General features: G+C 40.6%; 52 protein-coding genes, 1 other RNA gene, 3 pseudogenes and 1 CRISPR repeat array (2 of these 57 running past the window's edge). Of the genes and pseudogenes, 21 read left to right on the top strand and 35 right to left on the bottom strand.

Annotation, left to right across the window (positions count from 1 at the left end; translation table 11 throughout):
* On the bottom strand, positions 1–26 hold the start of the coding sequence (gene dsbB / locus DPV95_RS06805; RefSeq protein WP_111406853.1) for a disulfide bond formation protein DsbB. 508 nt of this gene lie to the left of the window's left edge; the window shows 26 of its 534 coding nt (coding positions 1–26); its start codon is at positions 24–26; its stop codon lies off the left edge, out of view.
* 19 nt (positions 27–45) lie between these two features.
* Positions 46–1,584 carry a Na(+)/H(+) antiporter NhaB gene (gene nhaB / locus DPV95_RS06800; protein ID WP_111406852.1) on the bottom strand — a complete coding sequence of 513 codons (1,539 nt, stop codon included), beginning with the start codon at positions 1,582–1,584 and terminating at the stop codon, positions 46–48.
* Positions 1,585–1,717: 133 nt separating this feature from the next.
* Between nhaB and fadR the strand changes: the two genes are divergently transcribed.
* The 4 genes from fadR to ruvX are packed head-to-tail and all read left to right on the top strand — an operon-like array spanning position 1,718 to position 4,218.
* Complete coding sequence (gene fadR, locus DPV95_RS06795; RefSeq protein WP_111406851.1) at positions 1,718–2,446, top strand: fatty acid metabolism transcriptional regulator FadR; 729 nt, start codon at positions 1,718–1,720, stop codon at positions 2,444–2,446.
* 58 nt (positions 2,447–2,504) lie between these two features.
* The gene (rsmE, locus tag DPV95_RS06790) at positions 2,505–3,239 is read left to right on the top strand and encodes a 16S rRNA (uracil(1498)-N(3))-methyltransferase (RefSeq protein WP_049384563.1); all 735 of its coding nucleotides are present in this window, start codon (positions 2,505–2,507) and stop codon (positions 3,237–3,239) included.
* On the top strand, positions 3,239–3,799 hold the full coding sequence (locus DPV95_RS06785; RefSeq protein ID WP_049364895.1) for a YqgE/AlgH family protein: 561 nt from the start codon (positions 3,239–3,241) through the stop codon (positions 3,797–3,799). The genes rsmE and DPV95_RS06785 overlap by 1 nt, the downstream gene beginning before the upstream one ends.
* Positions 3,799–4,218, top strand: a complete 420-nt coding sequence (gene ruvX, locus DPV95_RS06780) for a Holliday junction resolvase RuvX (protein ID WP_005695457.1) — start codon at positions 3,799–3,801, stop codon at positions 4,216–4,218. The genes DPV95_RS06785 and ruvX overlap by 1 nt, the downstream gene beginning before the upstream one ends.
* A 48-nt stretch (positions 4,219–4,266) precedes the next feature.
* On the opposite strand, the gene pgeF is transcribed toward ruvX, so the two are convergent.
* On the bottom strand, positions 4,267–5,004 hold the full coding sequence (gene pgeF / locus DPV95_RS06775; RefSeq protein WP_111406850.1) for a peptidoglycan editing factor PgeF: 738 nt from the start codon (positions 5,002–5,004) through the stop codon (positions 4,267–4,269).
* 1 nt (position 5,005) lies between these two features.
* Positions 5,006–5,980, bottom strand: coding sequence for a 23S rRNA pseudouridine(1911/1915/1917) synthase RluD (rluD, locus tag DPV95_RS06770; protein WP_111406849.1), 975 nt, complete (start codon positions 5,978–5,980; stop codon positions 5,006–5,008).
* 109 nt (positions 5,981–6,089) lie between these two features.
* Between rluD and bamD the strand changes: the two genes are divergently transcribed.
* The 7 genes from bamD (at position 6,090) to DPV95_RS06735 (ending at position 12,562) form a co-directional block, all read left to right on the top strand.
* On the top strand, positions 6,090–6,881 hold the full coding sequence (gene bamD, locus DPV95_RS06765; RefSeq protein WP_111406848.1) for an outer membrane protein assembly factor BamD: 792 nt from the start codon (positions 6,090–6,092) through the stop codon (positions 6,879–6,881).
* 91 nt (positions 6,882–6,972) lie between these two features.
* Positions 6,973–7,170, top strand: a non-coding RNA gene (ssrS, locus tag DPV95_RS06760) — 6S RNA.
* A gap of 26 nt (positions 7,171–7,196) precedes the next feature.
* On the top strand, positions 7,197–7,769 hold the full coding sequence (locus DPV95_RS06755) for a 5-formyltetrahydrofolate cyclo-ligase (protein ID WP_111406863.1): 573 nt from the start codon (positions 7,197–7,199) through the stop codon (positions 7,767–7,769).
* A gap of 136 nt (positions 7,770–7,905) precedes the next feature.
* The gene (gene clpB / locus DPV95_RS06750; RefSeq protein ID WP_111406847.1) at positions 7,906–10,476 is read left to right on the top strand and encodes an ATP-dependent chaperone ClpB; all 2,571 of its coding nucleotides are present in this window, start codon (positions 7,906–7,908) and stop codon (positions 10,474–10,476) included.
* Between the two features lie 112 nt (positions 10,477–10,588).
* A complete protein-coding gene (mog, locus tag DPV95_RS06745) occupies positions 10,589–11,182 on the top strand; it encodes a molybdopterin adenylyltransferase (protein WP_049362318.1) in 594 nt (197 codons plus the stop codon).
* 1 nt (position 11,183) lies between these two features.
* A complete protein-coding gene (gene glnB, locus DPV95_RS06740) occupies positions 11,184–11,522 on the top strand; it encodes a nitrogen regulatory protein P-II (protein ID WP_111406846.1) in 339 nt (112 codons plus the stop codon).
* Positions 11,522–12,562, top strand: coding sequence for an AI-2E family transporter (locus tag DPV95_RS06735; RefSeq protein ID WP_111406845.1), 1,041 nt, complete (start codon positions 11,522–11,524; stop codon positions 12,560–12,562). Before glnB ends, DPV95_RS06735 begins: the two co-directional genes overlap by 1 nt.
* An 82-nt stretch (positions 12,563–12,644) precedes the next feature.
* Here DPV95_RS06735 and secF read toward each other — a convergent pair whose 3' ends face one another.
* The 9 genes from secF to cas1c form a co-directional block, all read right to left on the bottom strand.
* On the bottom strand, positions 12,645–13,619 hold the full coding sequence (gene secF, locus DPV95_RS06730) for a protein translocase subunit SecF (protein ID WP_005697896.1): 975 nt from the start codon (positions 13,617–13,619) through the stop codon (positions 12,645–12,647).
* A 10-nt stretch (positions 13,620–13,629) separates the two neighbouring features.
* Complete coding sequence (gene secD, locus DPV95_RS06725) at positions 13,630–15,480, bottom strand: protein translocase subunit SecD (RefSeq protein WP_111406844.1); 1,851 nt, start codon at positions 15,478–15,480, stop codon at positions 13,630–13,632.
* Between the two features lie 23 nt (positions 15,481–15,503).
* Positions 15,504–15,794 carry a preprotein translocase subunit YajC gene (yajC, locus tag DPV95_RS06720; RefSeq protein WP_049367185.1) on the bottom strand — a complete coding sequence of 97 codons (291 nt, stop codon included), beginning with the start codon at positions 15,792–15,794 and terminating at the stop codon, positions 15,504–15,506.
* A 101-nt stretch (positions 15,795–15,895) separates the two neighbouring features.
* On the bottom strand, positions 15,896–16,123 hold the full coding sequence (locus tag DPV95_RS06715; protein ID WP_049367183.1) for a sulfurtransferase TusA family protein: 228 nt from the start codon (positions 16,121–16,123) through the stop codon (positions 15,896–15,898).
* Positions 16,124–16,126: 3 nt separating this feature from the next.
* A complete protein-coding gene (locus DPV95_RS06710) occupies positions 16,127–16,639 on the bottom strand; it encodes a hemerythrin domain-containing protein (protein ID WP_049367182.1) in 513 nt (170 codons plus the stop codon).
* Positions 16,640–16,703: 64 nt separating this feature from the next.
* Positions 16,704–17,852, bottom strand: a complete 1,149-nt coding sequence (gene tgt, locus DPV95_RS06705) for a tRNA guanosine(34) transglycosylase Tgt (RefSeq protein ID WP_049367180.1) — start codon at positions 17,850–17,852, stop codon at positions 16,704–16,706.
* Between the two features lie 112 nt (positions 17,853–17,964).
* Positions 17,965–19,056, bottom strand: a complete 1,092-nt coding sequence (gene queA / locus DPV95_RS06700) for a tRNA preQ1(34) S-adenosylmethionine ribosyltransferase-isomerase QueA (protein WP_049367178.1) — start codon at positions 19,054–19,056, stop codon at positions 17,965–17,967.
* A gap of 205 nt (positions 19,057–19,261) precedes the next feature.
* A CRISPR array of direct repeats spans positions 19,262–19,959; the repeat unit is 32 nt; unit sequence GTTTCAACACACAGCCGCCCGAAGGCGGCTGC.
* 192 nt (positions 19,960–20,151) lie between these two features.
* Entirely contained in the window at positions 20,152–20,445 is a 294-nt protein-coding gene (gene cas2 / locus DPV95_RS06695; RefSeq protein ID WP_005702619.1) for a CRISPR-associated endonuclease Cas2, read from the bottom strand.
* 3 nt (positions 20,446–20,448) lie between these two features.
* Positions 20,449–21,462, bottom strand: coding sequence for a type I-C CRISPR-associated endonuclease Cas1c (gene cas1c / locus DPV95_RS06690; protein ID WP_111406843.1), 1,014 nt, complete (start codon positions 21,460–21,462; stop codon positions 20,449–20,451).
* Between the two features lie 104 nt (positions 21,463–21,566).
* Between cas1c and DPV95_RS06685 the strand changes: the two genes are divergently transcribed.
* Complete coding sequence (locus DPV95_RS06685; RefSeq protein ID WP_111406842.1) at positions 21,567–22,247, top strand: DUF1889 family protein; 681 nt, start codon at positions 21,567–21,569, stop codon at positions 22,245–22,247.
* Between the two features lie 153 nt (positions 22,248–22,400).
* Here the strand turns inward: DPV95_RS06685 and DPV95_RS06680 are convergent, their stop codons facing one another.
* From DPV95_RS06680 to DPV95_RS06630, 11 genes and pseudogenes are all read right to left on the bottom strand, one after another.
* Complete coding sequence (locus tag DPV95_RS06680; RefSeq protein WP_243583163.1) at positions 22,401–23,117, bottom strand: SLATT domain-containing protein; 717 nt, start codon at positions 23,115–23,117, stop codon at positions 22,401–22,403.
* A gap of 32 nt (positions 23,118–23,149) precedes the next feature.
* Positions 23,150–23,797, bottom strand: a pseudogene (gene cas4, locus DPV95_RS06675) (CRISPR-associated protein Cas4).
* Positions 23,798–23,891: 94 nt separating this feature from the next.
* Positions 23,892–24,758, bottom strand: a complete 867-nt coding sequence (gene cas7c / locus DPV95_RS06670) for a type I-C CRISPR-associated protein Cas7/Csd2 (RefSeq protein ID WP_049328694.1) — start codon at positions 24,756–24,758, stop codon at positions 23,892–23,894.
* Between the two features lie 11 nt (positions 24,759–24,769).
* A complete protein-coding gene (gene cas8c, locus DPV95_RS06665; protein WP_107820401.1) occupies positions 24,770–26,548 on the bottom strand; it encodes a type I-C CRISPR-associated protein Cas8c/Csd1 in 1,779 nt (592 codons plus the stop codon).
* The gene (cas5c, locus tag DPV95_RS06660; RefSeq protein WP_107820402.1) at positions 26,545–27,222 is read right to left on the bottom strand and encodes a type I-C CRISPR-associated protein Cas5c; all 678 of its coding nucleotides are present in this window, start codon (positions 27,220–27,222) and stop codon (positions 26,545–26,547) included. Before cas5c ends, cas8c begins: the two co-directional genes overlap by 4 nt.
* A gap of 160 nt (positions 27,223–27,382) precedes the next feature.
* Positions 27,383–28,516 (bottom strand): GapS4b family protein, encoded by a 1,134-nt coding sequence (gene gapS4b, locus DPV95_RS06655; protein ID WP_111406841.1) that lies wholly within the window; start codon positions 28,514–28,516, stop codon positions 27,383–27,385.
* Positions 28,517–28,519: 3 nt separating this feature from the next.
* The gene (gene gapS4a, locus DPV95_RS06650) at positions 28,520–29,458 is read right to left on the bottom strand and encodes a GapS4a family protein (RefSeq protein WP_107820404.1); all 939 of its coding nucleotides are present in this window, start codon (positions 29,456–29,458) and stop codon (positions 28,520–28,522) included.
* A gap of 1 nt (position 29,459) precedes the next feature.
* Positions 29,460–30,467 carry a nucleoid-associated protein gene (locus DPV95_RS06645; protein WP_107820405.1) on the bottom strand — a complete coding sequence of 336 codons (1,008 nt, stop codon included), beginning with the start codon at positions 30,465–30,467 and terminating at the stop codon, positions 29,460–29,462.
* A 99-nt stretch (positions 30,468–30,566) separates the two neighbouring features.
* A pseudogene (cas3, locus tag DPV95_RS06640) lies at positions 30,567–32,857 on the bottom strand (CRISPR-associated helicase Cas3').
* 303 nt (positions 32,858–33,160) lie between these two features.
* Positions 33,161–34,540, bottom strand: a complete 1,380-nt coding sequence (trhP, locus tag DPV95_RS06635) for a prephenate-dependent tRNA uridine(34) hydroxylase TrhP (RefSeq protein WP_111406840.1) — start codon at positions 34,538–34,540, stop codon at positions 33,161–33,163.
* A gap of 178 nt (positions 34,541–34,718) precedes the next feature.
* Positions 34,719–36,035 (bottom strand): NCS2 family permease, encoded by a 1,317-nt coding sequence (locus tag DPV95_RS06630; protein WP_111406839.1) that lies wholly within the window; start codon positions 36,033–36,035, stop codon positions 34,719–34,721.
* A gap of 200 nt (positions 36,036–36,235) precedes the next feature.
* Here DPV95_RS06630 and DPV95_RS06625 point away from each other — a divergent pair, with 200 nt between their 5' ends.
* The 4 genes and pseudogenes from DPV95_RS06625 to DPV95_RS06610 all read left to right on the top strand — a co-directional run bounded on the left by DPV95_RS06625 (position 36,236) and on the right by DPV95_RS06610 (position 38,045).
* Positions 36,236–36,766 (top strand): inorganic diphosphatase, encoded by a 531-nt coding sequence (locus DPV95_RS06625; protein ID WP_005695476.1) that lies wholly within the window; start codon positions 36,236–36,238, stop codon positions 36,764–36,766.
* A gap of 269 nt (positions 36,767–37,035) precedes the next feature.
* Positions 37,036–37,149: pseudogene (locus tag DPV95_RS10715) on the top strand (toxin C-terminal domain-containing protein); the annotation flags it as partial.
* Between the two features lie 3 nt (positions 37,150–37,152).
* Positions 37,153–37,590: a hypothetical protein gene (locus tag DPV95_RS06615; protein ID WP_111406838.1), complete on the top strand. Its 438-nt coding sequence runs from the start codon at positions 37,153–37,155 to the stop codon at positions 37,588–37,590.
* Between the two features lie 257 nt (positions 37,591–37,847).
* Entirely contained in the window at positions 37,848–38,045 is a 198-nt protein-coding gene (locus tag DPV95_RS06610; RefSeq protein ID WP_111406837.1) for a hypothetical protein, read from the top strand.
* A gap of 166 nt (positions 38,046–38,211) precedes the next feature.
* Here DPV95_RS06610 and DPV95_RS06605 read toward each other — a convergent pair whose 3' ends face one another.
* Positions 38,212–41,445 carry a S8 family serine peptidase gene (locus tag DPV95_RS06605; RefSeq protein ID WP_111406836.1) on the bottom strand — a complete coding sequence of 1,078 codons (3,234 nt, stop codon included), beginning with the start codon at positions 41,443–41,445 and terminating at the stop codon, positions 38,212–38,214.
* A gap of 205 nt (positions 41,446–41,650) precedes the next feature.
* Here DPV95_RS06605 and galE point away from each other — a divergent pair, with 205 nt between their 5' ends.
* The 4 genes from galE (at position 41,651) to DPV95_RS06585 (ending at position 46,887) form a co-directional block, all read left to right on the top strand.
* Positions 41,651–42,667 (top strand): UDP-glucose 4-epimerase GalE, encoded by a 1,017-nt coding sequence (gene galE / locus DPV95_RS06600; RefSeq protein ID WP_014064082.1) that lies wholly within the window; start codon positions 41,651–41,653, stop codon positions 42,665–42,667.
* An 80-nt stretch (positions 42,668–42,747) separates the two neighbouring features.
* The gene (locus tag DPV95_RS06595; RefSeq protein ID WP_111406835.1) at positions 42,748–44,022 is read left to right on the top strand and encodes an MFS transporter; all 1,275 of its coding nucleotides are present in this window, start codon (positions 42,748–42,750) and stop codon (positions 44,020–44,022) included.
* Positions 44,023–44,120: 98 nt separating this feature from the next.
* Positions 44,121–44,765 carry an adenylate kinase gene (adk, locus tag DPV95_RS06590; protein WP_005695482.1) on the top strand — a complete coding sequence of 215 codons (645 nt, stop codon included), beginning with the start codon at positions 44,121–44,123 and terminating at the stop codon, positions 44,763–44,765.
* Positions 44,766–44,862: 97 nt separating this feature from the next.
* Positions 44,863–46,887: a hypothetical protein gene (locus DPV95_RS06585; RefSeq protein WP_049367159.1), complete on the top strand. Its 2,025-nt coding sequence runs from the start codon at positions 44,863–44,865 to the stop codon at positions 46,885–46,887.
* 69 nt (positions 46,888–46,956) lie between these two features.
* On the opposite strand, the gene lipA is transcribed toward DPV95_RS06585, so the two are convergent.
* The 10 genes from lipA to DPV95_RS06535 all read right to left on the bottom strand — a co-directional run bounded on the left by lipA (position 46,957) and on the right by DPV95_RS06535 (position 56,856).
* Positions 46,957–47,919, bottom strand: coding sequence for a lipoyl synthase (gene lipA, locus DPV95_RS06580; RefSeq protein WP_049367157.1), 963 nt, complete (start codon positions 47,917–47,919; stop codon positions 46,957–46,959).
* A gap of 60 nt (positions 47,920–47,979) precedes the next feature.
* The gene (gene lipB / locus DPV95_RS06575) at positions 47,980–48,621 is read right to left on the bottom strand and encodes a lipoyl(octanoyl) transferase LipB (protein WP_049367154.1); all 642 of its coding nucleotides are present in this window, start codon (positions 48,619–48,621) and stop codon (positions 47,980–47,982) included.
* Position 48,622: 1 nt separating this feature from the next.
* Positions 48,623–48,901 (bottom strand): DUF493 family protein YbeD, encoded by a 279-nt coding sequence (gene ybeD / locus DPV95_RS06570; protein ID WP_049367152.1) that lies wholly within the window; start codon positions 48,899–48,901, stop codon positions 48,623–48,625.
* 108 nt (positions 48,902–49,009) lie between these two features.
* A complete protein-coding gene (locus tag DPV95_RS06565; RefSeq protein ID WP_049367150.1) occupies positions 49,010–50,197 on the bottom strand; it encodes a D-alanyl-D-alanine carboxypeptidase family protein in 1,188 nt (395 codons plus the stop codon).
* Between the two features lie 21 nt (positions 50,198–50,218).
* Entirely contained in the window at positions 50,219–51,076 is an 858-nt protein-coding gene (locus DPV95_RS06560; RefSeq protein WP_049367148.1) for a septal ring lytic transglycosylase RlpA family protein, read from the bottom strand.
* Positions 51,077–51,129: 53 nt separating this feature from the next.
* Entirely contained in the window at positions 51,130–52,245 is a 1,116-nt protein-coding gene (rodA, locus tag DPV95_RS06555) for a rod shape-determining protein RodA (RefSeq protein ID WP_049367146.1), read from the bottom strand.
* Positions 52,245–54,221: a penicillin-binding protein 2 gene (gene mrdA / locus DPV95_RS06550; protein WP_049367143.1), complete on the bottom strand. Its 1,977-nt coding sequence runs from the start codon at positions 54,219–54,221 to the stop codon at positions 52,245–52,247. Before mrdA ends, rodA begins: the two co-directional genes overlap by 1 nt.
* 15 nt (positions 54,222–54,236) lie before the next feature.
* Positions 54,237–54,704: a 23S rRNA (pseudouridine(1915)-N(3))-methyltransferase RlmH gene (gene rlmH / locus DPV95_RS06545; RefSeq protein WP_049367140.1), complete on the bottom strand. Its 468-nt coding sequence runs from the start codon at positions 54,702–54,704 to the stop codon at positions 54,237–54,239.
* A gap of 39 nt (positions 54,705–54,743) precedes the next feature.
* Positions 54,744–55,052 carry a ribosome silencing factor gene (rsfS, locus tag DPV95_RS06540; RefSeq protein ID WP_049367137.1) on the bottom strand — a complete coding sequence of 103 codons (309 nt, stop codon included), beginning with the start codon at positions 55,050–55,052 and terminating at the stop codon, positions 54,744–54,746.
* A 151-nt stretch (positions 55,053–55,203) separates the two neighbouring features.
* A complete protein-coding gene (locus DPV95_RS06535; RefSeq protein ID WP_049367135.1) occupies positions 55,204–56,856 on the bottom strand; it encodes a putative transporter in 1,653 nt (550 codons plus the stop codon).
* Positions 56,857–57,021: 165 nt separating this feature from the next.
* Here DPV95_RS06535 and DPV95_RS06530 point away from each other — a divergent pair, with 165 nt between their 5' ends.
* A protein-coding gene (locus DPV95_RS06530) for an ABC transporter ATP-binding protein/permease (protein ID WP_049367133.1) crosses the window boundary here: on the top strand, positions 57,022–57,671 show its beginning. Its footprint extends 1,141 nt past the window's final position; the window shows 650 of its 1,791 coding nt (coding positions 1–650); the start codon lies at positions 57,022–57,024; the stop codon falls past the right edge of the window.

Genomic DNA, 57,671 nt, shown 5'->3' with positions numbered 1-57,671 from the left:
GATAATTGCTTAAAAAAGTCGAGCATTCTTTCTCCTTATGATTCACTAAATAGGAAGAATTAAGCCAAGGTTCGCAAGCAAAATTGTCATATCTGGTAAGATAAATTCGATAGCAAGGAAACCCACCACAGTTAATACGATGGTGTAAGGCAATGCCATATAGACCATTCTACCATAGGAAAGTTTAATTAACGGTGCAAGAGACGATGTTAGTAAGAACAAGAATGCAGCTTGACCGTTTGGCGTTGCTACAGAAGGTAAGTTTGTACCTGTATTGATTGCAACCGCAAGTAATTCAAATTGGTGTGGTGCAATTGATCCAGCTGTAAGCGCATTTTTCGCTTCATTGATGTAAACCGTTGCAACGAATACGTTATCAGAAATTGCAGAAAGTAAACCGTTGAAACCATAGAATAAGGCTAACTGAGTTTTCTCTTCTGCACTTAATACGAAGTGGATAATTGGACCAAAGAGTTTTTGATCAATAATTACCGCAACGATAGAGAAGAATACCACTAATAACGCAGTGAAAGGTAAGCTTTCTTGGAATGATTTACCAATCGCGTGTTCATCTGTAACGCCGGTAAAGGTAGTCGCAAGAATAATTACACTTAAACCGATTAAACCTACCGCAGCTAAATGGAAGGCTAGACCTAAGATTAACCAAATCGCGATAAGACCTTGAACAGAAAGACGTACTTTATCTTGTTTAGACATTTTTTGTGTATTTTCACGATCTAAATCAGCCAAGATTTTCCATACTTCTTCTGGTAATTTTTCGCCATAGCCGAATACTTTAAATTTTTCCACTAAAACACAAGTGAGTAATCCACAGATAAATACAGGGATGGTTACTGGCGCCATACGGAAGAAGAACTCAATGAAGTTCCATTTTGCTTGTTCTGCAATAATCAGGTTTTGTGGTTCACCCACCATGGTCATTACACCACCGAGTGCGGTACCTACACCAGCATGCATCATTAAGCTACGTAAGAAAGAGCGGAATTTTTCGAGAGTTTCATGATTTTTGATTTTGTTATCATCGGCAATATCAACCGCCTCCTGTAGATTTTTCCCTGATGCCACTTTGTGATAAACCCCATAGAAACCCATAGCTACGCTGATAATTACTGCAACAACAGTAAGTGCATCTAAGAAAGCTGAAAGAAATGCAGCACTAAAACAGAACGCGACAGAAAGGACGATTTTAGAACGGATACGGACTAATAATTTGGTGAACACATAAAGCAAAAGTTGCTTCATAAAGTAAATACCGGCCACCATAAAGATTAAAAGTAAAACGACTTCAAAGTTTGCCATGATCTCGGCTTTAACGTGCTCTGCATTCGTCATACCAATAGCAATAGCTTCAACGGCTAATAAACCACCCGGTTGAAGAGGATAGCATTTTAATGCCATAGCAAGGGTGAAAATAAACTCGGCGACGAGTACCCAGCCCGCCACAAATGGGCTTACCCAAAAGAATAAAATTGGGTTAATTACCAAGAAGGCAATAATAGTTAATTTATACCAATCAGGGCTCGAACCCAGAAAGTTTTTCATAAATGCTTGTGTGTAAGTCATATTGAACTCCGTTTTTTATAGTCCTGTCATTGTAATATATACTGCTTTAAAGGATAATAGACCAGTTAAAGATTTATTCAATAAATCACATTTTTTTGATCTTTTTAGGCTTTTTTATATTTATTTCATACTCATGCAAACAGATAATACCCTTTTACGGGCTCAAAGCCCAGCTGCGCTTGCCGAAGAATATATTGTTAGAAGTATTTGGGATGATGTATTTCCCGCCGGCACCAATCTTCCTTCTGAGCGTGATTTAGCTGATAAAATCGGCGTAACACGCACCACATTACGTGAAGTATTACAGCGTTTGGCTCGTGATGGCTGGCTTACCATTCAACACGGCAAGCCGACAAAAGTCAATGATATTTGGGATACAGCTGGTCCAAGCATCATTGAAACCTTAATTACCTTAGATCGCCAAAGTGCGCCGTTAATTATTGAAAATATGTTGTCATTGCGTAGTCGCATGTCAGAATCTTATATTTATGAGGCAGTAAAAAATTCACCTAAAGCTTCTGCAGCCTTGTTCAAAGGAATGGATGCTTTAGAAAATACCGCTGAAAGCTACATGGAATTTGACTATGCCTTATTTCGTCAGTTTACAGTAATGGCAAACAAACCTTTTTATCGTTTAATTTTCAATAGCTTACGTGGGGTTTATCATAAAATTGGTTTGCTATTCTTTAGTGACGAAAAACATCGCCAAGTGACTTATGATTTCTATGTCGAGTTGCGTGATATTTGTGAAAGCGGTCAATCCGATTTAGTGGTGGAATGTATTCGCAAGCATAAACAAGTCACCTCTGGTTACTGGCGATCCATTTTAGAAAGTTTGCCGAAAGATTTAACAACAGAATAATATTAAAAGTGCGGTTGAAAATGACCGCACTTTTTCCTTATATCAAGAACTCAATATTATGCGTATTCCAAGAATTTATCATCCAGAATCCCTTAAAAATCAATCTACTTGCCAACTTTCAGAGGATGCGGCTAATCACGTAGGACGTGTACTTCGCATGACTGAAGGTGAGCAAATTGAATTATTTGATGGTAGTAATCATATTTATCCAGCAAAAATTATTGAAGCGAGCAAAAAAGCCGTTAAAGTGGAAATTCTTGGTTGTGAATTGAGTGATAAGGAGTCGAATTTATCGATTCATTTAGGGCAGGTTATTTCACGTGGCGATCGAATGGAATTTACCATTCAAAAATCTGTGGAATTGGGCGTGAATGTGATTACACCATTATGGTCAGAACGCTGTGGCGTGAAGTTGGATGGTGAACGTATGGATAAGAAAATCCAACAATGGCAAAAAATTGCCATTGCGGCTTGTGAACAATGTGGCCGTAACGTTGTGCCAGAAATTCGTCCATTAATGAAATTACAAGATTGGTGTGCAGAAAATGATGGCGCGTTGAAATTGAATTTACATCCAAGAGCCCAATATTCAATTAAAACCTTGCCTTCTATTCCAAAAGAAGGTGTTCGTTTGCTTATTGGTTCAGAAGGCGGTTTATCACCTCAAGAAATCGCTCAAACTGAACAACAAGGATTTACTGAAATTTTATTAGGAAAGCGTGTGTTACGTACAGAAACAGCCTCTTTAGCGGCGATTAGTGCGTTGCAAATTTGTTTTGGAGATTTGGGATAATGATGGATTTACAAGGGCAATTTTTAATTGCGATGCCACAGTTGGAAGATTATTTCCAAAATACCGTGGTGTATATGTGTGAGCATAATGAGCAAGGTTCGATGGGTTTAGTGATTAATCAACCCACCGATTTAAGCATTGCTGAACTGTATTCAAAAATGAATTTTATGATGAAAAATGACCGCACTTTTAGCAATGAACTTGTGCTTGCGGGTGGTCCAGTACATTCTGAGCGTGGTTTTATTCTGCATAAGAAAACCGCGAAAGAATTTGAGCATAGTTATAAAATTACCGATGAGATGTTTCTGACCACTTCGGCAGATATTGTGGAAACCTTCGGTTCAGAGGATGCGCCCGAAAAATATCTTGTTGCTCTCGGTTGTGCAAGTTGGACAGCTGGACAGCTAGAACAAGAGATTGCAGATAATGCGTGGTTAGTGGCACCTGCTTCAGACACCATTTTATTTGAAACGATTTATGAAGATCGTTATCCTGCCGCGAATCAATTATTAGGGATTAATCCTCATAATTTTGTCTTTTCACAAGTAGGGCATAGTTAATGGGCATCACGGCAATTGCATTTGATTTCGGTACAAAAAGCATCGGTTGTGCAGTCGGGCAAAGTATCACGGGTACAGCGCAAGCATTACCTGCATTTAAAGCGCAAGATGGGATTCCAAATTGGGATGCTATTGAAAAATGCTTAAAAGACTGGAAACCTGATGTTATTGTGGTGGGATTGCCTTTAAATATGGATGGTACCGAGCAAGATTTAACACTTCGAGCGAAAAAATTTGCCAACCGCTTAAATGGTCGTTTCGGTATCAAAGTGGAATTGCAAGATGAGCGCTTAACGACGGTTTCTGCACGTGATGAAATTTTCCAGCGTGGCGGTTATCGCGCTCTCAATAAAGGCAAAGTAGATGGGATCTCTGCTTGTCTGATTTTAGAAAGTTGGTTCGAAAGTTATTCAGAATAAGCCAAAAATAAACCGCACTTTAAGGTGCGGTTTGTTGTATTTATGAGTTTATTTTTTTATCCAAATCAGACTCGCCATTCGGCCTGTTTTGCCATCTCGACGATAGGAAAAGAAGGTCTCTTTTTCAGTAAAGGTACAATGTTCACCACCGTAAATTTGGGTAATCCCTAATTTGTTGAGGCGTTGTGTGGCGATTTGATAAAGATTGCCGAAGTATTTTCCTGATTCATTTGGATCTGGTTGAAAAGCCGTTTCTGCAATCGGGTCAAACGCCATAAATTGCTCAATCACTTCTTTGCCCACTTGGAATGCATTAGGGCCGATAGCAGGCCCAAACCACGCAATAATCTCTTCGGGGGCAGATTGGAAGCATTTTACTGTTTCTTCTAATACACCATCACAGAGTCCACGCCAGCCCGCATGTGCCGCAGCCACTTCAGTACCTTTATTATTAGTGAATAAAACTGGCAAGCAATCAGCCGTCATGACCAAACAGACTTGGTTAGGTTGATTGGTGTAAACCGCATCAGCCTCTAAATTATTACCCTCATAAGGCACCGTGATTACACGAGTGCTGTGCGTTTGAGTTAAAAACAACGGGAAATGTGGCAGATTAAATTTTTCGACCAGTAAAGTGCGGTTAGTTTTGACCGCACTTTTATCATCTTCGACATGATCACCCAAATTGAAACTATCGAAAGGCGGCAGGCTTACGCCACCTTCTCTTGTAGTTGTAAACGCTTGGATATGTGGTGGAACATTCCAGTTTGGAACAATGGTTTTCATCTTAATAATCCAATTCGTCTTTATGTTCGAGGTAATCCGCTTTTAAGGCATGCAGTAATTCGACAAAGTCATCTGGCAATGGGGCATACCATTCCATCATTTCACCTGTGATAGGATGAGCTAAACGCAACATAACCGCATGTAATGCTTGGCGTTTAAAATTGCGTAGCACCTCAGTGAAGGCTTCGCTTGCGTTTTTAGGTGGACGAGGACGCCCTCCGTAAGTTTGATCACCTAATAATGGATGTGAAATATGCGCCATGTGCACACGAATTTGGTGAGTACGACCTGTTTCTAAACGTAAGCGTAAGCGGGTGTAATTACGGAAATTCTCCATAATGCGATAGTGCGTAACAGCCGGTTTACCCATTGGGTGAACCGCCATCAATGTGCGTTTTGTCGCGTGACGAGCCATTGGCTGATCTACGGTTCCACCTTTAGTCATAATGCCACTTGCGACGGCTTCGTATTCACGAGTGATTTTACGTTTTTGTAAGTCACGTACAAGTTTGGTTTGTGCTGGAATGGTTTTGGCAACAACCATGAGACCTGTCGTATCTTTATCTAAACGATGCACAATCCCCGCGCGCGGTACTTCGGCAATAGGTGGATAGTGATAGAGTAGCGCATTAAGTACCGTGCCATCCGGATTGCCTGCACCAGGGTGAACCACAAGATCTTTAGGTTTGTTAATCACGATAATATCGTCATCTTCATAAACGATATTGAGTGGAATATTTTGCGGCTCAAAACGGTTTTCATCTTCCACTTCTACCGAAATTTCAATTTGCTCTCCGCCATAAACTTTTGCACGGGGAATATCGGCAATTTCACCGTTCATTTTTACCTGTTTTGCTTCAATCCAGGTTTTTAAACGCGAACGGGAATATTCTGGGAACAACTCTGCAAGGGTTTGGTCTAAACGCTGTCCCATTTGTTCGGGCTGAACTTCAGCCGTTAAGGTCATTTGTGGCATAAAAAATCCATCTAAAAATTTAAAAAGTTGGCTTATTGTGTAATGTTCTATACAATATTCGTTAATTGTAACTTATTTATTGATTTTCGTAAAAATTAAGGAAAAAAGAATGCGTAAAATAAAATCTCTCGCGCTTATTGCTCTTACCTCATTCGCTATTGCAGCTTGTAGCAGTGGTAATAAAGAAGTGGAGCAAGCTTCTGTTGATGATCTTTATGCAAAAGGGGCAGCAGCATTGCAAGAAGGGAGCTATTCTGACTCGATTCGTTATTTAAAAGCAGCAACAGAGCGCTTCCCTGGTAGTACTTACCAAGAGCAAGCAATGCTTGATTTAATTTATGCAAACTATAAAACACAAGATTACACCGCAACGTTGGTCACTGTAGATAACTATTTACACCAATTCCCACAAAGTCCAAACCGTGACTATGCAGTGTATATGGCGGGTTTAACTAACTTGGCAACGGCTGATAACATGATTCAAGACTTCTTTGGTATCGATCGTGCAACGCGTGAAACAACTTCAATGAAAACGGCGTTTTCAAACTTCCAAAGCTTAGTGCGTGCGTTCCCAAATAGCCCATATTCACAAGATGCAGTAGCACGTATGGCATACATCAAAGATTCATTAGCTCGTCATGAATTAGAAATTGCAAAATTCTATGCAAAACGTGATGCATGGGTAGCGGTAGCAAACCGTGTAGTGGGTATGTTACAACAATATCCAGATGCCAAAGCGACTTACGAAGGTTTATTCTTAATGAAAGAAGCCTATGAAAAAATGGGTTTACAACAATTAGCGAGTCAAACTCAACAAGTCATCGACGCGAATAAAGATAAACAATTTGCGGACGTGAAAAAACCGGAAGAGTCTGATTTAATTCAACCGATTAAAAAATAATCCCGCCCCTTGTGGGACGTGCTTGAATAAGCAAAATTATTCAAATAAAGGCTAGTCAAACCAATCAAATTGAGCTAGTATAAATTTAAAAGATTTCCTGGGGTGTTCGTGGATGGGTTATGTCCCTGAGCCGATACTTAGAACTTTATAAATCGGTTTCCCGCCATTGGTGTGTAGGCTTGACCTTTGACTTTGTCATTGGACTAAAGAAACCTAAAAATGGCCTTACCGGTTTCCTTGGACCGTCGGGTTCAAGGACTACTACTCGTAGCGGCACTCTGGGACCTTTCTCTTAAATCCATTCTTTCCAATCGAATGAAATCAACACAGCAAACGCTTCGCAATCAGCTTCGTCAGCAAATTCGTAAAACACGAGCAAATTTGACCGCACTTCAGCAGCAACAAGCGGAAGACTCCATCACTCAACAAGCTCTCGCATTAATTGAAGAACGAAATGCGCAGCATATTGCCTTGTATGTTTCCTTTGATGGTGAAATTTCCACGGATAAACTTATCAAAACCCTTTGGGCACAAGATAAACACGTTTATTTACCGGTATTGCATCCTTTCAATCCCAACCACCTTTTGTTCTTACGTTATTTGCCAGATACACCAATGCTGAAAAATAAATTTGGCATTTGGGAGCCAAAACTCAATGTACAAAACGTATTGCCTTTGGATGAATTAGATATTCTTTTTACACCACTTGTTGCTTTTGATAAACAAGGGAATCGTCTTGGCATGGGTGGTGGTTTTTATGACCGAACCTTACAAAATTGGCAAAATTCTTCTTTTATTCCTGTGGGATTAGCCCATCAATGTCAGCAAGTCGAACAGCTTCCAACTGAAGCGTGGGACGTGCCTCTTCACCGAATTTTAGTTGCTTAAACCTATCAAGAAATAAAATTTGATAGAAAAAATTAAAAATTGTCGATTTTTTCTCTTGAAATACCAAAAAAGGGTCTTATCTAATAACTCGTAAAGGGGGATGACCCCAAGAATTTAATCAGGAGAAGATAAGCATATGAATATTGAAAAATTTACCACAAAATTTCAACAAGCACTCAGTGAAGCACAATCATTGGCGCTAGGTAAAGATAATCAGTTTATCGAACCAGTGCATTTATTGACCGCACTTTTAAATCAACAAGACGGTTCAATTGCACCAATTTTAACGACCAGTGGTGTGAATGTGGCGTTATTGCGTAATGAATTAAACGCCGAATTGAATAAATTGCCACAAGTGTCGGGTAATGGTGGTGATGTGCAAATTTCTCGTCAATTACTTAACTTATTGAATTTATGTGACAAATTAGCTCAGCAAAAACAAGATAAATTTATTTCCAGTGAATTGTTCTTATTAGCAGCGCTTGAAGAGCGAGGCGCATTAAATGACATTTTGAAAAAATGTGGTGCGAAAAAAGAACAAATTCTACAAGCGATCCAACATATTCGCGGAGGAGAAAGCGTGAACGATCAAAATGCAGAAGAAAGTAGACAAGCTCTTGAAAAATATACCATTGATTTAACAGCTCGTGCTGAAAGTGGTAAACTCGACCCGGTTATTGGTCGTGATGAAGAAATTCGTCGAGCTATTCAAGTATTGCAACGTCGTACCAAAAACAACCCAGTATTGATCGGTGAGCCCGGTGTAGGTAAAACTGCTATCGTGGAAGGTTTGGCACAACGTATTGTTAATGGTGAAGTGCCTGAAGGCTTAAAAAACAAACGTGTACTTTCTTTAGATATGGGTGCTTTGATTGCCGGTGCGAAATACCGCGGTGAATTTGAAGAACGTTTAAAAGCGGTATTAAATGAACTTGCAAAAGAAGAAGGTCGCGTGATCCTCTTTATTGATGAAATCCATACCATGGTTGGTGCAGGTAAAACTGACGGTGCGATGGATGCAGGTAACTTATTAAAACCAAGTTTAGCGCGCGGTGAATTGCACTGTGTAGGTGCAACAACACTAGACGAATATCGTCAATATATCGAGAAAGATGCCGCACTTGAGCGTCGTTTCCAAAAAGTCTTTGTGGATGAGCCAAGTGTCGAAGATACCATTGCGATCTTACGTGGTTTGAAAGAGCGTTATGAGATCCATCATCATGTAGATATTACTGACCCAGCAATCGTGGCAGCAGCAACGCTTTCACACCGTTATATTTCTGATCGTCAATTGCCAGATAAAGCCATTGACTTAATTGATGAAGCTGCTTCGAGCATCCGTATGGAAATTGACTCTAAACCAGAGCCGCTTGATCGTCTTGAACGCCGTATTATCCAATTAAAATTGGAACAACAGGCATTACAAAAAGAAGAAGATGAAGCAAGCCGTAAGCGTTTAGAGATGTTAGAAAAAGAGCTTGCTGATAAAGAACGTGAATACGCTGAACTTGAAGAAGTATGGAAGTCAGAAAAAGCAGCACTCTCTGGTTCTCAACACATCAAACAAGAGTTAGATGCAGCGAAAACTGAAATGGAGCAAGCGCGTCGTGCAGGCGATTTAAGTAAAATGTCTGAGCTTCAATACGGTCGTATTCCAGAATTGGAAAAACAACTTGCTGCCGCTGAAACTAGCGAAGGCAAAGAAATGACCTTATTGCGCTATCGTGTGACTGATGAAGAAATTGCGGAAGTGCTTTCTAAAGCAACAGGTATTCCTGTTTCTAAAATGATGGAAGGCGAGAAAGAAAAACTCTTACGCATGGAAGAAGAATTGCACAAACGTGTGATCGGTCAAGAAGAAGCAGTAGATGCCGTAGCGAACGCGATTCGTCGTAGCCGTGCAGGGCTTTCTGATCCTAACCGCCCAATTGGTTCATTCTTATTCTTAGGACCAACGGGTGTAGGTAAAACCGAGCTTTGCAAAACCTTGGCGAAATTCCTCTTTGACAGTGAAGATGCGATGGTTCGTATTGATATGTCAGAGTTTATGGAAAAACACAGCGTATCTCGTTTAGTGGGTGCGCCTCCAGGCTATGTCGGCTATGAAGAAGGTGGTTACTTAACGGAAGCGGTGCGCCGTCGTCCATATTCGGTGATTTTATTGGATGAAGTGGAAAAAGCACATGCGGACGTATTCAATATCTTATTACAAGTATTGGATGATGGTCGTTTAACTGATGGTCAAGGTCGTACAGTGGACTTCCGTAACACAGTGGTGATTATGACCTCTAACTTGGGTTCTGATTTAATCCAAGGTAGCAAAGACGAAAGCTATGGTGAAATGAAAGCCTTAGTGATGTCAGTGGTGAGCCAACATTTCCGTCCGGAATTCATCAACCGTATTGACGAAACGGTGGTCTTCCATCCACTTGGCAAAGACAATATCCGTGCGATTGCAAGCATTCAATTAGAACGTCTAGCAAAACGTATGGAAACTCGTGGCTATGAATTAGTGTTTACCGAAGCGTTATTAGATTTCATTGGTGAAGTCGGTTACGACCCAATTTATGGGGCGCGTCCATTAAAACGTGCAATCCAACAAGAGATCGAAAACAGCTTGGCTCAACAAGTTCTATCTGGTCAATTATTACCAGGTAAAGTGGTCACCGTGGATTATGTGGATGGCAAAGTTCAAGCCAGACAATAATTTGTAAAATGAAAAGCCATTTAGTGAAAGCTAAATGGCTTTTTTATGCTTTAGTAAAAGATAAAATAGGGTAGAATGACGCTGTTTATAGTGTATAAAAATGAGGAAGAAAATGACCGCACTTTTAAAAATTGGTTTGGTTTCAGTGTCAGACCGTGCATCAAGTGGTGTGTATCAAGATCAAGGGATTCCCGAATTACAACAATGGTTAGAACAAGCGTTGGTGGATCCTTTTGAAGTGGAAACTCGATTAATTCCAGATGAGCAGCCATTAATTGAACAAACACTGAAAGAATTAGTGGATGAGCACCATTGTCATTTAGTGCTTACAACAGGTGGTACCGGGCCAGCAAAACGTGATGTGACACCTGACGCAACGTTAGCGGTAGCCGATCGTGAAATGCCTGGATTTGGCGAGCAAATGCGCCAAGTGAGTTTACATTTTGTGCCGACAGCGATTTTATCTCGTCAAGTTGGTGTAATTCGTAAAAATAGCTTAATTTTGAATTTACCAGGACAGCCGAAAGCCATCAAAGAAACCTTAGAAGGCGTGAAAGATGAGCAAGGCAAAGTTTTAGTGAAAGGGATTTTTAGTGCGGTGCCTTATTGTTTGCAATTAATCGATGGTATTTATATTGATACCAAGCCTGAAGTAATTACAAGCTTCCGACCGAAAGCCGCACGCCGTGAAAATTTGGAGAAATAAGATGAAAAAAATTGAAGCCATTATTAAGCCATTTAAATTAGATGATGTGCGTGAAAATTTATCTGATATCGGCATTAGCGGAATGACCGTGACTGAAGTTCGTGGTTTTGGTCGCCAAAAAGGACATACAGAGCTTTATCGTGGTGCGGAATACATGGTAGATTTCTTGCCTAAAGTGAAAATCGAAATTGTCGTGCCAGATGATTTACTTGAACAATGCCTTGAAACCATTGTTGAAACTTGCCAAACAGGGAAAATCGGTGATGGGAAGATCTTTGTTTATAATGTAGAACGCGTGATTCGTGTTCGTACAGGCGAAGAAAATGAGGAAGCCATTTAGTGGAAAAAAACTTAAATTTTAACCGCACTGTAGTCGCGATGGCGGCTTTAGTGATTGTGTTTGCGGGAATTAAACTGGCTGCAGAGATTGTCGTGCCTTTTCTATTGGCATTATTTATCGCCATTATTTGTTCACCCATGATTAAAGCAATGACACAACGCAAAGTACCACATGGTATTGCGATTGCCTTGTTGTTTATTTTGATTTTAATTGTATTCTTTTTCCTCGCAGGATTAATTAACAGCAGTGTGCAAGAATTTACACGCTCTATTCCGCAATATAGAGTGCTGCTTTCGGAGCGTATAAATGACATCATGGCGTTAGCTCAAAAACTGAAATTGTCAATTGTGATTTCTCGTGAAGCCATTATGGAGCATTTTGATCCAAGTGTGATCATGAACTTTGTGAGCCGTTTATTATTAAACTTTTCTGGCGTCGTGACGAATGTTTTTGTGCTGATTTTAGCAGTGATTTTTATGCTGCTTGAAGCACCAACGATGAAGCATAAACTTGCTTTAGTGTTAAGTGACAATGAACATGATGTTGTCGCGGAAGAACATCACATTGATCGTATTTTAGATGGTGTGATTAGTTATCTTGGTGTGAAAACGGTGATTAGTTTGTTGACTGGTGTCATGACTTGGATTTTGTTGGACGTAGCGGGTGTGCAATATGCGATTTTATGGGCAACCTTAAGCTTCTTATTAAATTACATTCCGAATATTGGTTCGATTATTGCAGCAGTGCCTATTATTGTTCAAGCGTTATTGCTGAATGGATTTGGTGTAGGAATGGGCGTAACCGTCGGTATTATTACATTAAATATTGTGATCGGTAATATTATTGAGCCGAAGATGATGGGTAAAACCTTAGGCCTTTCCACCTTGGTCGTATTCTTTTCATTACTTTTCTGGGGATGGTTACTTGGTAATGTAGGTATGTTGCTTTCTGTACCGCTGACAATGGCGTTTAAAATTACCCTGGAAAGTTCCGAATCAACGAAGAAATATGCGGCTTTATTAGGTGATGTAAACGAATAAAGTGCGGTCATAAAATGACATTATTTTAGCAATAAAAAAGCCACCGCTATGGTGGCTTTCTTTTTATCTTGTGTTCGATAGGTTAAGGTAAATCATCGACTTCTTTATCCACTTTTGGTGGAATCATATGTTCGCGGCGTAGGCCGATATCATAAGCAATCGCAATCGCGATAAAGATTGATGAGTAAGTACCAAAACCGATACCAATTAATAACGCTAATGAGAAGTTATGAATTGATGGACCACCAAAGAAGAACAAGGCAATCACAACAAGAAGCGTTGTGAGAGATGTCATGATGGTTCTCGATAAGGTTTGCGTTAGGGAAATATCAATAATATCAATGGTTTCTACACGGCGAATTTTGCGGAAGTTTTCACGCACACGGTCGAATACCACGATACTATCGTTGATGGAATAACCTACAACGGAAAGAATTGCTGCCACGAAGGTTAAATCCATTTCGACTTGTAATGCAGAGAATACACCGAGTGTAATCACCACATCATGCGCAAGTGAGGCAATACCACCAAAACCTAAACGCCATTCAAAACGTGAGCCAACGTAAATTAACATCATTGCCAAAGTCGCAAGGGTCGCATAAACAGCACCTTGAGCCAGTTCTTCACCGACGTTTGGACCCACAAATTCAATACTGTTAATATGAATATTTGGATCAATCGTTTGAAGCATGCTTTTAACGTGATCACCAATGGCAGAATCGTTATTGTCAGCTGGTAATCGGATCATCACGTCTTGTACAGAACCGGTTGTTTGTACAATCGGGCTTGCAATACCATTTTGATTTAATGTGCCACGGATTTTCTCTAAATCAGCCGGTTGTGAGAAGTGAGTATCAAATACCACACCACCGGTAAAATCCAAGCCCCAGTTGAAGCCTTTTGTCACAATGAAGAAGAGGGAAATCGCCATTAAAATCGCAGAAAATGCGTATCCCACAAATCTCACTTTCATAAATTCAGTGAGAGGGAATGGCAATTTAATCCCATTCACTTCACGGATAAAATGTCCGTTTTTATCTTTTGCAAATAATCTCATCTTATCCTACCTAAATTGATAATTTTTCAAGACGTTTACCGCCGTATAGGAAGTTCACGATAGCACGTGTTCCGGTAATTGCTGTAAACATTGAAATTGCCACACCTAATGCAAGAGTTACCGCAAAGCCTTGAATTGGGCCAGTACCCACAGCATAAAGAATGATTGCCGTTAAAATTGTAGTTAAGTTTGCATCGAAGATGGAGGTGAATGCACCGTTATAACCTTCGTTAATGGCTTGCTGGATTGGACGACCATTACGAATCTCCTCTTTGATACGCTCAAAAATAAGTACGTTGGCGTCCACCGACATCCCCAGGGTTAATACGATACCCGCAATCCCCGGCATAGTGAGTGTTGCACCTGGTAGGATAGACATCAAACCAACTAATAAAACGATATTAATCACCAAGGCAAAGCTTGCGATAATACCGAAGATTTTATAGTAAATCAGCATGAAGACAATGACGGCAATTAAGCCCCAGAAGCTTGCATCAATACCTTGTTCTACGTTTTGTGCACCAAGAGAAGGTCCGATTGTACGTTCTTCAACAATTTGCACTGGCGCGATTAAAGCACCTGATTTTAATAACATAGAAAGGTTTTGTGCTTCCGCAGAGCTGCTTACACCCGTAATTTGGAAGTTAGAACTAAAGCGACCTTGAATGGTTGCGACGTTAATGATTTCTTCATTTTTCTCTAAAATGGTTTTGCCATTTTCGTCTTTTTTACCGTTGTCTTTGTATTCTACATACAAGGTTGCCATTGGTTTTTTGTAGTATTTCTTGGTGGTTTGCGACATGATTTCGCCGCCTTCACTATCCAAGGTTACACTTACTTGTGGCGTACTGGTGTTTTGGTCTAAACCCGAGCTTGAGTTGATGATGTGTTCACCACCCAATACCGCACGTTTGTAAAGTGCAACAGGTCTACCTTGACGGTCATATTTGATTTCTGTGTCAGAAGGTAACATACCACGCGCTGCTGATTCTGGGTTCACCAACGAATTCACAATGCGGAATTCAAGTGTTGCGGTTGCCCCTAAGATTTCTTTTGCACGCGCAGTATCTTGAACACCCGGTAATTCGATTACGATACGTTCTGCACCTTGACGTTGGATAACCGCTTCAGCTACGCCTAATTCAGCAACACGTTTACGTAAAATCGTTAAGTTTTGCTCGATCGCTAAGTTACGTGATTCTGTTAATGCCGCTTCAGAAAGGGCAAGGTTTAAGGTGTTGTCACCAATATTAGACACTTCTAATGTTGGGTGTAACTGACGAATAATACGCGCTGCTTTTGACATTTGGTCAGCGTTTTCTAATGTGACCGTTGTACCAAATTTGTCGCTATTTTTAATGGCGGTAAACTGAATTTTTTCTTTACGTAATTCGTTGCGTAATGTGTCTTGTAACTGTTCTTGACGTTTAGCAAGTGCAGAATTCATGTCCACTTCCATCAAGAAACGTACACCACCACGTAAGTCCAAACCCCATTTCATCGGGTTAGCACCAATGCTGCTTAACCAAGCCGGTGTTGCCGGTGCAAGGTTTAATGCCGTGGTGTAGTTGTTGCCAAGTTTTTCTGCAATTTTATCTTTGGCAAGAAGTTGGTCATCTGTGTTGGTGAAACGGGCAAGAATGGAGCCATTTTCAAGAACGATAGATTTGGTTGGAAGGTTATTTTCTTTCAGTACATTTTGTACTTCAGTTAATGCGGTGGTGTCTGCTTGTTGTCCGCGAGTACCAGAAATTTGCACCGCAGGATCTTCACCATAGATATTTGGAAGAGAGTATAAAGCACCAATGGCGACCACAAGGATCACCATTAGATTCTTCCATAATGGGTAACGATTTAACATAGTTTTCCCTTTAGGAATTTAAATTAGAGAGATTTTACAGAACCTTTCGGTAATACTGAAACGATGTAGTTACGGTTAATCGTGATTTCAGTGGTATCGTTTAAAGCGATAACAATTTCAGTACCTTCGGTTACTTTGGTGATTTTACCAATCAAACCACCAGCGGTTAATACTTCAGTGCCTTTCGCTAATTCAGACATTAATTTTTTGTGTTCTTTATTACGTTTCGCTTGTGGACGGTAAATCATAAAATAAAAAATTAAACCGAAGATCACGAAAATAAATAACGTGGACATTGGGCTTTGTGCTTCCATTGTGTTTTCCTTATAAATGAAAAGTTAAAAGTGTGCGTAAAATACCATAAAACGGCATTCAGTAAAAGCCGATGAAGGCAATAACAACTAGAATTTTAGGATTAATTGATTTTTTTCAAGCAAACCTCGAAGATTTGTTCGGAAAGCCAATGTTGATCCACTAATTCACATTGATTTTCTTCACAAAAAACAACAAAATTTTCTACCGCACTTTGACGATTTAATTGCAAAATTAATTCATCATTTGGTGCTAAATTTGCCAAAGCCTTCTTCGCGGTTAAAAGCGGAATCGGGCAGGAAAGTGCGGTCAAATTTAATTCATATTTCATGATTTAAGCTTGGCGACGAGCAAACATAATTTTGCCCATATCCGTGAGTTGTTCTGCTGATAAATATTGTTTACCAAGCTCAAATAGCGGCTCTTCAAGGGCAATGTGTCTATCATAGCTCGCCACAAACAGCGTAATCAGCCTTTCATCTACATCAGTGCGTTTCTCTGCAATCAATTCTTCTAGCTGCTCGGAAAGCTTTGCCCAATTTTCATGCAAGGTAACGTGTTGTCGTTCTAATTCATCCACCGACTCTTTCGCTTGAGGTGCTTTTTCAATTAAAGCCGGGAAAAAGTCTTTTTCTTCATCATCATGATGAAGTGGTGCCGCGTGATTAAAATACTGCAAAATGGTTTTCACATCATTTAATACGGCTTGATTCACGCCATTTTTTTCTAAGTAGCCAGGAAGAATCGTAAGTTGCTTGCAAAAGCGTTTCACCTTGCTATGACAGGCGTAAAGCATATCAATCGGTTCATTCCAAGTGGCAAATTGTTGAGGTTCGAGGATTTGCATAAGGTTTCCTTTGTTAAAAAGTGCGGTCAAAAAACGCTTCATTTTTCTACCGCACTTTCAGCAATTATGAGTTATCCGCTAATTGTAATGGTGGAACAGGTTTGCCCATGCGAGCATAGAATTCCACGACAAAATCATCAAAACGATCGTCTTCGATAGCTTGACGAATTTCCGCCATTAAACGTTGATAATAGCGTAAATTGTGAATGGTATTTAAGCGTGCACCTAAAATTTCACCGCATTTATCTAAATGATATAAATAGGCTTTGGTGTAGTTTTTACAGGTGTAGCAATCACATTCAGGATCCAATGGGCTCGTATCATCGCGATATTTTGCATTACGGATTTTAACAATGCCGTCTGTCACGAATAAATGACCGTTACGTGCATTACGGGTTGGCATTACGCAGTCAAACATATCAATACCACGACGTACACCTTCCACTAAATCTTCAGGTTTACCCACGCCCATTAAATAACGAGGTTTGTCAGCTGGGATTTGTGGGCAGATGTATTCTAAAATGCGGTGCATGTCTTCTTTTGGTTCGCCTACCGCTAAACCGCCCACCGCATAACCGTCAAAGCCAATATTCACTAAGCTTTCTAGTGATACTTTGCGTAATTCTTCAAATACGCCGCCCTGAATAATACCGAATAGCGCATTTTTATTGCCTAATTCATCAAAGCGATCACGGCTGCGTTTTGCCCAACGAAGAGACATTTCCATGGATTTTTTCGCATAATCAAAAGTTGCTGGATAAGGCGTACATTCATCGAAAATCATCACGATGTCAGACCCTAAATCATATTGAATTTCCATGGATTTTTCAGGTGAAAGGAAAATGCGCTCACCGTTAATTGGGTTTTGGAATTTCACGCCTTCTTCGGTGATTTTACGTAATTTACCTAAACTAAATACTTGGAAACCGCCACTGTCAGTCAAAATCGGGCGATGCCATTGCATAAAATCGTGCAAATCACCGTGTTTACGCATCACTTCCTGTCCAGGACGAAGCCATAAATGGAAGGTGTTACCAAGCAAAATTTCTGCACCTGTCGCACGCACTTCTTCTGGTGTCATGCCTTTTACGGTGCCATAAGTGCCCACTGGCATAAATGCAGGGGTTTCTACGCTGAACGTGCCTTGTGGACGTTCAAATACCAAGCGACCACGACGCGCACTGCCGCTGGTTTTATCTAATTCATATTTCATTTTTTTTCCTCAACGAATAAACAGTTCGTAGGTTGTTGTTCAATAAAAAAGCCTGTTAGTACAGGCTTCTTGATAGGTATTTTATGAGTTGGTTGAAAATAAGTCAAACCACTTATTCTAACCCTTTTACGTTTGGATTTTTAGTAATGAACATCGCATCGCCATAACTGAAAAAACGGTAGCGATTTTCGACCGCACTTTTATAGGCGTTCATGGTGTGGCTAAAGCCTGCAAAGGCAGACACCAACATAATCAATGTGCTTTCCGGTAAGTGGAAGTTGGTAATCAACGCATCCACCACACGGAATGATTTGCCCGGGTAAATAAAAATGGACGTATCAGAAAAATAAGGTTCAATTAAATCTGGGTTGCCATTTTCTTCTGCAGATAGAGCAGCGGTTTCTACAGAACGTACTGATGTTGTACCCACTGCAATGATACGTTTGCCCTCCTTTTTCGTTTCAATAATAGCATTGCAGACTTCTTGAGAAAGCTCTACATATTCCGCGTGCATAATATGATCTTCGATATTTTCAACCCGTACCGGTTGGAATGTACCTGCGCCCACGTGCAAAGTCACAAATTCAAAATTGATACCTTTTTCGTGTAGCTTTTGTAACAGTTCATCATCAAAATGCAAGCCTGCCGTTGGCGCAGCCACTGCACCTGGCACTTTGTTATACACGGTTTGATAGCATTCTTGATCCGCCTCTTCATCAGGGCGATCAATATAAGGCGGCAAAGGCATATGACCAATTTCTTGTAACACATCAAGTACATTGCGAGTTTTATCCGCTAATTCCACTTCAAAAAGGGCATCTTGACGACCGACCATAATCGCTTTTACGCCATTATTTTCACCGAGCTTATCTTCGCCTAAAAATAATTCTGCACCTTCTTTCGGGGCTTTTGATGAGCGAATATGCGCTAAGAAATGATGTACACTTAAAACACGTTCCACCAACACTTCAATTTTTCCGCCACTGGCTTTACGACCAAACATACGAGCTGGGATTACACGCGTATTGTTAAAAATCAACAGATCACCTTCATCGATTAAATCTAATACATCGGTAAAAGTGCGGTGAGAAATTTCCCCGTTTTCGCCATTGAGTTGTAGCAAACGGCAAGAAGAGCGATCTTCTTTAGGATAACGAGCAACCAGCTCATCAGGTAAGTCAAAATGAAAGTCAGAAACACGCATAATTGTAAATAATGAAAGCTAAAAATGGCGAATAGTCTAGAGCGAATAAGGGGGAAATACAAGGGGGAATGTTGTTGGGCATGAATTGGCTTGAGAGATAGAGGGCGGCAAATATTATACTATTTAAATTTATTAAGTTTTATTGCAACGTAAAACCGCCTGGAGGCGCAGCCTATTTAGATGTGAAAAATTTTCCTTTCTCCATGTTTCAACACACAGCCGCCCGAAGGCGGCTGCTTCGGTCGTATCTTGACGGCTTGCGGAGATCAACGAGTTTCAACACACAGCCGCCCGAAGGCGGCTGCGTTCTGGGTTTATTAAAGAATATGGGTATTACGAAGTTTCAACACACAGCCGCCCGAAGGCGGCTGCAGCAATTTCACTTTATACTTTATTCAGAACTTTGAGTTTCAACACACAGCCGCCCGAAGGCGGCTGCGACCTTTTACGAATTGTGCGGTCATTCCCGCTCGGTTTCAACACACAGCCGCCCGAAGGCGGCTGCAAAGGATTACCATATTTATCCATTGCTGACAGAGTTTCAACACACAGCCGCCCGAAGGCGGCTGCTAGCACCTCAACCAACAACAAAACTAGCATTAGAGTTTCAACACACAGCCGCCCGAAGGCGGCTGCGTTTTATATCTATGACTGTCATAGTGTAGATATGGAGTTTCAACACACAGCCGCCCGAAGGCGGCTGCAAGAAATCGAACAAATGCCTGAAAAACATTTTCAGGTTTCAACACACAGCCGCCCGAAGGCGGCTGCTTGTGGGTCTAAAATTGATACCAAACATTTTAAGTTTCAACACACAGCCGCCCGAAGGCGGCTGCTGCCGGCGGAAAATATGTTGCACCTTGCGTTTAAAGTTTCAACACACAGCCGCCCGAAGGCGGCTGCTCCCTACTTAAAAAAGCAAGAAAAATCAGTGTATTAAACACCGTATTTCGCTAACTGATTTTATGATAAGGAGTTTGGTAAGTATAACGGCCACATTGTCGTTATACAAATAGATTAATTCATCCAAATTGTTAAAGAAAATAAGGATCGCTATCCCATCAGGGTTTTTAATGAGAACAACAGGTTAGCGAACTAAATAACAAGCACGTCTTTAAATACATCTACTGCCGGTTTTGCCCCATGATGCTCCACTTTATTACGCCACTTACTGCCCAAGTGGTAAAAACGCAGACTGTCACACGTGGGGTCGTAAGTTTCCAACAGTTTGTTTTTCAACATAACCCACTGGTCAGGTGTGACATCACATTCAAATACTGAATATTGTGCTCGCACGCCGTAATCTAAGCAATGTTTTGCGATACGGCGCAATCGCGCTTGCCCGTTTGGATCGTCAAAAGAAATATCATAAGTAATCAGCATTAACATGACTTATCTCATCAAAAACGGTGGATATTCCGCCAAATCCCCACGCAAGTGCCGCGCCAATAGCATGGCCTGAATATACGGCAACAGTCCGATTTCCACTTCTTCGTCTAAAAACGGATGAACAATTTTTTCCTGTTTTTTCGCCTGCAAGGCTTGGAACAAGAGCTTACGTGCATCGGCTTTCAAACTCACCGCGCCGCTTGCCTCGGCAACAAAATCCTGCGGTTTGATTTGCCCTCGGTTAATCAGCGACAACACCAACCTGTCCGCCCACCACGAGCGGAATTCTTCCAAAATATCCTGCGCCAAACTGTCGCGCCCCGGTCGGTCGGCGTGCAAAAAGCCCACCTGTGGATCCAGCCCCACGCCTTGCAGCGTGCCGCTGATGTCCTTGCCCAACAGACTGTACACAAACGACAACAGCGCATTCACCCCGTCTCTGGGCGGACGGCGGTTGCGCCCGTCAAAAGAAAAACCGCTTTTTTCGCTCAAAAGCTGCCCGAACACGCCGAAATAACGCGCCGCCGCATCGCCTTCAATGCCGCGCACCACGTCCAGCTCCGCCGCGCCCTTCAACTGCCGCAGCGAAATGTTCAAAGAATCGACCGCACTTTGAATCGCCGCATTCTCGCCGTAATTGCGAATCTGCCGCTGAAGCACCCGCTTACTCGCCTGAATCTTCGCCGCAATGATATTGCGCGCAATCGGCACGGGATTTTGCTCCGACACCCGATACTGCGCCCGACGCAGCAGCACATTACCGCTCTGCCGCCCCTGAAGCCGCCCCAAGAAACGTCCGTTTTCGGTAAAAAACGCCAAATTCACATTATTTTCGCCGCAAAACCCCAACAAAAACGGCGACACCAGCACATTCCCAAAGCAGAAAATATGCCCGATGGAATGCACCGGCAACTGCGCCACCTTCTTGCGCTCCTGCTCCACCACCAGCGTCTCCCGCTCCTTATGCAGATAACTGCCTTGGGTGGTGATGTAGAGCGTGTTTTGCAGTTTGCGCATGGGGGAAACTCCTTCAGACATTATTTATATATAAATTTGCCATCTTTATGTTAAAATATTATTGTTTTTAATTTAAATTAACAACCTTAATCCAAGGAAATTATATGAAAAAAAGATTTTTATTTAAAAACCAAGGTCCAGATGATGAAGTGCTAATTAAGGCTCTTCGTTATGCTGTTGAGGTTTCTTCTCAAAGTAACGATAAAAATATTCATTTCGTATTCCCTAAAAAATCTAATTTTGAATCAACTAATCTTGGTAAAATAATTGACCAGGTATTTGGCGTCGGCTCAGCCAAGAAATTGTGTAAAGGCGAAAGTATAGGAAATTTAGATTTTATACTGCCATCAAAAGTTAGCTTTAATAATTCTTCTGGAACGATTTTAGCAATTTATTGCACACCTGATGATATGAATAAAATTGACTCAAACTCTTCTGCAAATGTAATCATATTTGTATCATGGCTCTTAGAAGAGGCTGATATTTGGGAAAGTACTTGGCATAACAATGGGCTTAACATTGCTCATGGGGAACCCTCTCAACAACTTGAAATTTTACCAGAAGAAATCACATTAGCATTAAAACGGTTAACTTCTATTGTTAATTTATCTACTGGCTTAACTCACCCTTCAGATAAAAAGCATGCTCAACGTATTTTCCACGAATTACAGGAAAAAGGATGTAAAGCTGATGAACAAGCAGTAGCAAATTGGGCTATAGTTAACGGCTGGAATGCTCGCCATTTAGACGATCTCAAAAAACTAACCAAAAGATACCTTTCATAATTTCTATTTATATAACTAAACACTAGATGACTTTTTTAGAATGTTTTAAAAAGTCATCTAAATTATAATTTATAGACAGATTAATTTGTCGTACTTTTGAATCTAAAATTTTCATTCACCCAATAATAAATCTAATCTATATAAATATTTTTATCAACTTAGAAAATATTTAGTTAATATTTTACTTATACCCAACATATCTGAAATAAAGACAATTTCAAGCACAAGCATGGATAATGGAATAATGTATGAGAATAATTCTACAAATATGATTGACAGCCTTTTATACAATCTAGGAAATCCTGTTACTGTATAATCTCTTCTCATTTCTAGTGTAGCTGCTAAATAATCTGTTCTAGTATGATTTTCAGTGTCTGATATAAGATGAGAGTATTTTTTTTCCAACTCTTTAATATGTTCAACATCACTTTCTTTCAGACTATCCAGCTCACGGCTTAAATCTTTCAGATTATCTCCGCATTGCGTCAGTTTATCCGCCCTCGCTTCATATCTGGCAGTTCCAATAACCACTGAATAAACAAGCACTGCTACTGCCAAAAATATTGACATCGTATTTAGTACATTTGTGGAAAATGCCAATTTAATACCGGAATTCTGCATCAACGGGATAAAAATTAATCCTAAAGATAAAATCGTAGTAGTGAAAAAAGCAAATTTCCCTTGTCTCTTTAATCGTTCAGCAGCATTAAATCTACATTTAGCTGTTGCTCGAATGCTCATTTGAAATTTTTCTTTTGCATTTTTTTTTGGTCTAACTATTTCACCACGAGAACATAACCAGTTCCATACGCAAGAAATCTTTTTAGTTATAAAAATATATTTTTTAATACAAGAAATACTTTTAGCCATAACAATCAATCTTCTAAAACTTATATTTTTTCCTAATCAAACAACCCCACCACATACCTCACACTCCTATCCCGTTTCCCCAGCAATTCCGGCTGGCAAATTTCCACCAACGAGCAGGCTTTGCAGCGTTTGCCGTAGTCAGGCGGAGGAGTTTGACCGCTGTTTAGAAGTTCGCGCACGGCGGCGATGGTGGCGAGAGTTTTGGCGCGCAGGTCGTCTGAAAATAGGACGGGAACGCGGTGGCGGGTTTGCATATACCATAGTGCGCCCTCAGAGACGGTTTGCCCCGTCATTTCTTACAAACACAAGCCTTGGGCGCAAAGCTGGATTTCGTCCATCGGATTGGGTTTGGGCTTGCCGCGTTTGTATTCCACAGGTTTCAGACGACCTGTTTTCGTATCCACTTCTACCAAATCCAACACGCCGCTGATGCCCAGTTTCTCCGCCGACACATGCACCGTCCGCTCAAAGCGCACACCCTTGCGCGTTTCCGGTTCGCCTGAATCCACCCGTTCATGCAGCGCCTTACCCTGCGCGGTCAAATAGTTCTCCGCCCACGCCTGCTCGTTATGAATCAAGGCGCATTGGCGCGGACAGAAGGCGTAGTGTTGCAGGGCGGAAAGAGGAATCAGGCGTGTGTCCTGATTTTCCCCTTGGGTTTTGGTTAAAAGTGCGGTCACAAAAAACTCCGTTTTTTGAACGTTGGCTATGCCAACGGCTCCGAAGGAGCGAATAAATCACATAAGTGATTTATGAGTATCTTTTTAAGTGTTTTTAAAGCAACTCTTCCACACTCACGCCATTCAGGCCGTCTGAAACCACGCTGATTTTGTAATCACCGAAACCACTTGCGGGCGTACCTGATTCGCCGTTTACGCGTTCGACTTTCACGGCATCAAACAATTTATGTGCAGGCTGGCTGCCGAGCGCGCTGTCGTGTTTAAAAACAATCAATTTACGCGCTGCCATTTCGCCACGGGCGGCGGAGCGGTCGTGTTCAAACATTACTTGTAGGGCTTGCCAGAGTTTGGCTAAGTCGTCGTCTGAAAAACCGGTTTTGACGGCAAGGTTGGCGGAGATAAAGCCGTGCACACGGTAGAGCGCGTAAGGAACGATGTATTTTCGCCCCATAGTGCGTTCTTTTTCCAAGTCTTTTTCGTTGGTTACCGCCATGCGGGTGATGGAAACTTCCAGCGGTACAATCGGGTCGATGGATTGGGCAAACGCCAATTGCACCGGACCGCGCACTTGTCCGCTGTTGACTTCGGTGGTCATCACGGCGCCGAAGGTGCGGATGTCGAAGAAGTTTTTGCACATCCAAGCGGTAATGTCGCGGGCTTTGGCTTCGTCTTTTGGCAGTTTTTTTGCTTCCGATTCAATGCCAAGTGCTTCATAAGCGCGTTTGTTTTGCAGGTTTAACACGCTTTTTTCTTTGACGTAGATTTCATAACCGGCTTCGTTTTCGCTGCTGATTTCGACAAAATTACGGATTTTGCGTTTCAGGCAGACATCGGTTACCAAGCCTTTGCTGGATTCGGGATCAAGACGCGGCATATTGCCCGCATCGGGGTCGCCGTTAGGGTTGCCGTTGGTTACATCAAAAAAGTAAACAAATTCATAGCGGTTTTGAATGGCAGACATTTTCTGGCTCCTTAGTTTTCAATAGTTTCAGCGGTTTCTTTTTTAGCAAAATAGCTTTGTTTTTGGTGGTAATAGCCGATGGCGAAGCGGCCTTGCTCGTCAATGCTCAAATGGCGCGGAAAGGTCTCGGGCAGTTTGGCAATGATTTCGCCCAAATCTTTATCCAAATTCACCGCCATGCCGACTTTGTCTTTACGCAAGCGCGACAAATGGTGTTTTGCACCCGACAAAAGGCGCGGAAAAACCGAAAACGGCACGGCGGAGGCAGAACCGTAATAGCGGTCGGCAATGCCGGCGTTTAATTCGCCCAACGCCTGATATTGAATGCGCTCCAACACGGCAAACAGCCGCCCTAAAAGATAGGCGCGATTCGGGCTTTCATTGTTCAAACTCATAGGAACTCCTTCTTCGATAAAACCTTTTCTAAAACGCCGCTCTAATACGGCTTTCATCATTGCCACGCGCAGGCCGTTCACGTCGCCGTCGGCGCGGATTCGGGTAATCAGTTGTGACAGTAAACTCAAGGGGTACGGCGTGCCGCAAATCACGGCGCGGGTCATTTCACCAGCCAACACGGGCGAGATGTTTTCGCTTTTGCCTAGCACGGCAGTTTGCAATAAGAGTCGCCAAATAGACGGCGGCGTTTTCCATGCGCAAGGCTCAATGGCTAAATCTTGCCAATGCTGTGCCAAATTTTCCGCCAACTGCCCAAACGTGGTATCCAGCCAAAACCGAACAGAAATCCGCGCGGCATTAGGGGCAAGCCCTAAGATATAAAAACGGGTATTGGGAGAGAGTTCGGGTGCAATTTCTTGCAGCGGACGACCTTTGCCAATTTGTTCCAATACGTTGAAAACTTTGGCGCTTTCTTGTTCGTCATCCGGCGGCGTGAATACTTGCGCGAAAAATCCTTCGGCAGTCTGCGCCGTCGCGTTATCGTCCGCTTCCGCCCAAAAGACCGTGCTGGCATCGCCGATAGTCAGACAGTGATTGTTTTCGCGGCGCAACAGATAGTTCAGCGCGGTGGTGTAGGCAAAGGCGGATTGTTCGGAAACGGGTGCATTTGCGCCTTGCTCCTTGCCGAACGAGGCGAAGGCTTCTTTGTTGAACGAAATAATCGAACCGCCGGAACTTTGCCCGCCAAATACGCCTTTAATCGCAGGATGCAGCCGCGCAATCGGGGCTGTATCGCCGCTAATCAGGCACAAGCCTTCGAGCGCTTCGTCGCTTTTCAGGCAGCCTGCCCACAAAGTTTGCGCGGCTTCGCGTTTATGGATAAGTGCGGTCGGTTTTTCAAGAGAAAATGCGATGTTGGCATCGAGCATTTCGGCAGGCAGATTTTCGGCAGCAAAATGTGCAGGCTGCCAGTTTTGCAGAAAACGGCATAAGGCTTGTAAACCTTCGTCTTCGCTGTTTTTCAGTAAATCGAGATGGTATTGCTTGAAGGCGTCAAAAGTTTTTTCAGACGACGTAAACGGTTTTTCTTTGGCTTCGGCTTTGTTTTTATTGGCTTCCACGCCAAGCGCGTAGGCGGTTTTATCCCACAAAAAATTCGGTTTGATACCCGACGTGCGTTTTTCAGGGCGCGGCACGCTCATCAGCTTCGGCTGCGGCTTTTTATCGGCAGTCAGATTCGGCACAGCAGTTTTCAGACGACCTTCTTTATCCAACACCAAAATCCAGCCGATTTTTTCCTCGCTAAAGCCATAAGGCGGCACTTTCGGGTTGCCCATTTCATCGGTTTTCGCTGCCAAACGGCGGTAATAACGGGCCAGGGACGCAAGAATCATGCTTTCACCTCCTCGGCGTAAAACGGTGGCACATCAATCACGCCGTCTTTCATTTGTGCGCGGAAAAAATGCGGCGTGTTGCCGTGGTCAAAATCAATATCGTGCAGCATCCAACCCAAATCGCGGTTTGCCTCGTTTTCCGATAATGCCGACAGCGGCAGCGGCTCGCCTTCATCAATCAACGCAAAATCGGCAGGAAATTCACGCACGCCCAAACACGGCTGCTGGAAACATTGCCCCTTTTTCGCACGGCGTTTGAACATCTCAATATGCTTGGTAACGGTCTCATCCGCCCCCGCTTTTGCCGTCAGCACCGCATGGGCTTCAATTACATACGCCACGTCTTTAAGCACCGTCGCCGCGCGCTGCTGGCGGTCGTCTTCAATCAGCGTATATAAATCGGCAACGCTCTTGCGCTTCATCGCCCCGCTGACCTTACCCGCCGAAATCTTGCCGCCCAACTCATTGCGCCACACCGACTCAAACCGAATCGGTTTCAACACATAAATCCGGTCAATCACCCACCGAATCGCAGGCTTCCAATGCACCGCCGCTAAAATCCCGCGCGCCGCCGACGGCGTGATGACATCATAAGACACCCGCTCCACCTTCATCTCCGGACGGGTAAAACAGGCATAATCGCCCCAAACGTGTAGGCGGATTTGGTTTGCCATACAAACTCCTTAACACACAGCCGCCCGAAGGCGGCTGATTTTTTTAATACTGATAACCTATCAGCTTTAGTTTCAATACACGTATTTTAAGAATACGATACTATAAATTATTTTCGATAAACCATATTTAAACGCTAAAAAATATAAGATTATAATATAGTTATGTTCTTTCACTTAATATCTTCTGATATTCAGTTTTAATCATTGTTCTAATTTTCTCTGATATATCATTTTCAATATTCTTTCTGCTCGAAGCAGTTGGCTGATTTTCATAGTTAGATCCTGTTATCACAAAAGTAAGTTCAGCATCTTTATCAAATGATAATTTTTTTCTTGACGATGAACTAAAGAAAAAACATATTTTCAAGATTCCTGAATTTGAAGAACCAGAATACTTATAGGTTACAAGCATATTATGAATATAGTAATATTTATAATATATTTCATCTGACATCAAAAAAATATCATGTAGCCTATTTCCATCAATTTTCATTAATGTAACTGTGTTATTCATCCAAGAGACTTTAGGATCATTAGGTAATGGGGTTTTCGAACCTTCCCTACTAATAACTATTTCATTCACATTATCTAATTTTAAATATTCACCTAATCCACCTGTTAATCTTTTGAAAAACCTAACTCTCTCTATATCTTTAAAACTATCAAAAGTAATTCTCTCTTCTACATCACTCTTAGTAACACCGGATTGTTTTAGTTTTTTCGCGATCGCAACTCCAAGCCTACGGTTTATGAGCTCGGTCTCACTAGATGTATGAGTATAAATAGATTCTAAGCTAATTCCATCATCTTGCTTTTCAATAATAATTTCTCCAGAAAAATCAAGCTCTCTATTCAAAAAATCTTTGCTAAAATCTTTTCTCTTTATCTCGTATTGAATTTTAGCTTTATTATCTCCAATAAATGTAAGTTTTGGTTTAGTATTTATTTCAATATTAGGAATATCTTGAAAAATATCAAAATCAGAAGAAAATAAGTTTTTTAAAGGTTCCTTCCAATTTGCACCTTCATTAGACAACTCTAATTTTGAAATTTTACTTTTAGGCTTTAAATTTCTTGCCATTGATTTATCAATAATATTAGAGTATTCATTTGATGTTAACAGTGTAGCGACAAGAAGGGGAACAGAAAAAGTTTTATCGCTATTCCCACAAAATACACCTTTATTTTTTAAGGTATTATTTATTTCACCTTCAGAAATATGTTTGCTATTGAGAAGAACTCGTAATTCATTTCCAGATGGAATCAAACCTTTTAGATCTAATTTATTTTCCATTGTTTACTCCTGAAGCAAATCTAAAATTGAACTATTGTAAGAAAAAGGAATGATCTCTTCTCTTCTATCTTTAAATGAAGAACGAATCATTTTAGCCATATCTTTATTGATGACCGAATTGTAATCAGGAAATCCAATATAAATTTTTGAAACTAAGCCAGCAGAAAAATTTAAAGCATAGGCCATAAGATTTTTATACACTATATCGCTGAAACTTTCCCTACTATATAAGTAAAATTGATTTTGACTATCTACTGAAACAATAGCTGGTATAATATCTGAAACAATTAACTCTATAGGTAAAAAATGACCTTTTCTATCTGATTCAACTGAAATAGAAGTTCCGATCTTAGGATAATAAAATTGATATTCTCCTTTATTAGATCGTTTTTCTAAATCATTTATTACTTTTAAAAGAAAGCTTGCTCTAGCGCCATCTATAATATAATAGGGGGTATCGCCCTTTAAATCTGGTCTAGACTTTGCAATAATAGGCAAAATGCTTCGATCAATTTCCTTTTTATTACTATGTAACCATATCAGTATCCCAATATCTTTTCGATTTTTTTTGATGGTAGTCAATCCAATCAATGAATTGAACCCTTCATCATACTTTGCACATGCAATAATTTCCTCAAGCCCTTTAATATGATTCCTGAATTCGCTAGTAACAGCAGACTCACTAGTTCCATATCCTTCCATTTTATGTTTAACAGAAATATGAGCTATAACCGTTGTATCATCATGAAATGGAGTATCATATAAATATATTATATCCTCTCCATGACTTTTCTTTTGATTTCCTGAACTATTGACGTGATTATCATCAGAGCATGCAATCGAAATATTATGAATTTGTTCTTTCCATCCTATTTTCTCTAACAATTTTTCAGCAATCTTCTCACCAATATCACCAGATTTTTTTGAAATTTCACCTGCCATATTATTTTCCTTCTTTAATATCAACGATTGCTTTAAAGCCAAAATCAGTCTTTTGAACTTCAAATGACATAATCTTTGTATTAGGATTTGAAATCAAAATATCTACACCATCTAATAACGGAATTTTCTTTGATATTACTTTGATATATTTTGATAGCCTTGATTTATCGACTAAAAAATTCACATCTAAATCAATCCCATGTTTAACACCAAATCCATCCACAATAGAATTAATATCTTCTTCATGAAGAAAATTACTAGATATTTTTTTTAATTGATTAATTGAGAATGAATCTTCATTTGCTAAAGATTCTGAAAATTTCAACATACTTTCTGGAGTCGTAATTTTCTTGGAAATTGCAGCGCTAATGCCACCGATTATCTGTGTATATTTTTTAGGGGTATTTTTAGGAGTGGCTTTTATAAATGACTCTAACCAATATTTGGTTTTCTTTCCTAAGCTATCAATAATAAAAGTAGTATCTTCAATAGATAAAATTACAGCGCCTTTTTGAATAGAATCGATAGCAATACCATCTCGTTTAATAATCTCAATGATTCCATTGTGATTTTCAACATCTAAATAACTGTTTTTGGTCTCAATTCTAAATAAGCCAATAGCCTGAATATATTGTTCAGCATATTTTATTCCAGTAAATAATATTTCAATAAATTCGCCTCCGCCAATATTTGGATGAGATGAGCAAATATATAAATGTTTTGCTATAGCCAAAGAAGCATTAAAGAAATTTTCATTATCTTCAAATATCAGCGATGTATAATGCTTAACTAAATTAAGATTGATATTAGATTCATGAGTTAGAGTATATTCATTTTCACTCCTTAAAACAGGAAGAAGAAAATGTTTTAATAAAAGTTCATCTAACGCTGAGTGGCTTTCTAGTTCAGCATCTGATAACTGCATACCTTCATCTCTGAACTGATTCCCTATTTTATGAACAATTACTTTTTCAACTTTTGCTTCACTTAAATCAAATTTCTCAGTCATTATCTTATCTCCACCAATCACTCGTAATTTTCATTACGAGTCAATTATCTCCCTACTTTTAGGAGAATGCAATATTTTTTTCTAAAGATGTTAAGTTAATTAAAACACCAAACTCTCTCCCTTCAAAAACTCTGTATCATCCCAAGAAAGCCCCGCCACTTCATCATACAAATCCAGCCCGATCAGCGTATAAAACTGTTTGCCGAAGTTTTTCTCGTTAATCGGTTCGATACGCCCTGCTTTATACAAGGCGGCGAGGGCTTTTTCGGGGATTTGGACGGTATAGGGTTGCAGTTTGCGTAAGAGTCCGCCGATGTGGTCGGCGTGGTGCAGGCTGCTAATGAGGCTTTCGGCTTCACCATCAAACGGAATAATCAGCGGCTGCATATGGCTTTCGATCATGCGGAATTTGTCGGCGATGGTTTGGAATGGGAAATCGAGGCTTTGCCCTGTATCGTTGTGCATTTTCAGAATTTTTTTATTGTCCAGTTCGCTGCCTTTTAATTGATAAAGCTCGGCGAAATAGGCGGCGACGGCTTGGGTGGATAAGAGGTCGTCTGAAAAGCTGTCGGCGGCCAGGCGCATAACGGCGGCTTGGGTAGCGAGTTCGGGCGGGACTTTCCATTTGTCTTCGGGCGCGAATATCCAGACAAAACTGTTTTCAGACGGCCTTTTGCCTTCGCGGTTGCAGCGTCCGGCGGCTTGGGCAACGCTGTCTAAACCTGCTTCGGCGCGCATTACCAGTGGAAAATCCACATCAACGCCGGCTTCGATTAAGGAGGTGGCGATGACGCGGCAAGGTTCGCCGTTTTCAGACGGCCTCGGATCTCATCAAGCTTTTGACTGCGGTGTTTGGCGCACATTAAGGTGGTCAGGTGGAACGTGCCATCAAGGTGTTTGGCTTGGTCGTACAAGCTGCGGGCGTGGCGGCGGTTATTGACGATAACGAGCATTTGCGGGTGTTCGCCAAGTTTGGCTAGCAAGTCGGAGTAGGTTTGTGTGCCGATGTGTTGCACGGTGGTGCGGCGCAGTTTGTCGAAAAGTGCGGTCGGTTTTGGGGCTATTTCACGCACGTTTTCAAAGCCTCGATAGAAGCCGTTTTCGGCTTGCACGGCTGGCTGGGTGGCGGTGCACATGACGATGCTGCAGCGGTAGTTTTGCGCCAATTCTTTGATGGCTTGCATGATGGGCAGTAAAAGATTGAGCGGCAACATTTGTGCTTCGTCGAGGATGATGACGGAGCCTGCGATGTTGTGCAGCTTGCGGCAGCGCGAGGAGCGATCGGCAAAGAGGGATTCGAAGAATTGCACGGCGGTGGTCACGACAATCGGCGCGTCCCAGTTTTCCGAGGCAAGGCGCAATTTGTCTTTGGTGGCGTCGTCTTGCAGTTTGCCGTCGTCGAAGGTGCTGTGGTGTTCCAACACGGCTTGTTCGCCCAATTCGCCAAAGGCTTTGCGAAACTCAGCGGCGTTTTGCTCGATGATGCTGGTGAACGGAATCACGTAAATTACGCGCCGCATTCCGTGTCGTTTGGCGTGTTCCAGCGCAAATGCCATGGAAGTGAAGATTTTACCGCCGCCCGTCGGCACAGTGAGAGTGAACAGCCCTTGCGGTTGTGCCGCTTGTTCTACGACGTAATCGAGAATTTCGCTGCGCAGGCGGTTTAAGGCGGCATTGCGTTTTTCGGCTTCGGTTTGCGCTGGAGCTTGGGCGACACGTCGTCTGAACTTGTTGATAAATTGATTGAAATTGTGTTGTAAGGCGTTTAAATCGGGATAACCGCCTCGCTCGACGGCTTTGTTTTCTAGCTTTAGATAAAAGGCTTCGGTGTCGAGATAATCGGCATCCACCAAGCAGGAATAGAGCATTCGGGTGAAGAAGGCGTAGGAGAAAAAAGGATGATGCGCGTCGGCTTTGAGTGGCGGTGCAGACAGGTTTTGAGGGAGTTTGATTTCTTGTTGCCACAGGTTATCGAGAACGGGAATATCTTCGCCAAATTTCAAAGCCAAACGCTGCTTTAATGTGCGGCGGTTATCACCTTCGCCGTTTCCATTTGCCAACCCGGCATGATGCCCCGCAATGCAAAATGCCATTAGCTTGCCGATTACATTTCCCCAACGCTCGACGGCAATTTTGGCTCCGGCGGTAGCGTGATCAACTGATGGGCCACCATGCAATCGGCGGTCAAAGGGTTCCGAATATTTCCCTAAGTCATGAAGCTGTCCCGTCTGGCAGGCAATTTCCTGCGCACCGAATACCCGAGCAAACTCCGCCGCCATTTCGCCAACATTTACCGAATGGCTTTGTAAGGTTTGCCAATGTTCGTAAGGTAAGAGATTGCCGAGTTCGTCTTGGGCGGAATGGGCGTAGTAGGAGAGCTTCGCAAACATAAAATAATCCTTTATATTTATGATTACTTTTAATGATTATTGCTTAATGTACTCCTAACTTTATTTTAATGTCAATGTTCATTAATTTATATATTTTTTCATAAATAATATGAAGTTAATTAATTTTAAGAATGGAGTGTTTTATATGAGTTTGGAGCGTGTTTTTAAGGTATAAAAAAAGCCCTTTCAAAAAAGTGAAAGGGCAAAATATTTGGAGTCATACTATGAGTTGTTGAATTAACAAATCAGGTATGGGATGTATTATAGTACACTCTTTAACAAACGCAACAATTTTTTAACAAATTAATTGTGTGGATTGCGTGTGTTGGTATTGACCAAATTACGCATCAACAAGGCATAATTAAGTTGGATGTCTTGTGGTACATCTAAAAAGACAAAATGGCCATCGCCGAGTGCGGCTTCCACATTTTCGTTTTTGCGATTGAGCATTTTTTCAATTTTAAAAACGATGTTGCCTTGTGGGGTCATCATTTCCACTTCATCACCAAGCAAGAATTTGTTTTTCACTGCGACTTCGGCCATACCTTGTTCATTACGTTTACCGGTAAATTCACCGACAAATTGTTGGCGTTCAGAGATAGAGTAGCCGTATTCGTAATTTTGGTATTCATCGTGCGTATGACGACGTAAGAAACCTTCGGTATAACCACGATGCGCAAGGGATTCCAATGTATCCATTAAGCTTTCATCAAATGGTTTGCCCGCAGCCGCATCATCAATGGCTTTGCGGTAAACTTGAGCGGTTCTTGCGCAGTAATAGAATGATTTAGTGCGACCTTCGATTTTTAGAGAGTGCACACCAAGTGCGGTCAATTTTTCCACGTGTTGTACGGCACGCAGATCTTTTGAGTTCATAAAGTAGGTGCCGTGCTCATCTTCAAACGCCGTCATTTGTTCATCTGGTTTTTGTGATTCGGTATAAAGGAAGACTTTATCTGTTACTGCACCTTCGCCTAAAGTTGGCGCCACATTTTTCACTTCGATTTGTTGAGCGGGATCGATTTTCGGCACAATGTTGCCCACTTCATCCGTGGTGCCTTCTTCCATTTTGTATTCCCAACGGCAAGCATTCGTGCAAGTACCTTGGTTTGGGTCACGTTTGTTGATATAGCCAGAAAGTAAACAGCGGCCAGAATACGCCATACATAACGCACCGTGTACGAAGATTTCGAGTTCGATATCGGGCACATGTTGGCGAATTTCAGCGATCTCTTCAATGGATAATTCGCGCGATAAAATCACACGAGTTAACCCCATTTGTTTCCAGAATTTTACCGTTGCCCAGTTTACCGCATTCGCTTGTACAGAAAGGTGAATATCAATATCCGGGAAGTTTTCACGCACCAACATAATTAAGCCTGGGTCAGACATAATTAAGGCATCTGGGCTCATGTCGATCACAGGTTGTAAATCTTTGATAAAGGTTTTGAGTTTGGAATTATGCGGTGCAATGTTCACGACCACATAGAATTTTTTGCCAAGCGCATGGGCTTCATCGATCCCGATTTTTAAATTGGCGTGATTGAATTCATTGTTACGTACACGTAAGCTATAACGTGGTTGGCCTGCATAAACGGCATCTGCGCCATACGCAAAGGCGTAGCGCATGTTTTTGAGGGAGCCCGCAGGGGAGAGTAATTCAGGTTTAAATGGGGTTGTCATAATATTCTCTTGTCTGATTTCAGGTCAGTAGCTTGCTTTTGGCAAGCCGTATTAAAGGCCTGTATTTTAGGCGGATTTAGGGATTTGTAAAGTAAAAGTGCGGTTGGTTTTTCGATTGTTTTTAAGGCTAGAAATAAAAAAGGCGAACTATTGTTCGCCTTATCAAAATTGTATTTAATTAAATCGCCCAGCCGCCAGCATAGAATGCGACAAGGACAATGGCGATGATAATTGTACCGATGTTGAGTTTTTTCACATCACCACTCACGATTCGACCAATCACTAATGCCGCAAAGCCAAGCATGATACCGGTTACGATGTTTGCCGTTAGCACGATGAATACCGCACAAACTAAGCCGCTCATTGCGCCCACGAAATCATTGAAGTCTAATTTGCTCACATTGCTTAGCATTAATAAGCCCACATACATTAACGCCGGTGCAGTTGCATAACCAGGCACTAAGAATGCAAGTGGTTGGAAGAATAACATTAATAAGAATAATACGCCGACCACGATAGCGGTGATACCAGTTTTACCGCCTGCGGCTGTCCCTGCTGCTGATTCGATATAAACGGCTGCTGGCGCAGTACCGAATAAACCTGAGAATAAGCTACTTACGGAGTCAGAGGTTAAGGCTTTACCACCGTTGATGATTTGTCCGTCTTTGTCTAATAAGTCCGCTTGACCTGCCACAGCACGAATAGTACCTGTTGCATCAAATACCGCTGTCATCACTAAAGCAAAAACAATCGGTAAAATGGCAGGTTGTAATGCACCTTGGAGATCTAATTGTAAGAAAAGTGAGTTTTCACCAAAGGTTGGCATTTTGAAGATTTGGCCATTGAATGTTACGTTTGGATCGAAGATTAAACCGACGATAGTAATCGCGATGATGACCCATAAAATCCCGCCTTTTACTTTCATTTTTTCTAAGCCGATAATGAATGCAAGACCGATTAAGGACATCATTACAGGGAATGAGGTGAAGTCACCTAATTTAACCGGTAAACCCGCTTGGTTGCCGACCACTAAGCCTACGCCGTTTGCGGCGATTAAAAGTAAGAATAAGCCGATCCCGATCCCTGCACCGTGCGCGATGCTTGATGGCAGGTTACGTAGGATCCATGAGCGAATACCTGTTGCAGAAATTAAGGTGAACACCAAACCCATAAGGAATACAGCACCTAATGCCACAGGAATAGAAACATGTTGACCAATGACTAAGCTAAATGCGGTGAAGGCAGTTAATGAAATCGCACAGCCGATCGCCATTGGCGCATTTGCCCAAAAGCCGATTAAGATCGAACCAAGACCTGCCACTAAACAGGTTGCGATAAACACTGATTCAGCCGGAAAGCCTGCATCACCAAGCATTTTAGGCACAACAATCACGGAATACACCATGGCTAAGAAGGTGGTTAAACCCGCAATGATTTCTTGACGAACCGTTGAACCGCGTTTGCTGAGTTCAAAGGTTTTTTCTAAACTTGACATAAAGTCCCCTAGGTTAATAATCAAAAAAAGACGTGCTATTTTATAGCAAATTACTTAAAAGTAAACGTTTGCGTAATCGTTTTTTGTCAGTCTGGCGGGAAAGTGCGGTCAGTTTTGAGGATGTTTTTCGCGTATTTTTTTATCGACTAAAAACTGCTATACTCTGAAAGTTTTTAACGTAATCAAAAAAAGGAAAAACAATGGCTGATTTTAATCAAATTTTAACGCCAGGCGATGTAGATGCCGGCATTATCAACGTGGTAAATGAAATTCCAGAAGGTAGCTGCCACAAAATCGAATGGAACCGTAAAGTTGCAGCGTTCCAATTAGACCGTGTTGAGCCAGCGATCTTCGCAAAACCAACTAACTATGGTTTCATTCCACAAACTTTAGACGAAGATGGTGATGAGTTAGACGTTTTATTATTAACTCGCCAACCACTTGCAACAGGTGTATTCCTCGAAGCAAAAGTAATCGGTGTGATGAAATTCGTTGATGATGGCGAAGTGGACGATAAAATCGTTTGTGTGCCAGCAGATGACCGCGATACCGGCAATGCATACAACAGCCTTGCAGATGTACCTGCACAATTAATCAAACAAATTGAATTCCACTTCAACAACTACAAAGCATTAAAAAAACCAGGTTCAACGAAAGTGACTCACTGGGGTGATGTAGAAGAAGCGAAAGAAGTGATTCGTGAATCAATCAAACGTTGGAATGAACGTTAATTTTTCATGTTAATAAATTGAAAAGGCATCAGATTGATGCCTTTTGTTTTTATAGATGAATAAAAGTACAATAAAAATGAGCTACATACACTCCTAGAATCAGAATGTTTTTAACTATACTCGTAATAAGATTGAACTGAAATGCAAAATCTCATTGTGAGAAAGATTATGGTTATGTAGATATCCGGTCTAAATGAAAAGATTAAATGTCTTATCTCTTAATAAATGGGAAATGTTGGGTATACTATGATACATAGAATTGTAAAAATTATATTACTCCTGATGTAGGTGATTATAATTTTTTCGATGGATGGAAAATGATGGATTGGAGAGAAAATCGACAAGGTACTTATGATAAATATTTGAATAGATTTAAGGATTAATTTATGTTCGGTATTTTTTTTGAAGATGAGAATAGCCCTTTTGATAATGGTTACGGAAAACATCTTTTAGCTAGAATTCGGTTAGGAGAGTATTCTGAAGAACTACATATTCCAGTAGGTTATTGGTCTTCTGATGAGTATAAAAGAAATTGGAAAAAATCTTTAGCAACAGGATTGGAAAAAAGAGATCATTCTTTGTTGATAACATCAATGCATGATCCCGTCAATTTAAATTTTTTTTCATCATGGGTTATCTACTATGACAAGGAAAATTCGTTTGTGCAGAATAAAATAATTTTTTTAGAAGATTTTCCTAAATTTGATTTATCTATGATTGAGAATTACATAGGTATTCATGAAATAATAAATGAAGATGGTTTTAGAATATCTGAATGGATGGTTAAAACTGAGGATGTGATTAGTTTTTATAATGAATTATAAAAATTAGGTGTAAAATCTGAATCAAATGAAATTGATTTTTAAGTATGAGTAGAAAAGTCGAACTATCGCGAGGTTAAAAAATTGATGTCTTCAAGCATTAGTTAAGTAGCAGAAAATATTTATAACATCGAAGATAAATTAGTTAAGGGATCAAAAATGAAAGCAAGTAAGATTATTAGAGCTGTTATAGTTTTGATATTGTCTTTCGGTTTTATATATTATAGAGATAGCTGTAATGAGAAAGAGGGAGGTAAATAATGAAGAATATTATTTTAACTTTACTATCTTTCTTTGGAGCCGTTATTTTATTTTTTATTGTATTGTTCTATGCTCAAATGGATGTGGGGATAAAATATATCCATTATGATTTATTAATTGAGGAAGCTTTTATGATGTCTCTAAAACTGCATTTTATCATTTTGCCTATACATTTTTTAATATCTAGGAGGAAGTAAGAGATATATTTCAAAAAAATATCAAGATCTTAGTCTTTGGGGTATAGACGCTTTTAGTTGTTTGAAAGGCATATAATTTAAAACATCTAATACAAAGTGCAGTCAATTTTCAAAGGGTTTTAAAACCTCTCAAAAACTGACCGCACTTTTGTCTTATTGAATATCGTTAAAACGAGAAACGTAATTCTGCATTAACATTATTCGCTTTCGTATCATGGTTATAAGCACCTTGATAGCCGACTTTTACGCTAAATGCTGGTGTAAATTGAGCTTGTAATGCGACACCTGTCGTGACAACATTTTTCAATTCTTTACCATAAAGATTCGCTACACCTTGATTATTGATAACCAAGCTGCCTTCAGCGGCTTTATCTTTATGGAAACGATGATAAGCCACATCACCTAATAGATTTAATTGAACGCCACCAATTGCAAATGGAATGGATGGACGTAAACCTACAGAGGTGACGATTAAATCACGATTGTTGTCTTTTAACTGCACTTCGTCTTTAGTCACACCTTTATTTTTGATGTGCATATAGCTTACGCCAGCATAAGGTTCAATCGCAAAATGTTCCCCTTTTAAGCCTGTGTAGGCAAGTTCAGCAAAGACATTTTGTGTTTGGCTATGAGTTTTCACACCTTGCGCAAATTCTGCACGTTGTTCGTGTTTCCCCCAGCTTTGAATAAAGCCAATTTTCGGTGTTAATACGTTGAAACGATGTTCAGCTGTTAAGCCTAAATGTACGGCACGATCTTTCGAAGTGCGGTCAATTTTGTGACTATTTTGTGTTGAACCAACAAATACACCTAAATGTTTGTTTGTATCAATGGTTGCATCAATACCCACAAGTTGATTGTACGCATGGCTGCTTAAACTATCCGTGCTGAAGTGGGTGAAGGTGCCACTTGTCCAAATTTGTGTACCTGCATTAAGTTGAGCTCTGACCGCACTTGGTTGGGCAAGTTGTTGACGAAGCAATAAGCCATTTAACACATTGTGTTGTTGAGCTGCGAGATCTTCATCATAGCTTAGACGAGCAAAAGTTTGGCGAGCATTCTCTTTTGTTCCCCAAATGAGGCTTTGGTAAGCCGCACTGTTTGTTGCTGCATCTAATGCATTGGCGATAGCCACTTCATTTTCAGTGGTGGCTGCAGATGAAAGGGCTTTTTTCTGAACAGTTACTTTCAGCGTATTTGCATTACTTTCATTTTTAACGGCAAAGAAATCATAAGTGCGAGGTGTTTCAACTACCGCATTTTCAGCTCCCACAAATGAGCCAGTACCCTGCACAGATACCGCTTTTTGTGGATCTTTTTGTAATTGAGGCAGAATTTCTTCATCAAATTTATTTGGTACTAAAATAGAACCGTCTGCAAAGGTTGCATTGACGTTAGCAATACCATTATTCAATAACAAACGACTACCTTTTTCCACGGTTGCGGTGACCGTTTTCGCGGTGCTGGTTAAGGTTTCGGTGACAAATCCATTCTCACTTGGTTTAGTAACTTCCGCTTTCGGTAACACTTCCAATGTTGCACCTTGTTTTACGATGACTTGTTGTGCCGAACCAAGGGATTGATTTAACCCTGAAAGTTGACCTTCATTTACAGTAATTGCACCGGTGAAGCTGTTATTACCTGTGAGCGTTAAGGTACCTGAACCATTTTTAGTTAATGTGCCGACATAGCCTTGTGCGGCACGTTCATTACGAGCCACTTCACGTGCTAAACCGACTTGATATTCTGCTTTTTCTTCTGCTGTTGCGCCCGCACGATTTTGCATTAACGCTTGTAATTCTGCTTTGCGTGTTGTCCAAGTGGCGGCTTCAGCTTGATCTTCGACTTGACGTGCTTTAATGGCTTTATCGCTAATATCATTTGACCAAACATCATTTTGATTGAGGTTGATTTTCATGTTTCCTAAGAATTGACCCGGGCCAAACATCGCTTTGCCAAGATCTAAAATCCCCCAACCCCAAACGTTACTTGGTACACCTTGTTCAGTTTCCCAACGTTCTAATGGTTTACCTTCAAGCCCTTTGCGAAGTGTGGTTTGTCTCGCAGTAGTGAGCATAACATAGCGCGCTTGATCGGTTGTCATGTATGGATAGCGAGAAAAGATGACACCTAATGCACCACTTACATGTGGGGCAGCCATTGAAGTACCACCAGCTGATTTGTAAATAGGGTCACCATAAGTATTGTTGTCTTGTAATTGAATGTAGGAGGAATAGATGTTGGCGGATGGCGCTGCAATCGTCCACCATTTTGAATGGCCGGCGAGGTTAAATTCTTGAATATCTGCGCCTGCTTTTTCATCACTCACATCGTCATTTGAGTCATTCGGATAGCCTTCACCACCGACTTGCCCCGTGACGTTTACCCAGTATTTTTCTGCATCAGGTCTGAAATAAGGCAACATGGCACGCGTAAAAGATTCAGCCATCATGCTACGGTTACCCGCCGTGAAGACTTGAATCACTTTTCTATTTTTAGCCACTTCATAAGCCGCATCAACAAAGTTTTTTTCACCGCTCGTGACAAATTGATAATAAGCTTTTTCAGCTTCGCCTAAGTTACTTAAATAAATATGTGCCGCAGGACTAGAAATTGGCTCAGGTGCTTTTGGTACATCATAATATTGCACGCCATATTCAGGCACATTACGCCAATCATATTTGGGTTTATAGCCTAAGGCACCCGCAAAGGATGAATTAACACGACGGTTTGAACCCCAACTGTTATTAATTACTTTGGCACCGACATCCGCTAGGGCAGAGTAGCCTTGTAAGAAGAAATCATAGTCTTGGTTTGGACCATAGGTCATGTTGTCGTTACCACCAGTATTGGCAGAATAGAGGTTAGCACCGAAAGCCACACCGTGCATTTCATTGCCGTCACGGCTTGCCGCCATTGTCCCGCCAACATGCGTACCGTGCGCATCATTGGTATATTTATGCCATGCTCCGTCAATATTGAAGGCTTCACTTTTAGTGAAGATGCCATTATCTGTTTTATCGAAATTGCGTTTACCGTTTTTTACTGGTTCATTTTTATTAATTGGACCATTTCCCACCGATGCATCGGGATAACGCATGCCATCTTTACTATAAGTCCCTTCCGTTTTTACAACGTGGATTCGACCGTCTTGAAATTCAGGGTGGTTTAATAGCACACCTGAGTCCATCACACCGATTTTTACGCCTGAACCATTAAAGCCAAGAGCATAAGCCGTGGAGGCATTCATTGAGGTTAAGCCCCAGTCTTTGAGGTATTCAGCGCTTTCCCAACTTTTGGTATTACCGGCTTGGCCTTGTTCAGAATAAGCGGCTGCATTCGCAGCATACCAACCAACAAGTAGTGCGAGTGCGGTTTTTTGAAGTGTTTGAGGTTTCATATTGTCTTCCTTTATCTTTTTGATTTTAGGAGACTATTATTCGCCTCATCGAGAGGTGCTTCAATGACTCAAATCAAAATTCTAGAGAAAAATGTTTATTCTGTGACAACGATCACACCAAAGTGCGGTCAAAAGAGGGGATAAATTTATGTATCGTAGAAATCAATGTTATAATTTACGAACAAAAATAATTAAGGAGTAACTCATGGCTATTTTAGTAACGGGTGGCGCAGGCTATATCGGTTCACACACTGTAGTGGAATTATTAAATGCAAATAAAGAAGTGGTGGTATTGGATAATTTATGCAATTCATCCCCAAAATCTTTAGAACGCGTAAAAGAAATCACGGGCAAAGACGTGAAATTTTATGAGGGCGATATTTTAGATCGTGCTTTATTACAAAAAATCTTTGCCGAAAACAGCATTCAATCGGTAATCCATTTTGCAGGTTTAAAAGCCGTGGGAGAAAGTGTCCAAAAACCGGCTGAATACTACATGAATAACGTCGCAGGTACGATTGTTCTCATTCAAGAAATGAAAAAAGCAGGTGTGTGGAACTTTGTATTTAGTTCATCTGCAACGGTTTATGGTGATCCGGAAATTATTCCAATTACAGAAGATTGCAAAGTGGGCGGTACAACCAACCCTTACGGTACCTCTAAATACATGGTGGAACAAATTCTGACCGATGTTGCGAAAGCTGAACCACAATTTAGTATGACGATCTTACGTTATTTCAACCCAGTGGGCGCTCACGCAAGCGGCTTGATTGGTGAAGATCCAAATGGTATTCCAAATAACCTATTACCTTACATCAGCCAAGTTGCGATCGGTAAATTACCGCAACTTTCCGTGTTTGGTAGCGATTATGATACTCATGACGGCACAGGTGTACGTGATTATATTCACGTAGTGGATTTAGCGATTGGTCACTTAAAAGCATTAAATCGCCATGAAAATGACGCAGGTTTACACATTTATAACTTAGGTACAGGTACCGGTTATTCTGTGCTGGATATGGTGAAAGCGTTCGAGCAAGCGAACAATATTAAAATTCCATATCGTCTTGTGGCACGTCGTCCGGGTGATATTGCAACCTGCTATTCCGATCCAAGTCTTGCAGCAAAAGAGTTAAATTGGACAGCAGAACGTGGTCTTGAGCAAATGATGAAAGACACCTGGAATTGGCAAAAAAATAATCCGAAAGGATACCGAGATTAATCTCACTCTTGTTGGGCGGAGTATCATTCCGCCCTTAATATTTCAATCAGATAAAACACGCTCAAAAATAACCGCACTTTATGTCAGAACAATCCCTTTCTAGTCAAATATTTACCCGCAAAATGCTGATCTGTGTTTTCACTGGATTTAGTTCGGGCTTACCACTTTTCGTGTTATTGCAAATGTTGCCAGTGTGGCTGACAGATAAGAAACTTTCCGTTGAATTAATCGGTGCATTGACAGGGGTGATGGTGCCATATGGTTTGAAGTTTTTATGGGCACCGTTATTAGACCGCTATTTCCCGCATTTTTTAGGGCGTCGTCGTAGTTGGTTATTGATTTCTCAAGTGATTTTGCTGATTTCACTTTATGTGATTAGTCAGTTTGATCCCGTAGCAGAGTTAAGTACAGTGGCTAAAATTGCCACATTTATTGCCTTTTTCTCTGCGACACAAGATATTGTACTCGATGCTTATCGTCGTGAAATTTTAACGGATAATGAATTAGGATTGGGGAACACCATCCATATTAATGCTTATCGTGTTGCAGGTTTAATTCCTGGTGGGCTCTCGCTTTATTTAGCGACAATTTATCCATGGGAAACCGTCTTTTTATTGACTGCACTTTGTATGCTAGCGGGCATATTTATGACGCTCTTTTTAGCAAAAGAACCGCAGATTGCACAGGTTGATCGTGATCAACCTTTCTATATGGTGTTTTGGATACCTTTGAAAGAGTTCTTCCAACGCAAAGGTGTCGCCCAAGCCATCGGTTTTTTACTCTTTTTATTCTTGTATAAATTTGGCGATTCATTTGCCACTACGTTACAAACGAAATTCGTCTATGACATGGGCTTTGAAAAAGAGCATATTGCGTTGGTGGTAAAAAGTACCTCACTTTGGGCGAGTATCTCTGCTGGTCTCGTGGGCGGTGTGATCATGCTGCGTTTAGGGATTAACCGCGCATTATGGGTATTTGGTTTTATCCAATTAATCACTATTGGTGGATTTATTTGGTTAGCGGCATTTGGGCATTTTGACCAAATTGGCGCCGCAGAACTTTGGAAATTAGGTTTCGTGATTGCGGGGGAATATATTGGTGTCGGTCTGGGTACTGCTGCCTTTGTCGCCTTTATGGCCCGTGAAACCAATCCACTTTATACTGCTACTCAGTTAGCCTTATTTACCAGTCTTTCTGCTTTACCGAGTAAAGGGCTTGGTATGTTATCGGGTTACTTGGTTAAGGCAGTAGGCTACTATCATTTTTTCTGGATTTGTTTATTCCTCGCTATCCCAGGAATGATTTGTTTATTCTGGGTGGCTCCATGGAATGAAAAAGGAACTGAAAAAGCTTAAAATAAAATAAAGTACAGTCAAAATTAACAGCAAAATCATTTGACCAAACAAGGCTTTAACGGTATTTTAAACAGGTTTATTATTTATTGGAGATTCGTATGAAAATTATTCTTTTAGGTGCTCCTGGTGCAGGAAAAGGCACGCAAGCACAATTTATTATGAACAAATTTGGCATTCCACAAATTTCAACAGGGGATATGTTCCGTGCAGCGATTAAAGCGGGTACAGAATTAGGCAAACAAGCAAAAGCATTAATGGATGAAGGAAAATTAGTACCGGATGAATTAACCGTGGCGCTAGTAAAAGATCGTATTTCTCAACCAGATTGTGCAAATGGTTTCTTATTAGATGGTTTCCCACGTACAATTCCACAAGCGGATGCATTAAAAGATTCTGGCGTGAAAATTGATTACGTTTTAGAGTTTGATGTACCGGATGAAGTGATCGTTGAACGTATGAGTGGTCGTCGTGTTCACCAAGCATCGGGTCGTTCTTATCACATCGTTTACAACCCACCAAAAGTGGAAGGTAAAGATGATGTAACGGGTGAAGATTTAATTATCCGTGCAGATGATAAACCAGAAACTGTGTTAGATCGTTTAGCGGTTTACCACAAACAAACCAGCCCATTAATTGATTATTACCAAGCTGAAGCAAAAGCAGGTAATACGCAATATTTCCGTTTAGATGGTACTCAAAAAGTGGAAGCTGTAAGCCAAGAGTTAGATAAAATCTTAGGTTAAAATAGACTGGAAACTGACCGCACTTTGAAGATTAAAGTGCGGTTAATTTTTCAAAAGGATTTTGAGATCGTAAATTGAGATCGTATTTGGGGACATTATGAGCAAGAAAAGAACAATAGCATTGACGATTTCGGCTATCGCAGTGGCACTTGGGATCGGCGCACAATTTTACACCAATCATAAAATCGATCAGGTATTAAAAAATTTCCCTTATTCTTTGGATAACCAAGCAACATTAAATGTGACACAAACTGCGAAAAACTTTTTTATTCGAGAGTTAATCTTTAGTGTAAAAGATAGCGATGCGAAAAGCACAAATGTGATTTCAACTAAGCTCACCGCACTGCCTTTCTTCATTACAGCGGAGTCTCAGTTATCTGATCAATTAGTTCGTCAATTAAATAAAACATTAAATATCACGATTGATAAAAACACGATTAATAGTAAATTTTCGCCGGTAGGGGATTATTTACAGTCTGATATTTTGACGGAATTCCGTGATTTTGCGAATAAGTCCCAAAACCTTTCTATTGGTCTTCATTTCTTAAAAAATAAAGAAGTTGAGCTAAAAACAAACTTAAGTGGTTTTAATTACGATAAAGACACGAAACTTGAAGAAATTGATGGTGAAGCTCGCCTTGTGCCTGTTGGAGCAAATCAATATGACCTATCAAGTATTGACTTAACCGCGAAAAATGCCGAAGTGGCGTTGTTAAATGGGGAAAATACACATGTTTATTTTAAAAATGCCACTTATCATTTTGATGTGAAACCTGGGGAATCAGATAAACGTGATCTAAGTACAAAATTTAGTAGTGATATTTTACGCATTGCCAATAAAAGCCGTACGACAGAAGAAAGCCAAGCAACAGCAGGTGGTTTGAATTTATTAATTAAACAAAATGGCGTGCCAAGTGCGGTCAATTTTCATCATGAATTTAAAAAATTAAGTGATGGCTCATTAGATATTAAAGACGGCGTCAATTTGTTAACGAAAATTTTTACACAAAATGATCGTTTTGATAGCTCGTTATCCGTGCTTTCTGTCAATGTGCCTAAAAATAATCAACCTTACTTTAACTTACAAAATGCCGGTCTTGAACTTAAGTTGGCGAATACAGATTTAACTAAAGCCAATGTGGATTTCAAATTAAATGTTGAAAGTGTGAAACAAACTCCTGCCGATGAAGAGCGTAAATGGGAAGCTAAAGGCGGTAAAGTTAATATTCAGTTAGATGATTACAACGTGGCAAACGAATTGGCGTTTGTACCGTTTTTATTAGATGCTTTTGCTGAGAAAGAGGCACCGTCAAAAGACAATAAAGACTTCTTGAATGCCAAAGATAAATGGGTAAAAGAATTTAGTGGCAAAACCAATATTGAGGCAGCCTTAAAATCATTTAATATGGCCGATTTAGTGCTTGATGACGTATCAGCCAGTGATAAGACGGAAACACTAGACAATGATCAATATAATGAACATATCACATTGTCTGCGAATAAAGCGAGTTACCCAAGTGCAGGGTTCCAATTTGAAAAATTAGCGGTTGATGCACCATTTAAAATTAATCACAGCAAAGCACATTTATCAGCAAGATTTTGCTCAGCACCGTTTTATGGGGCCTTATGCAGCACGCATTTAACGTCAGCCACATTTGATAAATACATCAAAAACTCATGGAAAGAGCTTGATTTAATCGTTGATAATGCAACGTTGAATTTAAATCTAAATACTTATCCAGAGACCAATGCTTATCCAGTTAAATTGGAAGTGAGTGGTATTGTGCCTCAAGTGCCCGAAGATGATTCATCAGACATGATTCCAGATAATATTGAAGGCACATTTAATCTGACATTAAGTAAAATGTTGTTTGATGATCAAAATGAAAAAGCCTTAGCCATTAAGGAAAATTCATACTTTTGGCAATATTTAAGTAGCTTTGTGAAACATGATGGAAAACTTCACCGAGAATTTGTGGAAGAAGGTGATAATTACGTTTCTAGAGTGGAAAAAACGGAAAATGGCTACTTAATTAATGGTCGCACCCTTGAAGATCTTCGTCAAGAAAGCATGATGGAGACTGATGAGGGCGAAGAAGATAAGCCAGCAGCAACTGACTAGTTGAAAGGATAATATAAAAATGACCGCACTTGAGATTCAAAGTGCGGTCATTTTTTTATCTGTTTTTGATTACTTCACTAATCCACCACTTGCTTGTAAATCAGCATGGTAGGAAGAGCGAACAAATGGGCCACAGGCTGCGTGTTCAAAGCCCATTGCGTTGGCTTTATCACGGAACTCATCAAATTCTGCTGGTGGCACATAGCGCGCAACCGGTAAGTGATGGCGACTAGGTTGAAGATATTGACCCAGTGTAAGCATGGTGACGCCGTTTGCACGTAAGTCTTCCATCACTTGAAGAATTTCCTCATTGGTTTCACCCAATCCAACCATTAAACCTGATTTAGTTGGGATGTTTGGGAACATTTCTTTGAAATCATGAAGTAATTTTAAAGACCACAGATAATCAGCACCAGGACGAATTTCTTTATATAAGCGTGGCACATTTTCCAAGTTGTGGTTGAACACATCTGGTGGATTATCTTTTAATTTTTCTAAGGCTTGAGTAATCCGACCACGGAAATCAGGCACTAAAATCTCAATTTTAATGCCAGGGTTTAATGCACGCACTTCTTTTACACATTCTGCAAAATGGCCTGCACCACGATCAGGCAAATCATCACGGTCAACAGAGGTAATCACCACATATTTCAACTTCATATCTTGGATGGTTTCAGCTAATTTACGTGGTTCATCCGGATCGGGTGGTAAGGGTTTACCATGTGCAACATCACAGAAAGGGCAACGACGAGTACAAATTGCCCCTAGAATCATAAAGGTTGCCGTACCATGGTTAAAACACTCGTGTAAATTTGGACAAGATGCTTCTTCGCATACAGAATGTAGGCCATGACGACGCATCCCGTTTTTGATGGTCTCGATCTTTAATGAGCTAGATGGCAATTTGATTTTCATCCATTCCGGCTTTTTCAATAATTCTTGATTAGGATCGATGTTTTTAACAGGGATGATTGATGTTTTGGCTGCATCGCGGTATTTTACGCCGCGTTCCATTTTAAAAGGCGTTGACATTGTTCTTTCCTAAAGAAAAATGCCTGATTCAGGCATTTTTTATGTGTTATAAAGTGAATGTTATAAATTTGTAACATTATAGCCCAAAAGTTCGGCAAAGTGTTTAATTAATTTTGGGGAAACCTTGTTAAGTGTAGCCTCTTCTTTACCGATAAAATCAGCAAGCTGACACATTTCAAGCCCTGCATAGCCGCAAGGATTAATGCAATGGAAGGGATTGAGATCCATATTGATATTAAACGCTAAACCATGGAAAGAACAGCCTTTGCGGATACGTAAACCTAATGAACAGATTTTTTTGCCGTCGATATATACGCCTGGTGCATCAGGTTTGGGATAACCTTCAATACCATAGTCTGCTAGGGTTTTTAAAACGGATTGTTCAAGTGCTGTCACTAATTGGCGAACATTTAAATGTTCATGACGTTTAATATCAATGAGCACATACATGACCTGCTGACCAGGACCATGATAGGTAATTTGACCACCGCGATCCGATTGTACAACAGGAATTTCACTGCGTTGTAATAAGTGTTCCGGTTTGCCAGCTTGGCCTTGTGTGAAAACAGGATGATGCTCAACTAGCCAAATTTCATCGGTGGTTTCTGCATTTCTATTATCCGTGAATTCCTGCATTTTATGCCAGATTTCCTGATAGTCTTGTAATCCTAATTCACGGACAATTAAATCTGTTTTATTCATCTTAGATAACCATTTTGACGCCTTCAACTTTTGCGAGTTCTTTGTAAAGGGTTTCTACTTGCTCAAAGTTTTGCGCCACAATATCAATTGAAACAGAATTATAGGTACCTTTGCTGCTACGTTTTTCTTTTGGAATATAATCACCTGGTAAATATTTTTGTACCACAGCGATTAGATCTTGAGCTAAATTTTCACGGTTAACGCCAGCCACTTTAAATGTCATGGTAGCGGGGAATTCCATTACTTCTTTCAATTTTTCATAATCATTTTCAGTTGTCATGTTGTTTCCTTAATTTAAGAATAAGGTGCGTGAATCAGCTAAATTCACACACCTTACGAATTTATTGATGTAATATAAATGGGGAAGTGCGGTTAATTTTCAAGGTGTTTAGTCAAATAATCCTTTAACTGTTAACACTAACCAGTCCCAACCTTTACCCAAGAAGCCGCCTTCTTGTACATCTTCTAATGCTTGAAGATTCACGGTAGCGACATCTTTGCCATCTAATTGATAAACGATTTTACCTACCACTTGCCCTTTTGCTAAAGGAGCTTGTAAGTATTTGTTATCTAATTCATAACGTGCTTTTAAGTCAGTTTGTTTACCTTTTGGCACAGTAATAAATCCATCTTGTAATACACCGACTTTCACTTCACCTTTATCACCGTAGTAAACCGATTGTTTTGAAATTTCTTCATTGGCTTTGTAGGTTTTTAAGGTTTCAAAGTTAGCAAAACCCCATTGTAAGAGTTTTTTACTTTCAATCTCACGACCTTTATAGGTTGGCACGCCCATGACAACAGAAATCAAACGCATATTGTTTGGACTTGTTGCTGATGCGACAAGATTATAACCAGCTTGGCTTGTGTGACCGGTTTTCATACCATCAACGTTAATGGTTTTATCCCATAATAAGCCATTACGGTTAGGTTGTTTGATTTTGTTGAACGTAAAGTCTTTTTCTGCGTAGATTTTATATTCTTCCGGTAAATCACGAATAATATGCGCACCAATAATCGCCATATCACGTGCAGTTGAATATTGGTTTGGATCGTCTAAACCATGTGGTGTGGTGAAGTTAGTATTTTTTAAGCCAAATTGTTGAACGTATTTATTCATGGTATCAACGAAGTTAGCCACGGTACCCGAAATATGTTCAGCTACTGCAACACAGGCATCATTACCAGAAACAATGATAATCCCTTTGTTTAAATCACCTACAGACACTTGTTGATTTAAATTTAAGAACATTTTTGATGAATCAGGGAAATTTCTACCCCAAGCGCTTTCGCTAATCGTCACCATATCTTCATTATGGATTTTACCTTGTTTTAATGCCGCACCAACCACATAGCTGGTCATCATTTTCGTTAATGAAGCAGGGTATTGGCGTTGATCAGGGTTAAGTGATGCCAGTACCGCACCAGAATTGTAATCCATTAAAACATAAGTTTGTGCATTCACTTCCGGTACTGCGATACCATATTGAATGTCTTCAGATGCGGCAAATGTTGATGCTGCCATTAATCCCGAGCATAGTACAATTTTTTTCAATTTTGCAGATTGTTTTAACATAGCATTTCCTTTAATAGCTTATTAGTTTTTATAAGTATAAACGATTACGGGTTGCCCATTGATCGTTTTTTGTAATTTTGTTTTTAATTGATTAATATCCGCTTGCTCCGTTAATGGACCAAAATGGATTTCGTAGTTTTGCCTATTTTGATTAATTTCAGTTTTGATGTCGTCTAGTGCGAGTTTTGTGATGATGCTTTCTGCTTGATTTTTTGACGATAGAGCGAGTAGTTTTAGCTTGAAGACAGTTTTTGCATCGTTTGTTCTTTCTAAGTTTTGATTTTTTTTTTCGTTATTTTTATTGATAACTAAACGGTCACTGGCTTCTTGCGTTTTAGCATGCTTAGCGAGTGTTTTTGCTCCTGCACCTGAAATTTGACCTTCATGATCCACGTGTAAGGCTTCAATTCTTACTTGTCCTGTACCACGAGCAATAAGGCCTAATTCTTTCGCAGCCGAATGGGATAAGTCAATGATACGTTTCTCACTGAATGGGCCGCGATCATTAATTCGCACAATCACTTTACGATTGTTATGCAAGTTTGTGACAACTGCATAAGAGTTTAACGGCAACGTTTTATGGGCTGCAGTGAAAAGAGCCGAATTATAGCGTTCACCATTAGCTGTTTTACGACCATTAAATTTATGGTGGTAATAACTTGCTGTCCCTTCTTTTGAATAGGACTTTGCCTCATCACCTTGTGTTGTGTATGTTTTACCATTCACTTCATAGCTTTGTGGCGCTTGAACGGTCGTAGTAATCGACAGTGAATCTCCTTGAATACCATACATTTTTTGCGTATCGGCAAAAGCAGAAAAACTTGAGCTGCTTATCAAGGTAAAAAGTGCGGTCGTTTTTAAGATGTTTTTTAATGTCATACTTATTACTTTCAAGATTATCGGTGCTCTTCATAAGAAAGCCAAAAGGGAAATTAGTTCCCTTTCATAAAGCGAGGTTTGTGAGTATGAATGGACATCACTAAACCAAAGCTTGCCATGATGGCGACATATGAGGTACCGCCGTAGCTAAAGAGTGGTAAAGGCACCCCTACAACAGGCAAAATGCCACTCACCATACCAATATTCACGAAGACATAAACGAAGAATATCAGTGTGGTTGCGCCCGCAAGAATACGCCCGAAAGAGGTTTCTGCATTTACCGCAATTATTAAGCCACGGATAATAATAAACAAATAAATTGCCATCAGAATAAGAAAACCGACCATTCCATGTTCTTCACTCATCACGGCAAAAATAAAATCAGTGTGTGGTTCAGGCAAAAATTCTAATTGGGATTGTGTCCCTTGCATCCATCCTTTGCCAGATATACCGCCTGAACCGATGGCAATTTTGGATTGCAAAATATGGTAACCCGCCCCAAGGGGATCTTTCTCGGGGTCAAGTAAGGTTAATACACGCATGCGTTGGTAGTCATGCATTAAATACATCCACATGATAGGAATAAATGCCGCTAATCCAACTACAGCAGCAAGAATAAGCCACCAACTCATCCCTGCTAAGAATACCACGAATAAGCCCGATGCACTAACCAGAATTGATGTACCTAAGTCTGGTTGAATAGCCACAAGTAAAGTTGGCACAATAATCATGGCGATAGCAATAAAGGTTTCGCTCATTTTCGGTGGTAATGGACGGTTACCTAAATATACCGCTACCATTAATGGTACCGCGAGTTTGACAATTTCAGAAGGCTGAAAGCGAATAAATCCCAGATCTAGCCAACGTTGTGCTCCTTTACTGGTTGTTCCGATAGCATCAACCAAGATCAGCATGATAAAACCCACCAAATATAAGTAAGGAGCGAGTCGCTGATAAAATTTAGGGGGAAGTTGCGCCATAATCATCATGACAGTAAAACCTAATATGATCTGAATGATACGATTTTGGAACATCACTTCACTGGCACCAGATGCACTATAAAGCACAAGCATGCCATAGGCTGTAATAGCGGCTAATCCAATAAATAATAAAAAATCAATATGTAAGCGTTGCCATAATCGCAAGCATAGAGGCACTTTTTCTTCCATTATTCATTCTCACTTGGTTGAGATTCTAGTGCTGGCGCATCTAAATCAGTTTGGTTCGTCTTTTTCTCTTTTTCAGCATTTTCTAGACGTTCAATTTGCGGCAAGCGTTTATTCAAGTAGAAATCCATAATTTGCCGTACAATTGGCGCCGCATTACTTGAACCACCGCCCGCGTTTTCTAAAATAATGGTGACAACTAATTTTGGATCTTCATAAGGCGCATAAGCCGTGAACCAAGCATGGTCATGTAGTTCTTTTTTTAACCCAGCGGCATTATATTTTTGGTTTTCCTTTAAGCTGAACACTTGTGCTGTGCCGGATTTCCCTGCTACATGGTAATTCGTGCCGATAAAAGCTTTTCGCCCTGTCCCTGCACCTGAATTTACTACATTGAACATCCCGCGCTTAGCGGCATCCCAATAAGCTTGTTTTGGATCGGTAATATCTTCATATAAAAGCGGGTCTTGATACGGTTCAATGGTGGCACCTTCAACTGATTTCATTAAATGTGGCGTATGAATTTTACCGTTATTGACCACAATAGAGGTCGCTTTTGCCACTTGTAATGGTGTCGCTGTCCAATACCCCTGCCCAATACCCACTGAGATTGTATCGCCCTGTACCCAAGGTTTTTTGTAACGTTTTTGTTTCCATTCTTTACTCGGCATATTGGCCGTGGCTTCTTCTTGAATTTCGATACCAGTAGGCATACCAAACCCAAAACGCTTCATCCACATGGAAAAACGATCAATACCTAAATTAAAGGCGGTTTGATAGAAGAAGGTATCCGATGATTCAGTAATGGCTTTGTTTAAATCCGTATAGCCATGCCCTGTTTTTTTCCAATCTCGGAAACGTTTTGTTGAGTTTGGTAATGTCCAGTAGCCTGGGTCAAAAATCGTGGTATTAGGTGTAATCACCCCTTCAGTTAATGCGGCAACAGCAACGAATGGTTTTACCGTAGAGGCCGGTGGATACACCCCTTGCGTCGCACGACTGTAAAGCGGTCGAGTAGGGTCTTCGAGTAAACGTTTATAATCACTAGAAGAAATGCCATCGACGAATAAATTATTGTCATAACTTGGTGTTGAAACCATCGCTAATACACTGTTATCTTTCGGGTCAAGCACAACAACAGCGCCTTTTTGACCTGAAAGAAGCGACATAATAAAGCGCTGAAGGGTAAAATCGATGGTCAGATGAATACTTTTACCCGCGGTGGCTGGTTGCTCACGTAATTTACGAATAACTTTACCACGGTTATTAATTTCAACCTCTTCAAAACCGGTTGTACCATGGAGTTGTTCTTCGTAATAACGCTCAATACCCAGTTTTCCCATGTCCGTAGAGCCGGAATAGTTAGCAAATTTTTCTTCTTTTTTCAGGCGTTCAACATCTCGGTCATTAATGCGTCCCACATAACCTAAAATGTGAGTCATGGCTTCGCCATATAGGTAATTTCGTTTGAAATAAGGGCGAACATCAAGACTTGGATATTTATACTGGTTTACTGCAAAACGGGCAATTTGTTCTTCCGTTAAACTTGGTTTGAGTAAAATCGGCGTATAACGTGTACCGCGACGACGTTCTTTTTTGAAATGCTCAATGTCTTCATCAGTTAACCCTACAACATAGCGCAATTCTTCAAAAGTGCGGTCTAAATTTTCTGTTTTTTCCGGCACGATATATAAACCGAAAAAGGTGAGGTTTTCTGCCAGTAATTCGCCGTAACGGTCGTAAATTAATCCACGAGTAGGAGGAAGCGGAAGTAATTTAATACGGTTACCATTAGAGCGAGTTTGATACATGTCGTAATTCACCACCTGTAGATGGTAAATATTGGCAAATAGCACGCCACTTAGGGCTAAAATACCGATGAATGCTACCAATGTTCGACGTGCAAACAAGTTCCGTTCTGCTTTTTTATCGCGGATCGGTTCATTAGTTGGTGCAGAAAAGAATTTTTTTAAATTCATCGGTAATGTAATACGTTATTCTCTGTGATAAGGATGGTTTGTTGTCAGTGACCACGCGCGGTATAAACTTTCTGCCACGATAACTCGCACTAATGGATGGGGCAGTGTGAGTGGTGACAGTGACCAACTTTGTTCTGCTGCCGCTTTGCATTCAGGGGATAAGCCTTCTGGCCCGCCAATAAGCAAGCACACATCACGACCATCATTTTTCCAACCTTCTAATTGCTCAGCAAGTTGTGGTGTTGTCCAAGGTTTGCCTGGGATATCTAATGTGACTACTTTGCCTTTTCCGCAAGCAGCGAGCATTGCTTTGCCTTCTTGCTCTAAGATGCGTTTAATATCCGCATTTTTTCCACGCTTTCCCGCAGGGATTTCAATGAGTTCAAAAGGCATGTCTTTGGGAAAACGACGTTGATATTCTTCAAATCCGGTGGTAACCCAAGCCGGCATTTTTGTGCCCACTGCAATTAATGTGATTTTCATCCTTTTCCCTTTTAAAACACCGTCAAAATTGACCGCACTTTATGCCCAAAGTTTTTCTAATTGATACATTTCACGTGCATCGCGCTGCATAATGTGAACGATGGTTTGACCGAGATCAACCACGATCCAATCCGCTGTATTACGACCTTCTTCACCAAAGGTTTCATAACCGGCTTTTTTACATTCTGCAATAAGGTTATCGGCCATAGCTGCGACTTGGCGGCTAGATGTGCCGGTACAAATAATCATATTTTCAGTAATCGATGATTTGCCTTTTACATCAAAATGCACAATTTCAGTGCCTTTTAAATCATCGAGTTTATCAATTACAAATTCAACTAATGACATTTCTTTTCCTATCTAAATAAAGCGATGAATTCTATCATTGAATGAAGGAAAGGGGTAGGCTTGGGGCCGATTTTATTTGAATTGTTTTATGGTCGTAATGCTGCTTAGTAATAAAACTTGGGGCAGCTATTCTGCCCCAAGTTTGAAGGAGTTAAACCCATAATAGAATGGCTAATAATTGCGGTGAAATAATTCGCAAGAACATTGTGAGCGGATAGACTGTCGCATAGGAGAGTGCTGCGGCACCGCTTCCTTCTTTTAGTTCGTTTGCGAAAGCGAGCGCTGGAGGATCAGTCATCGACCCCGCCAATAAACCACAAAGAGAAAGATAATTTAATTTCGCATATAATCGGGCAATCACACCGACAATGATTAATGGAATAAGCGTAATAAAAATACCATATCCCATCCATTCAAGACCAGAACCATGAGTGAGTGTGTCAACAAAGCTACCGCCAGATTTTAAACCGACTACAGCGAGGAAGAGCACTATACCAATTTCTCGCAATGCCAAGTTCGCACTCGGTGGCATAAACCAATAGAGTTTGCCTATAGAACCAATTCGAGCCAAGATTAACGCGACAACTAATGGCCCGCCCGCTAGCCCTAATTTCAATGCCACAGGGAAGCCTGGAATATAGAAAGGAATGGAACCGAGTAATACCCCTAAGCCAATCCCAATAAATACTGGCAACATTTGTACTTGTAACAGTTTCTGTTTGGCGTTCCCGATCACTGAAATTGCTTGGTTGAGAATATCAGTTTTACCCACCATGTGTAATACATCACCAAATTGAAGTGTTGTATGTGCAGTTGGTACTAATTCGACACCTGCTCGGTTTAAACGTGAAATGACTACACCGTATTTTTGATGAATGCCGAGATGACGAATTTGTTTTCCGAGCACTTTTTCATTTGTCACGACCACTCGCTCAGAACGAATTTCTCCACTTAAGCTTGCGACTGGAACATCAACTTCTTCCCCGATAATCAGATGCATTTTTTTCAAGCCTTCAGGGTTACCAACTAAATGTAAAATATCATCAAGCTGAACATTGGTATCCGCTTTCGGCACAATAACAAGCTCACCTCGTTTCAATCGAGAGCAGACGACATCTTCATCATCAAAACCTGGAATTTCAATCAAATGGATACCGTTGAGATTGGTATTGGTGACTCTTAGAGATAGGCTTTTGAGCGCTTCTTTATCGTTACCTGTTTCTTTTTCAAAATTTGCTGCTTCTTCATCCACTTTAATTTTAAAGAAAAGACGAATAAGCCACATAGAAAGCAAAATGCCACAAATCCCAAAAGGATAGGCCATCGCATAGGCCATCCCCATATTAGACGTCGTTTGCGACATCCCTAATTCAGAAAGAATTTGCTGACCCGCACCGAGAGATGGCGTATTGGTGACAGCACCAGAGTAAATACCAAGCGTCACATCAAGAGGAATATCTACAAGCTTATAAATGAGAGTCGTCACGAGTGCACCGAGTGCAACGATTAAGATCCCTAATCCATTTAAAGTTAAGCCTGATTTTCGTAAGGATGCAAAAAATCCGGGACCGACTTGAATACCTATCGTATAAACAAACAGAATTAACCCGAATTCTTGTACGAAATGTAACGTATGGCTATCCAGTTTTATGCCATATTGCGTGGTAAAATGGGCAACGAAAATACCACCGAATAGCACGCCACCAATACCTAGCCCTACACCTTTAATTTTAAAATGCCCGATCCATAGACCAATGATGGCAACTAAGGCAAGTAAACCAATGGTAATCGCAGTTTCACTCATGTCGACCTCTAATTTATTAAAAATTTAACTATTTTGGATTATATCAACTTGATTTTTTACCCGCTTGTGACAAAGTCAAAAAATGTTATCTTCATCACATTTTTTCTTGCTTAAAAATAAACACCGCCTAAAATGACCGCACTTTTTAAATTTTATAGGTTGATTATGGATTACGCTCAAGAAGCCATTAATTCACTTTTATGGATAGTAAAAACATTAGCGATGACGGCTGTTGTGTTTAGCTTTGGTATTTTCTTATTAGTCCGTTTTACCCATTGGGGAAAACAATTTTGGCAATTTGCTGGTGGGTATCTTTCACCACGCCGAAGTATTAAACCTTTGCTATTTTTCTTATTAATTGTGGCGATGACATTGGTTAGCGTGCGTATTAGCTTGGTGCATTCCGAGTGGTATAACAATATGTACACATCCTTGCAGGAATTTAATGAACCTGTATTTTGGGATCAAATGGTACTGTTTTGTGTGATTGCGACAAGTTCAGTGATTGCCGCATTACTTAGCTACTATTTAGAACAACGTTTTTCTATTGATTGGATTGAATGGCTAAACGGTCAGTTAGTGGATAAATGGATGGGGGACCGCGCGTACTATAAAACCCAGTATGTGTCTGCCAACTTAGATAACCCCGATCAACGTATTCAACAAGATGTGCAATCCTATGTTAGAACCACGCTTTCTTTAAGTACAGGAGTGATTGATGCCGTCACCTCCATGATTTCTTATACGATCTTATTGTGGGGATTAGCGGGGTCAATGATGGTATTTGGTACTGAAATTCCACGCATGATGGTGTT

Source organism: Haemophilus parainfluenzae (assembly GCF_003252755.1).
Classification (GTDB): Bacteria; Pseudomonadota; Gammaproteobacteria; order Enterobacterales; family Pasteurellaceae; genus Haemophilus_D; species Haemophilus_D parainfluenzae_N.
This window is presented reverse-complemented; position numbering and strand designations above follow the sequence as displayed.

Bases quoted from the DNA above. Each gene is read 5' to 3' on its own strand.
- secD (WP_111406844.1), bottom strand. From the start codon at position 15,480: ATGTTAAATCGTTACCCATTATGGAAGAATCTAATGGTGATCCTTGTG.
- rodA (WP_049367146.1), bottom strand. From the start codon at position 52,245: ATGGAAGAAAAAGTGCCTCTATGCTTGCGATTATGGCAACGCTTACAT.
- DPV95_RS06630 (WP_111406839.1), bottom strand. From the start codon at position 36,035: ATGTCAAGTTTAGAAAAAACCTTTGAACTCAGCAAACGCGGTTCAACG.
- ruvX (WP_005695457.1), top strand. From the start codon at position 3,799: ATGGGCATCACGGCAATTGCATTTGATTTCGGTACAAAAAGCATCGGT.
- DPV95_RS06710 (WP_049367182.1), bottom strand. From the start codon at position 16,639: ATGCAAATCCTCGAACCTCAACAATTTGCCACTTGGAATGAACCGATT.
- clpB (WP_111406847.1), top strand. From the start codon at position 7,906: ATGAATATTGAAAAATTTACCACAAAATTTCAACAAGCACTCAGTGAA.
- DPV95_RS06715 (WP_049367183.1), bottom strand. From the start codon at position 16,123: ATGAAATATGAATTAAATTTGACCGCACTTTCCTGCCCGATTCCGCTT.
- DPV95_RS06585 (WP_049367159.1), top strand. From the start codon at position 44,863: ATGAGCAAGAAAAGAACAATAGCATTGACGATTTCGGCTATCGCAGTG.
- rluD (WP_111406849.1), bottom strand. From the start codon at position 5,980: ATGCCACAAATGACCTTAACGGCTGAAGTTCAGCCCGAACAAATGGGA.
- ybeD (WP_049367152.1), bottom strand. From the start codon at position 48,901: ATGACAACTGAAAATGATTATGAAAAATTGAAAGAAGTAATGGAATTC.
- DPV95_RS06560 (WP_049367148.1), bottom strand. From the start codon at position 51,076: ATGACATTAAAAAACATCTTAAAAACGACCGCACTTTTTACCTTGATA.
- DPV95_RS06565 (WP_049367150.1), bottom strand. From the start codon at position 50,197: ATGTTAAAACAATCTGCAAAATTGAAAAAAATTGTACTATGCTCGGGA.
- mog (WP_049362318.1), top strand. From the start codon at position 10,589: ATGACCGCACTTTTAAAAATTGGTTTGGTTTCAGTGTCAGACCGTGCA.
- rsmE (WP_049384563.1), top strand. From the start codon at position 2,505: ATGCGTATTCCAAGAATTTATCATCCAGAATCCCTTAAAAATCAATCT.
- DPV95_RS06595 (WP_111406835.1), top strand. From the start codon at position 42,748: ATGTCAGAACAATCCCTTTCTAGTCAAATATTTACCCGCAAAATGCTG.
- cas1c (WP_111406843.1), bottom strand. From the start codon at position 21,462: ATGCGCAAACTGCAAAACACGCTCTACATCACCACCCAAGGCAGTTAT.
- DPV95_RS06610 (WP_111406837.1), top strand. From the start codon at position 37,848: ATGAAGAATATTATTTTAACTTTACTATCTTTCTTTGGAGCCGTTATT.
- gapS4b (WP_111406841.1), bottom strand. From the start codon at position 28,516: ATGGAAAATAAATTAGATCTAAAAGGTTTGATTCCATCTGGAAATGAA.
- cas5c (WP_107820402.1), bottom strand. From the start codon at position 27,222: ATGGCAAACCAAATCCGCCTACACGTTTGGGGCGATTATGCCTGTTTT.
- secF (WP_005697896.1), bottom strand. From the start codon at position 13,619: ATGAGATTATTTGCAAAAGATAAAAACGGACATTTTATCCGTGAAGTG.
- DPV95_RS06645 (WP_107820405.1), bottom strand. From the start codon at position 30,467: ATGACTGAGAAATTTGATTTAAGTGAAGCAAAAGTTGAAAAAGTAATT.
- pgeF (WP_111406850.1), bottom strand. From the start codon at position 5,004: ATGAAAACCATTGTTCCAAACTGGAATGTTCCACCACATATCCAAGCG.
- cas7c (WP_049328694.1), bottom strand. From the start codon at position 24,758: ATGTCTGCCATTCAAAACCGCTATGAATTTGTTTACTTTTTTGATGTA.
- rsfS (WP_049367137.1), bottom strand. From the start codon at position 55,052: ATGTCATTAGTTGAATTTGTAATTGATAAACTCGATGATTTAAAAGGC.
- DPV95_RS06680 (WP_243583163.1), bottom strand. From the start codon at position 23,117: ATGGCTAAAAGTATTTCTTGTATTAAAAAATATATTTTTATAACTAAA.
- tgt (WP_049367180.1), bottom strand. From the start codon at position 17,852: ATGAAATATGAATTAGATAAAACCAGCGGCAGTGCGCGTCGTGGTCGC.
- cas8c (WP_107820401.1), bottom strand. From the start codon at position 26,548: ATGATTCTTGCGTCCCTGGCCCGTTATTACCGCCGTTTGGCAGCGAAA.
- DPV95_RS06755 (WP_111406863.1), top strand. From the start codon at position 7,197: ATGAAATCAACACAGCAAACGCTTCGCAATCAGCTTCGTCAGCAAATT.
- mrdA (WP_049367143.1), bottom strand. From the start codon at position 54,221: ATGAATTTAAAAAAATTCTTTTCTGCACCAACTAATGAACCGATCCGC.
- bamD (WP_111406848.1), top strand. From the start codon at position 6,090: ATGCGTAAAATAAAATCTCTCGCGCTTATTGCTCTTACCTCATTCGCT.
- glnB (WP_111406846.1), top strand. From the start codon at position 11,184: ATGAAAAAAATTGAAGCCATTATTAAGCCATTTAAATTAGATGATGTG.
- DPV95_RS06685 (WP_111406842.1), top strand. From the start codon at position 21,567: ATGAAAAAAAGATTTTTATTTAAAAACCAAGGTCCAGATGATGAAGTG.
- DPV95_RS06605 (WP_111406836.1), bottom strand. From the start codon at position 41,445: ATGAAACCTCAAACACTTCAAAAAACCGCACTCGCACTACTTGTTGGT.
- galE (WP_014064082.1), top strand. From the start codon at position 41,651: ATGGCTATTTTAGTAACGGGTGGCGCAGGCTATATCGGTTCACACACT.
- adk (WP_005695482.1), top strand. From the start codon at position 44,121: ATGAAAATTATTCTTTTAGGTGCTCCTGGTGCAGGAAAAGGCACGCAA.
- gapS4a (WP_107820404.1), bottom strand. From the start codon at position 29,458: ATGGCAGGTGAAATTTCAAAAAAATCTGGTGATATTGGTGAGAAGATT.
- lipB (WP_049367154.1), bottom strand. From the start codon at position 48,621: ATGAATAAAACAGATTTAATTGTCCGTGAATTAGGATTACAAGACTAT.
- lipA (WP_049367157.1), bottom strand. From the start codon at position 47,919: ATGTCAACGCCTTTTAAAATGGAACGCGGCGTAAAATACCGCGATGCA.
- DPV95_RS06625 (WP_005695476.1), top strand. From the start codon at position 36,236: ATGGCTGATTTTAATCAAATTTTAACGCCAGGCGATGTAGATGCCGGC.
- DPV95_RS06535 (WP_049367135.1), bottom strand. From the start codon at position 56,856: ATGAGTGAAACTGCGATTACCATTGGTTTACTTGCCTTAGTTGCCATC.
- rlmH (WP_049367140.1), bottom strand. From the start codon at position 54,704: ATGAAAATCACATTAATTGCAGTGGGCACAAAAATGCCGGCTTGGGTT.
- cas2 (WP_005702619.1), bottom strand. From the start codon at position 20,445: ATGTTAATGCTGATTACTTATGATATTTCTTTTGACGATCCAAACGGG.
- nhaB (WP_111406852.1), bottom strand. From the start codon at position 1,584: ATGACTTACACACAAGCATTTATGAAAAACTTTCTGGGTTCGAGCCCT.
- DPV95_RS06785 (WP_049364895.1), top strand. From the start codon at position 3,239: ATGATGGATTTACAAGGGCAATTTTTAATTGCGATGCCACAGTTGGAA.
- fadR (WP_111406851.1), top strand. From the start codon at position 1,718: ATGCAAACAGATAATACCCTTTTACGGGCTCAAAGCCCAGCTGCGCTT.
- queA (WP_049367178.1), bottom strand. From the start codon at position 19,056: ATGCGTGTTTCTGACTTTCATTTTGACTTACCTGATGAGCTGGTTGCT.
- yajC (WP_049367185.1), bottom strand. From the start codon at position 15,794: ATGGAAGCACAAAGCCCAATGTCCACGTTATTTATTTTCGTGATCTTC.
- trhP (WP_111406840.1), bottom strand. From the start codon at position 34,540: ATGACAACCCCATTTAAACCTGAATTACTCTCCCCTGCGGGCTCCCTC.
- DPV95_RS06615 (WP_111406838.1), top strand. From the start codon at position 37,153: ATGTTCGGTATTTTTTTTGAAGATGAGAATAGCCCTTTTGATAATGGT.